Below are 57,671 nucleotides of genomic sequence, written 5' to 3'. Positions count from 1 at the left end.
TCTGTACACCATCAAACCAGATACTACTCATTTCACTAGCATTATCGATCAAATAAGCCCGACAATTCATGCGCTCAGCCAGCTCACGCAAACGATTAGAGTTTGATGAGTTTGGTGAACCAACGACCAATACCACCTCACAACGACTCGCTAAATCTTTAACGGCATCTTGACGGTTTTGAGTGGCGTAACAGATATCATCTTTACGTGGACCTTGAATGCTTGGGAATTTGACACGCAGCGCATCAATGACTCGAGCGGTGTCATCCATCGATAAAGTAGTTTGAGTCACAAATGCTAGACGCTCAGCATTTTGTACCGTTAACTTTTCGACATCGGCTTCATTTTCAACCAAATGAATGTGGCCGCCATGACGGTGGCTGAAACGTCCCATCGTACCTTCAACTTCAGGATGGCCAGCATGGCCAATCAGCACAGCGTCCATGCCCTCATTAGCGAACTTTGCTACTTCCATATGCACTTTAGTAACTAGAGGGCAAGTGGCATCAAATACGGTCAGATCACGCCTTGTGGCTTCATCTTCGACTGCTTTTGACACCCCATGCGCCGAAAAAATAACAATCGAGCCATCGGGTACTTCATGGAGCTCTTCGACGAACACGGCCCCGCGATTGGCTAAGTCTGAAACTACAAACTTATTGTGCACCACTTCGTGACGAACATAGATGGGGGGCTCAAAACGCGTTAAGGCTTGGTTGACTATCGCAATCGCGCGATCCACACCAGCACAAAATCCACGTGGATTGGCAAGATAAATTTGCATAAGGTGGCCTATCATTGGATAATTTGGTTTCAAAGCGAATGCCCTACTTTAGCATAATTTGCTTTTATTGCCCTTTAAAATAGCAGTTACTGACTGTTAAAAAACGGTTACTTCAATCTTACAGTGCTATAAAATGCAGGCATTGTTAAACATTCGTCATCTATAACCGTCTAAATGAAGACGTTTTCTATTTTTACCAGCCACTTTTGACAATCATTTTTTAAACTGTGTTTCATTCTTTAACTTTGGTTATTTTTATTTCTATATAATCAACCTACACTAACATCGATAACAGAAAACCAGATATAAGCGCTACATTATTGCGATTAGCGAGATTGACGCTATAGCGGTTTTATATTGGTCAGACTATAACTTTTTTAGGATATACGGTATGACAGGTTCGCTATTTATTATTACCGCCGCCTCCGGTACAGGCAAGACCTCACTGGTGAAGCAGCTACTCGCCACCACCAACGACTTGACCGTGAGTATTTCCCACACCACCCGCGCCTCGCGTCCTGGCGAGATTGATGGTCACCATTATCATTTCACCGAAGTAGAGGCCTTTACTGCGGCTATCAGCGAGGGTAAATTTTTGGAGCACGCAGAAGTTTTTGGCAATTATTACGGCACCTCAGAACAGAGTGTGCGCACGCAGTTAGACGCGGGTGTTGATGTGATTTTGGAGATTGATTGGCAAGGTGCCTTACAGGTCAAAAAGATATTTACTGAGGCCACCATGATTTTTATCTTGCCACCAAGTATTGCAACGTTACGCCAACGGCTATCGACCCGCGCTCAGGACACTATAGAGGTCATAGAGCAACGCCTATCTGGAGCGGTCACAGAAATGGCGCAGTACGTTCATTTTGACTTTGTTCTTATTAATGACAATTTTGAAGTCGCGCTGACGGAACTAAAGGCCATTATCGTCGCTGATAGACAGACTCTAAAACGCCAGCAGCAACGCTATCACCGTACCATTACCACCCTACTTAATAATAATTTAAATGATTGACCAAACAATCAAACTTAAGCCGATACCACTTCGAATAGATTAAGTATAAAAAGCAACTGCGCGACTAAACAAAAAATGCTATAATAGCTGGTTATTTAACCTTCATACATTTTTATATTATTATTACTATTTTTATTGGGTAGCGCACCATATCTGCTACTCATAAAAACAACCAAGGTAGCTATCTATGGCACGAGTGACGATTGAAGATTGTTTGGATAATGTTGATAATCGCTTTGAGCTGGTGTTAGTCGCCAGCAAACGCGCCCGTCAGTTAGCCAAAGGTATCGCTGAGCCGTTAGTTGAAGTCGATAATGACAAGCCTACGGTCTTGGCGCTACGCGAAATTGCTGCGGGCAAAATCACCCGCGATATCCTAAATCAGCCGGAGCATAACTTTGCTACCAGCTCAATGGACTTAGCATTGTCAGGTGATCACGGTTTTTAGAGTGACCGTTATTAAAGTGGCCGTTGTTAAAGTGGCCGTTGTTAAAGTGGCCGTTGTTAAAGTGGCCGTTGTTAAAGTGGTTATGTTCTAAAGCGATAGTGGCTTAGGCGTAATTTTAGCCTGTGGCTATTTTACTCCTGGCGCTACAGACTAACTATCTAAATCAGAGAACCACAGTATAATGCTGTGGTTTTTGCTATTTGATTATAGTAATGCCTTCTTATTAAGTAATGCCTTCTTATTAAGTAATGCCTTCTTAAATTATTTAAAGACTGTTGATAATAACCGCTCATATTAAAACTTGAGCGAGTGTTCAGTGACCCTTTAAGTAACAATCCTGCATTTTTTATACCATCTATTCGCTTAACGGTTGACATTGAGCTCAATTTACGATTAATTAGAGGGTGGTTTCCCAATTTTCTGACTTGTTCTCTAGATTTCTCCAGTCATCTGAATTTTTCCAGTAGTAAGTCAGCCCTCATTTATATTAATAACCATCACTTGTTGGTTAGACACGTAATCACTATCAGATTAGCGATCGGCAGATAGATAACGAAGAATAGGATAGCCCCCTTTATGAGCCAAACTTTCCCCAAACTCAGTCATCATATGGTTGATGAAGCGCAATATAATTTGCTACGCTCAGTAGGCTATTTGAACGCAGCTGAGCGCCGCGATATTGTTGATGCCTGTAAGTTTGGTGATATTGCACACATCAAAGACAAACGTAAGTCAGGAGAGCCTTATATCACCCATCCGATTGCGGTCGCGGAGATATTAGCCGGCTTTCGCTTGGATCGAGATACGATTATTGCTGCAATTTTACATGACACCGTTGAAGATACTGAGGTTAGTGACGATCAGCTCGAACAGCGTTATGGCAAAATAGTCGCTAGATTAGTCGATGGCGTTACCAAATTAAAATCCTCTACTCATAATAAACAACAAAACAAAGCGGCCACCTTTCACAAAATTCTTACCGCGACCCTTGCTGACCCGCGAGTATTGATTATCAAACTCGCTGACCGCCTGCATAATATGTCTACCCTCGATGCCGTACGCCCTGAAAAACAGCGCGCTACTGCTCAAGAGACCCTAGATTTTTACGTGCCATTTGCCCGTCTGATGGGTCTTAATGATATTGCCGACTATATTGAAGAACTGTGTTATCGTAACCTTGATTCTGACATGTATAACAAGCTGTCTGACAAGCTGTTACAACACGGACTTGGACGTAATTTCCAAAGAGAGTCCGTACATCGCTATCTGACCATCGTCATGAATAATCTAGAGCTTAGCGGACACGTTAAAGTACTGGACAACCGGGTGGTTATATATCGGCAGTTTTTCCGTAATCGTGGTGAAATTAACGCCTTGTTGCGCCATTATGCTTTTGAGATTGTGCTCGATAATATTGAGGCGTGTGACAAGCTGGCTTATTATCTGATTAAAAAATATCAGATAGATGATACCCATATTGGAGACAATATTCGACGCCCATTGCCTGGTGGTAATCAGTCACTAACTCTTATTTATGAGCGTGATAATGACTTTGTCAAAGTAACTATTTTAACCAAGCAAATGCAAAAGGCCGCACGACTTGGGGTGATCGGTGCCGAGCATGCCTCTGATGTCAGCCAATCGGTTATTCAAGCATCGCTACGTAATATGAAAGACTTAGTCGATGAAGACAACTTAGACAAAAATAGCCCTGATTTTACAGTAGCAGTCTCTACCATCAACGAGTTAATGGATTATCTACATTCTAGTAAAATCCTGTGTTATAGTCCGCGAGGCCGGGCTTACGAGTTGCCACAGGGTGCAACCGCGCTAGACTTTGCTTACGCCGTTGGACCTATGGTCGGTAATGTGGCTGTCGGTGCAAACGTCGATGGCAAGCACGCTAAGCTTGGCACTGTGGTCACGAACGGACAGCTGATTGAGATTGAAGTCGATAAGAATTCTGAGCCTAAAGCTGAATGGCTAGGCTTTGTGGTTACTAACAAGGCCCGAGAACAAATTCTACGCTGGTTTAAAGATTTATCCGCATACGATAAGCAACGCCACGGTAAACAGGCATTAGATCGCGCCTTAAAACCCTACCAAAAAAGTCTCGATGACTTAACAGATAGCGACTGGACCCACATACTTGAATGGCGCGGTCTACTGGAAAAGAATGCGCTATTTGAGCAAATCAGTTCCGGCACCTTGCTGCCTCAACTGGCAGTATCACGCTTGTTCAGTGATGAGGTAACCGGCCTTCATACTCAAAAACACACTCATGAGATGGCACAGCCGCAGCAGCTGATTGCGAATACTGCAGGAGTTGAGCTTGATTTTGCCAATTGTTGCCACCCTATCTATGGTGATCCTATCGTCGGGCATTTATCACGTCACGGCTTAGTCGTACATCGCCACAAGTGCTTTTCACTTGACGACATTCGTAAAGATAATCCTTATCAAATTATACAGTTACGCTGGCGTAATGATAAGGCGATCCAGCAAAGCGAAACTGGTGATTACGGGGGGAAAATTCGTTTCCCAGCTTACTTAAAACTTTCTATAGCGCTCAGTGATGAACAAATTAGTGAAGTCATCTACCATCTGCGCCAACTGAATATGGGAGTCGAAACTGTTGATGTGCGTAGTAGTGATACCATTATCCACATCATCGTTCGTAGCCGTAACCATTTAGCACAAGGTATCCGTGAGCTACGCTCGCTACTGGGTTTCCCTAACATCATACGACTGTATCAGCTGTAAATACTTTAATAATGTCGCTTAATGACAGATACTCATAACTAATAACTAATAACTAATAACTAATAACAGGTACTAATAACAGGTACTAATAATAGTAGCTGATTACTATTGATAGTTAGGGCGTATGGAGCTACGAGGCTTTAACCCTAGCTTTGAGAATACTTAAAACATATTAATTTCATCCGCTAAGAACTTAGCGACTTAACGCATCAAAAATACTATAAGGATATATTATGACCCGTCAAACCATCCAAACTGATAAAGCAGCCGCTGCTGTTGGCACTTATTCACAAGCCGTAAAAGTAGGCAACACCGTCTATATTTCAGGACAGCTAGGCTTTGATCCTGAAACTATGGAACTACGAGATGGTTTTGAGGCGCAAGCCAAGCAAGTATTTGCCAATATTAAAGCGATTTGTGAAGCAGCAGGCGGCACTCTAAACGACGTGGTCAAATTTAACGTGTCATTAACTGATTTAAACGACTTTGCGACTCTTAATGAGTTATTTGCCGCTAACTTAAGCGAACCTTATCCTGCCCGTGCTGCCGTACAAGTTGCGGCCTTACCTAAAGGCGGCGTGGTTGAAATTGAGTCTATTTTATACATTGAATAACGTAAACAGCTAGAAATACTTAAGTCCTTTTAGCAAAGTACAGTTATCAAGTACATAAGCTTTTAATATAAAACAGTTAAGCCCAAATTGCTCTAGTCCAACGACAGACATTTGGGCTTAATGGTGTTATCTACACTTTTCTTATTCTTTCTAACTTTATTATTTAGAATTCACGAGGCTGTGAGCGCGCTTTATGTTGGTACAAGTTGCTTTACCCGTCCCCCTTTATCGGGTATTTGACTATAGCGTATCAGCTGATAGTTCTGCCATCCCTGGCATCGGTAGCCGCGTGGAAGTCTCATTTGGTCGACAAACCTTAATCGGTATTGTCATTGCGCACATTACCCAAGCTGATAGCAGCGTTCCTAGCAATAAACTAAAACCTATCAATCAAAGCTTAGATGCTGAACCAATTCTAGATAGTAAAATGCTCAAGCTAGCCTATTGGCTTGCGCGTTATTATCATTATCCGCTTGGTGACGTGTTGGCAGTGATGCTGCCAAGCCTAATACGCCAAGGCAAACCGCTCGATTTACTCATCACTCACTGGCGGATCCTGCCACATATTAATGACGATGATTTTCGTGCGAATGCCAACAAGCAAAAACAACAGTTCGATATGCTCAAACTACATGGCGAACGCGGTGCGAGTGAAGAGGTGCTGTTACTAGAAGGTATGCAGCGAGCGTTTTTAAAGACCTTAGAAGATAAAGGCCTCATTGAACGCTATATTCAACCTAAAACCACGCCGACTGCGGTAACATTAGCCAAAATGCCACTCGATATGAATACGGAGCAAAAGCTAGCCGTTGAGGCTATTATCGCCGCACACAGTGCAGGACGTTATAGCGGAATTTTATTAAATGGCATTACTGGTAGTGGTAAAACTGAAGTCTATTTGCAGGCAATGCAAACAGTGTTAGAGGCGGGCCAGCAGGTACTAATCTTGGTGCCAGAGATTGGCCTAACGCCGCAGACGCGGGCGCGTTTTGCCAGCCGTTTCGCCGCACAGATTGTGCTATTGCACTCAGGGATGACCAATACCTACCGTATGCAAGGCTGGCAAGATTGCCGTACCGGCCACGCACAAATTATTATCGGTACCCGCTCAGCGGTCCTGTATCCCTTTGCAAACTTAGGGCTGATTATCGTTGATGAAGCCCATGATGCTTCTTATAAGCAACAAGACACCTTGCGTTATCATGCTGCTGATGTTGCTTTATATCGCGGACTACAATGTAATGTTCCCGTGGTGCTCGGCACAGCAACCCCCACCCTTGAACACTTAAAGCTAGTCGATGATGGCAAACTCATTGAATGCCAACTACGCACCCGTCCTGGCAATGCTAACCCTGCTACGATGCAACTTATTGATGCGCGGCTGCAAAGCACCCACCAGCAAGCACAAGACGATGGTGCACGCTATGACACTGGCCTGACTGATGCACTAATTGGCGCCATTCGGCAAACATTAGAAGCTGGCAATCAAGTGTTGATATTCTTAAATCGACGTGGTTATGCCCCTGTCTTGTTGTGCGAGGCTTGTGGTTGGCAAGCGGACTGCCCGCGTTGTGATGCCCATTTAACCGTGCACTATAGCAGCCAAGCACAGCACAGCTCTTACTTGAAGTGCCATCATTGTGACTGGCAGGCTTATATTCCAGCTGCTTGTCCTGATTGCAGCAGCCAAAATTTAAACGCTAAGGGCATGGGAACTACGAGACTAAGCGAAAACCTACACGCTATCTTTGCCAACCCACAAACCAGTAAAGACCTGTATCCTATTATTCAAATTGACCGCGATACCACGCGCCGTAAAGACAGTTGGGAGAAGATTTACCAGCAGATTAATCAAGGTCAACCGGCGATCCTAGTCGGCACGCAAATGGTGGCCAAAGGTCATCATTTTCCCGACGTCACTCTAGTATGCCTGCCTAATGCCGATCGTGGATTTTTGTCCGCCGACTTTCGCTCACCGGAGCATACTGCCCAACTTATGATTCAAGTTGCTGGACGTGCCGGGCGCGGTGATAAGGCTGGGCGGGTATTGATTCAAACGCTACAACCTGACAACCCACTACTGCTAAAACTAGTCAAAGATGGCTATTTGCCCTTCGCACGCGAGTTGTTACAAGAGCGCAAAATGATGGGTCTACCCCCTTATAGCCACGCGGCTTTAATACGCTGCGAAGGTAAGACGCTGGCAGCGACCACTCAAGCGCTTAAAGACGCCATTGCCAGCCTGCCAGCTGCACATCATTTAGCGGTACTCGGCCCTATTGATGCCCCTATGAGTAAGAAAAACAGCCGTTACCACTCTCAACTTTTATTATTAGCAAAAGATCGTCAGCAGCTACATCGTGTTTTAAGTCACTGGTGGCAGCCGGTACTGGCCATGCCCAGTAGCAAGTACCTCAAGTTAACTTTAGATATTGATCCAGTCGGTTGGTGATATAGTCAACCCTATATAAATAGGCCATATCGTCAGACTCGCCTACTGTACTTGGTGTGATGTTGGCGTTCGTTTGTCTGGTATTACTTGTCTGGTTTCGACTGGGTACTAGAGTACAGTAGTAATATTAGGTACTGTCAAATTTTTATTAATCCCCGTTATTTTTACTTCGCTGTTACAGCTTCTAATAAATAAATATGCTAGATTCCCTTCATCTGTCTAGCAATACATAACGCTAGACGAGTTCGTTTTTGCTACTTTATGCCAAGGTTATGGTTGTTGTTATGATCGGCTTAAAGTAGCAGTTGTGAATTTTCCATTATTTTGAGTGTTGTTATGAGCGCAAAAATTCCCGATTTTGAACAAAACAACAGCCATGATAGCCATAATCATGCTGCAGCCGCAAGCACGGCAGCACCAAATACCAAAGGTTACCAACGCACTTTATTGTTTAGTTTTATCATTATTACTGGCTATATGTTTATTGAAGCGATTGGTGGTTGGCTAACCGGTAGCTTGGCATTATTATCGGACGCCGGTCATATGCTCAGTGATGCGGTGGCACTGGGTGCCACACTCATGGCATTCAAGATCGGTGAAAAAGCGGCTACTCGTCAAAAGACCTTTGGCTATAAACGCTTTGAAATTTTGGTTGCTAGCGTTAACGGTATAACCCTAGTGGTTATCGCCCTGATGATCTTTTACGAAGCCATTAAGCGCTTCAACTCGCCACCAGACATTGCGACCCAAGGTATGCTGATCATTGCTACCATCGGTATGCTGGTCAATATCTTAGTCGCGTGGTTAATGCATCGCAGTAGCAACGATGGCGAGGGTCACGGGCACAGCCATGGCCCAACTACAGCTGAACTATCTGCTGATAATGTAGAGACAGCTGACCATAAGAAATCTGCTACGAAAAAACCTGCCAACCTTAATATGCAAAGTGCCTACTTGCACGTCTTGAGCGACTTGCTAGGGTCAGTCGCCGCCATTATTGCTGCATTATTAATGATGGGCTTTGGTTGGATATGGGCAGATGCAGCGGCCTCAGTCATCGTTGCCGTGCTGATATTATTCAGCGGCTATCGTGTAGTCCGAGATTCGGTGCATATATTAATGGAAGGCACGCCAAAAGGCCTATCTTTAGAGGTAATTGAGCAAAGCTTATTGGATCATTCACAAGTACAGAAAATACATGATTTACACGTTTGGAGCATTACTAGCGGTCTCAACGCGCTATCTTGTCATGTGGTTGTTGATAGTGACATGAGCATTCATGAAGCAAGCCTATTAATCGCTGAGCTAGATCAACGCTTACAAGAGCTGAGTATCAGTCATACGACCATTCAAGTTGAAAGCCTCACACACCCACATACTCAAACCCATGGCGATGCCTTAGTCTGTGGCATAGCAGAGCGTCCAATGAGCAATAATGGTGGACATCAGGGTCATTCTCACTGAGCATTCATACCTGTTAAATGATAAGTGATAATTATCGTTAATTGATTCAGTCACTAAAGTATGATTTAACCAACATTAAATCTACGCGGCTTTATATGGTTGTGTTAGCATATTAAAATAGTTGCTAAAATAGCATAGCCAGCCGTTCGCCCATTTTCGCTGCTATAAACCATATAGATTTGAATGACTTACTAACTTCTACCTGATGAATTACTGCCATGTCTAGACGCTCAGCTCCCTTTGTTGCTCCCAATTATATTAGCAGCCCTATAGACGGTGATATTGACGAGCCTATCTCAAAAGAGGCCAAAAAACACGCCAAAGTTTTGCTATCCGCCCTGCAAGAAGATATTGCGAGTTTCCGTAAGCAGCAGTTTCCACCTGATATTTTACGTCAAATCCGTGATATGCCTATCTATGAAGGTAATTTAGCCGAAGTGCAAGCTTATCAGCAGCGTTGGCAAAACCTGCTTGACCGTGCTATGGCATTTTATCCTGCCGCCTATCTACCACCTGATCATTTACCGCTACCTGCTAGCCTTGAAATCCCCCAATTTATTTATCATGTTCAGCGTCTACATCTAACCAAAACTCATGCTAAAGAGTCCAAAAGCTTCGGCTCAGTAGGCGCGCTAACTGATAAATGTGGTGAGTATACGCCACAAGAGCTTGAGCGATTATCAGCGGTATTTGAGAATGATGATGAGGCACGACTAGTAGCACATCGTGAGTTTATTGACTTGCGCGCCTATGTTTTTTGTCGAGACCATAAAGGTGAGATGTTGGAACCTGAACGCATCCGTTTCTATCGCACTGGGCTGATTGTCCAGGCCTTACCTGATTTTAAAATTGTTGATAGTCGGCAAACACCGCGTAAGCGCCGTAACGATGCTTATAATAATCCGCTCGCGGACAACAGCATATGGAAGATCTATCATAAAAAGTAGCTTATATTGAGGTTTTTTTATTGTTGTACTAATTTTATATTGCTGGTTTCATAGTAACTATTAAGGAGCTAAGATGTTCGCTGCCGCCGCCGGCTCACCAAATTTAATGTTACAAGCTACGATTTTTTTGGGCGCAGCGCTACTCTTTGTACCACTTGGAAAACGCTTTGGTATTGCAACCGTTTTAGGCTATCTAATCACTGGACTAATATTAGGGCCAAGTGCATTAGATGTGGCAGGCGACGCCGAAAGCTTATTACACTTTTCTGAGTTTGGCGTAGTCATGCTGCTGTTCATTATCGGGCTTGAGCTCCAACCCTCACGCTTATGGGCGCTACGTCGTTCGATATTTGTACTTGGTGGCTTGCAAGTCGGTCTGACCGGTACGCTATTAATGGCGATTCTATATCATTACTTTTCCCTACAGTTAGATACTGCTTTTATTGTCGGCTTTGGCTTAGCGCTGTCCTCTACCGCCTTTGTACTACAGATCCTCACCGAAAAACAACAGCTATCCAGCACGCATGGTCGTGAAGCCTTTACCATTTTGTTATTTCAAGATATCGCCGTTATTCCTTTGTTAGCTGTGATTCCGTTTTTGTCAGGCGTGCGCGAACAAAGCTACGATTTAATTTACTTTATTAAAGTGGTTGCTGTGTTTGCCGGTCTCATCTTTGCTAGCCGCTATGTGGTCCGACCTTTCTTTAAATTTGTCGCCTCAAGTGGCGCATCAGAATTATTGACCGCTGTGGCACTATTTATTGTGATGGGCGTATCAATATTGATGGGACAGATCGGTCTGTCGATGGCCTTGGGTGCATTTTTGACCGGGGTATTGCTTGCTGACTCAGAGTATCGTCACGAGTTAGAAGCCAGTATTGAACCTTTTAAAGGGCTATTACTAGGCTTGTTTTTTATGTCGGTAGGTATGCTTACCGATGTCAAACTCATTATGGCGCAGCCAGTATTTATCATTAGTTGTGCCATTGTCTTGATGTTAGTCAAGTTCGGCGTAGTGACTGCTATTGCCAAGATATCAGGTAATCGCTGGCCAACCAGTATTCGCTTGGGGGTCACCTTAGCCCAGGGTGGTGAGTTTGCATTTGTGTTGTTCAGTGTGGCTAGTGCACAAAATGTCTTGCAACCTGAACTGTCCAATACCCTCAATCTGATTGTGACTATTTCTATGGCACTCACCCCAGTGGCATTTTTATTGTTAGAAAAAATTGGTGAGCCTCTGTTTGCGAAGGGCAAGCCAAGTCCTGAATATGATACGATTCCTGATCATGAGCATCCGGTGATTATTGCCGGTTTTGGGCGGGTTGGGCAAATTATTGGTCGCGTACTGCGCATGCACAACATTGAATTCACTGCTATTGAACGTTCAGCGAATCGAGTGGATTTTGTTCGTAAATTTGGTAACCAAGTCTATTATGGCGATCCAAAAAACCCTGAAATCCTACGTGCTGCTGGGATCAGTAAAGCCCGAATATTTATCATTGCCGTTGATGATTTAGAACGCTCTATTACTACGGCTGAGTACCTCCGTAAAAACTATCCTGATTTGATTGTGCTGGCGCGTGCCCGTGATAGGCAGCATTACTATCGGCTACGTGAGGTTGGGGTTCGCCATATTTGGCGTGAGACCTATTTGTCATCTTTGGATATGTCGCGTGAATCACTACAGTTGCTCGGTATCTCACCTGAAAAAGCGCACGAAACCATTAAAACCTTTCGTGATTACGACGATGACTTAATTGAACGTCAACAAGCCATCTACGATGATGAAGCGCGCATGATTGAATCCGCCCAGTCGGCCATGGCAGAGCTTGAAAGTTTATTTGACGAGGACATTGATAAAGCCCGTAAGATGGATTTAAGTGATTTTTATGAGGCTCTTAAGAACCAAGCAACCCCTGTTGATAATAGCTCAGACGATATCACTACTGACCCTAAAACTTAGTAAGTGTCCAATCAAATAGCTATCTAATCCAATAACTATCTAGTTAAATAGCTATCAAACCAGACACCCGTCAATTGGCGATAAAACTTGAATATGGCTAAACGCTCAAGGTCTAGCCATGATAATTTAGCCGTATTTATAAACACCAGAGCCTAATCATCAATGCAGTAAGCAGGCGCTTGCTTCTTATTCAGCGAGCTTGTACAACGCCAGCTATTGTTATCAACATTGTGATAAAACATCAATGTCTGATCATTCAGGTGACGAATTGGAAACTTAACATTTTGAATGGTCGCCCATACCACACAATCTGCTTTAGGCGCGCCAGCTGCTTGAGTAGTAATTTGAATACGCACCTGCGGCTCATCGATGCTCAGTGGTAAGTCAATAGGGCACCGCCCGGTCTGCTGATAGAGTAATGCCACTCTATTTTGCGTGGTTTTGGCAATGTCATAAGTATTAAACAGCACCTCATTCTCTTTTGGCTTAGCGATAATGGGTAAAAACTGCACATAAATTACCATCAGTGCAAAAGCAAAGAACCCAAAGCCCAGTCCTAATCCGTATAGACTGACCCCGCCTTCCCGTTTTAAATGGTCTTTTTGCGCCGCCTCGTCACGCGGATTGTCTTCGAGCGCATCAGCAATTTCACGCCGCGCCACACGATAGTAATAAGCATCAGTCCAACGTGCCACCATAAATGCCCAGAATAACCAAATTATTCCTGCAATACCTATGCGGGTTGCCATATGATGAGCATCTGGAATATAGGATATTATCGCAAACTCAACAAACACCAGCGCCATAACGACATTGAGCTGGATAAACGACCAACCCGCTACACTGTAGACAAGCGCGTCCATATAACGCTTACGATAGAGCAGCCAAGGAAAGGTAATAAAAAATGCAGCCCAGTGCCATTTTGGTGATAGATATCCCTGCTTATCAAATTGCTCAAAACGCTTGAGATAATAGCTTTGCGTACGATGTCCAATAAACCATTGGTCCAGCTGTTTGCGTTTAGTAGGCGTTAGCCGTTCTTGATAAAACGGTGGCGGCGAATCCGTCTCGATAAATAACATGGCAGTAGGCTCTATTAGTCATTAAAAGGTTAATAAAACGTATGTGAGCAGACCTCTATTATATGACAACGCTAAAATGAATGTATACAATAACTCTTAAATCAGACCTTGCAAAAGCTTCCTAAAATCAAGACCTTTAAATCCGTATAAGACCCTGCAAAGGAGCTAAAGTATGATAGTCGTTCACACTAGAAATTATTTAACTTATAATACGCTCATACCCCTCACTTTATAAAGCACTAGTAACCCTATGAGTCAACATTCCGATACCAATGATAACCTCAGTACCCCTGACGACGATAACCTCAATACTGCTAACCACCAAACGCCTCACTCAGCTAATGACCCACACGAGGACTGCGACGGTAATGTGGGCGCGCCTGCCCTAAACGCTGAAACTACTGAAACTACTGAGACCGAGTCCAAGACTGAACCAAGCAAGCGTATTCGTATCGTCAACACCTTTATGAAACGCCGTACACACATGAATAAAAATGCCGAGCAGGCATTAACAGATCCAGATTTTGCGCAGTATTTGGTTAATAATAGCTTCGGTGATGGCAATCTTGATGAGATTCATGACTTGCGTACGCTGTTCGCTGATACACCTAATGGTAGTGACGCGCCACTTACGCTAGAGATTGGTTTTGGGCTTGGTGACTCCTTCATCGAAATGGCAGCTGCTGACCCAGCGCGTAACTTTGTGGGTATCGAAGTGCACGAGCCAGGTATTGGCAAGTGTGCCTATATGGCAGGTACGCAACACTTAACTAATGTCAAAATTATTAATGGTGATGCCGTGCAATTGCTAAAGCAGCTACCAGAAAATCATATTGATCGCATCCAACTTTACTTCCCTGATCCATGGCAAAAAAAGCGCCATTATAAGCGCCGTTTTGTCAGCCCAGAACGTATGGCAATCGTTACCCGTAGTCTTAAACAGGGCGGCTGGTTTCATACTGCAACTGATTGGGAACATTACGCCTTTTGGATGGTTGAAGTGTTGGATAACTTACCCGGGTTAAACAACCAAGCTGGTACGGGTAACTTTACGCTGCGCCCTGACTTTCGTCCGATGACTAAATTTGAACGTCGTGGACTGCAAAGTGGACATGGTGTTTGGGATTTGATCTATATTAAAGAATAAAGCCGGTTTATGTCAGCAGTCCACAAAGATATAAATAGCATTGATACTAAAAAATCAAGCGCGAGCGATACCTAATTGTGTACGGTCAGCGAGGTTGATACAATAGCAGTCTTGTGGTGAGCAGACTGTAGTTTTACTCTTGATAACATTTAAATGTAGCGGCTGATACACACAGCCGCTTTTTTGTGTACTCTATTTGACTGGCTGTTATTTCAGGTCTAATATTGGCTAATGTCCTTGCATGATTAGCGCATACAGAGTGCTTGCTATTTTTAGTAAGTATCGTAACAGTCCGTTATAACCACTACTTGTTGGATGTGACCCTAATTAATCACTAAAACCAATAAGCCTATAAGATGTGAAACATTACTCCTGCCTCATTTTTTGTAGGCTTGCTTGTCCCTAATTGGCACCCGAATAGGCTTTATTCACCGCTGTAGTATCTTTCCTGATCTGCGCAAACCTCGGTAATAGAAGGGCTACATGAGTTCTCCCCATAAGCTGTGGATAACCATGTGGATAAGTCGGCACTTGACACGTATCTGCCTTGATAGCTTAAAGGTTAAGGTAAAATTGGTTACTTTTTATACAAAAAATAAATACTTTAAAATCAATAACTTATATTTAATATATAAACATAATAATTTATTTTTAATTTGTTTAAAATAAATTATTATCTTAGCTATGTTTCACAATTGCTAAATAAATAATTTTTATTTACTGTGGACAACTTATAATTTTATTGACAAATGGCTTCAATAGCTGTTCCCAAATTATATTATAAGGATGATTTTTTTATCTTTTTTTCTATAAAAAGTCAGTAGATAGCATGCGACATCCAGTGTCGTTTAGCATGTACTTACCGCTAACGTTACCCTTAATTTTTGCTATAATTGCCTTATCTGATCAAGTAGAGAGTAGCTGATCAAATATTCAACAGGCCACGACCCTTCTAGTAACTCACCCAAAATCTATCGAAATGCACCGTTATTCTGAACTTATTTTTGCTCCTTTTATGACTTACTTTTACTGTATAGTAGAATGATATGTCCCGCATAATCTGTGAAAAAATTATGCTATACCTTGCCCCATAACGTTTTAATGATGGGTGCCACTTTATAATTTAAGATCAAGCCAATCGAAGATAAATACCATTCAATCAGCGCTATTGACTACCAAAGCTATTATAAATTTATAGTTCCAAATGACTCATTGATGACAAAGGAATCCAGTATGGACGACAATAAAGCCAAAGCTCTTAAAGCAGCATTAGGTCAAATTGAAAAGCAATTTGGCAAAAACACTATTATGCATTTGGGCGATAACTCTACAGCATTAGATGTAGATGTGGTCTCAACCGGTTCGTTAGGACTAGATATTGCCCTAGGTATTGGCGGCCTGCCTAAAGGCCGTATCGTTGAAATTTATGGTCCTGAAAGTTCAGGTAAGACCACCATGACCCTGCAAGCGATTGCACAGTGTCAAAAACAAGGCGGTACTTGCGCCTTTATCGATGCTGAGCATGCACTAGACCCAGTCTACGCTCGAGCGCTTGGGGTAAAAACTGATGACCTATTGGTCTCTCAACCCGATAATGGTGAGCAAGCGCTTGAGATTACCGATATGTTAGTGCGTTCAGGTGCTATCGACATGATCGTAATTGACTCCGTTGCAGCCTTGACCCCGCGCGCCGAAATTGAAGGCGAGATGGGCGATTCGCATATGGGTCTGCAAGCCCGCTTGATGAGCCAAGCCTTACGTAAAATCACAGGTAATGCCAAGCGCTCTAACTGTATGGTGGTATTTATTAACCAAATCCGTATGAAAATTGGTGTGATGTTTGGTAGCCCAGAGACCACCACTGGTGGTAATGCACTGAAATTCTACGCTTCTATACGTATGGATATTCGTCGTATTGGCGCGATCAAAAATGGCGATGAAATTATCGGTAACCAAACCCGAGTTAAGGTCATTAAGAATAAAATGGCACCGCCATTCCGTCAGGCAGAATTTGAAATCACATATGGTCTAGGGACCAATCACTTAGCCGAAGTCATTGATTTGGGTGTTGAGATAGGCGCAGTGGGCAAAGCTGGATCATGGTATAGCTATGGCGATGAAAAAATCGGTCAAGGCAAGGCCAATTCAGTGATATTTTTGAGAGAGAATCCTGTAATTGCTGAAGAGATTGAAGCTAAAATTCGCGCTGAAAAATTGGGTGTGGCTGATGATAGTAAAGAACCAGATACAGCTAAGACCAATAAAGAATTAAAAGCTGATAAAGAATTAGAGGCAGCACCAGTACAATAACTGTTTATCATCTGCCCTTTATTGACTATTGACTGACTGTTATGAAGATTAAAACATTAGCTGAAATCCTAGCCGAGTCAGATTCTGACTCGGCTAACTCGTCTGAGTCTAAACAAAAACTCACCAAACAAAAACCATTCTCTAAAGCTTATAGTGACGCTAGTAGTGACGCTAATACGCGCCCCTCTGGATCCAAGAGAGAGTCCCTAAATTCAAAAGGTCAGCGATCTTCTGATGCTGATGACTCTACTACTTTTGATTCTACTGCTACCTCCTCTTCCTCTAACCACTCTAAAACCAAGTCCAAGAAGAGAAAGAAACGCTTCCATCCTGCAGCAAATTTTGCGCTTGACCCTAGTGATGCACCAACTTATCAGCCTCCTGCAGCACAAAGTATCAAGGAGATGTTAGCTGAGATAAAACGTGAGATTCATGACGATGATAAAAATGTGACCGATAATGTTTTAGAAGGAGACACTACTTTAGAAGCAGGTAGTACTTTAGAGATAAATACTGAGTCAGGGGCTAATATAGCAAGTACAGAAGTCGATAACCTACCCTCTGCGCTTAAGGCTTACTTACGTACTCCTGAACAGCGGCAAGCAGATATAGACGCTATTAAAGCCGAAAGTCGTTTGCGGTGGTTGGCGTTTTATTATTTATCACGCCGTGAACATGGCAAGGCGGAGCTTAAGCAAAAGCTGATTGATAAAGAACAAAACCCTGACAAGATTGACGCGTTACTAGAAGAATTTGAGAGTAAAGGCTATCAGAGTGACTACCGAACTACCTTGATGCTGATCCGTGAAAGCATTCGTAAAGGTCGGGGCCGCGGTCGTATCAAGCAAGATTTTTATCAGAAAAAAATAGCCATGCCCAGCAATATAGATGAGCTAATTGACATGGCAAACGCAGAATCTGATGAGTTTAGAGAGTTTGTTGATGACAACCCAGACAGCTTGGTTGAGGGCGTTGATTGGCTCAAGCTCGCTGTCATTGCCCGGATTAAGAAATATGGCGATGACATACCCACTGAACAAAAGGACAAAGCCAAACAACTGCGGTTTTTACAATACCGCGGCTTCAATACTGATATTTGCTTTCAAGCGCTCCGCTATACCCTAGACAATTTAGAGGAACGCTTTTAGCTTAAGAGGAACGTTTTTAGCTTAGATTATTAGCGCCTGTTTAAGGACTAACTGTCATCAATAATGCTTAATAATATTCAGTAATAATAGTCGTTTACTTTAGCGTACCTAGACGGCTAGATAATTGGCTGATGATTTGATCAATTTCTTGATTAGCCTCAGTTTCATTATCCAAGTTACCCTGAGGTGTCAACTGATTCATGACTTCAGGGAGTAGTTCAGAGAGACCTTGACGCACTTCCATCTCATTAGCACCGGTATGAGCCGCTACTTGTTGAATTTCTTGTTCATCAAACAGGCGATTGATCTCATTAGGGTCGAGATTGTCATTTAACTCCTGATTGCTCATCCAAGATCGCGCTTGATTGTCATAACCCAGCCCTATTATTTTTGATAACGCACCGCTCAAACCCCCATTACGCTGAATCCAACTCAGTACCATTGGCATAAGGGCGGCAACTAACATTCCTTTACCACCAAAGCCACCCTTATTACCCTGACCACCCAATACGCTACCTAAAATATCACCTAATCCACCACTACCTGCACTTATGCTGCCGCGTTGGTTGCCATCACTATTGCCACTACTGTTGCCAGCAATCAGACCGCCCAAAATATCATCCAGGCCGAAACCATTGTCGGCTTGACGATCATATTGCTGCGGATTGTAATCGCATGGCTGATTACGGCTGCCTGTTAATACCCCACCTAAGATATCACCCAACCCGCCAGTACGACGTGGGGTAATACGCTGATTAATAGGATTACGCTGGGCATCTTCTGAATCAATGGCACTGCGCGCCACTTGTGACACTAGATTTCCTAATAAACTCATAACCTGATCCTTTTATTATCATATCGTTGATTGTCTTAAACCTTTATTCTTATGATTTTTATTCCTACCTGTAGCCACTGCCGTGCAGGCGATAAATGGGCTTATAACTTTACCTAAATATAGCAAATACCTTTTACTATTTAGATAGCTATTTTGTTATGGCATGTAGGACTTCGTTAGCACATATAGAATAAAATCAATTTTAATAATGAAGGATAGATTATTGCGGTGTAGGTCGTGACGCATTGCGTTATGAACTATTAGGTTGTAGATCATAATCGTATAGACAATCACGCTATAAATAGTATTTAGGAGACAATACTTAAGAGACAGTACTTAAGAGACAGTATTTAGGAGATAGCGTTTAAGAGACAGTACTTAAGTCGTTTTTGTAGGGAAGACATTGGCTAAAACTTGTAGTTCTCGCCATTGTTCAGTGTTGACTTGATCACGAAATATAGTCACCGATAGAGTGCGCTGACGAGGCTCAACGACTATGAACTTAAAGTTTATTAGCGAATCATAACGATGCACAGTCGCCAATCCAGCTTGCCATAGCTCATCACTACGCTTTGTACGCATAAGCAGTTGCCAATTTCGATCGATACGCTGATGAAGCGGTGGCTGACTCAGGTGTAACAAAATAGGTCGTGACAATGCTAAATAACCTGCTATTACTATACTTATTATTAGTAACAATATGTATTGCCATAAAAATAATGAGGCAAGCCACGCCAACAGCAGCAGTGCGCCGGCTAGACTGCCATATAGCAGCAGCCGTAAATGACTTGACTGTTTAATCGCAGTATCAATACGTAGCGATACTGCCTGTATCGTGTCCTGTGTCATATTTTTAACACTGCAGAATCCGCTCGCTGGCTAGAGGTTAGGGAAGCGGCTGATGATTATCATTTATTTTTTATAGCGATGGGATAAATGACTACAGCAGGTCTTTGGTATGGCGCCAAGTTTTAATCTTATTGACTAGTATCCATATCGCTTCATCCTCAGGCTGACTCTGATTGGTAAAATAATCTAGTAAGTCAGGATCTTCATGAGTCAGCATCTGTGCAAAAGTTTCTTGCTCGGTAGGATCAGCGGTCAAATATAGCTCTTTTACGTATGGACCAATATAAAAATCCAATTCCTTCAATCCACGGCGAGCTTGATAAGTAACACGGCGCTGCTCGTTAGTCGGTTCTGGCTGAATGGCTGGTGGCTGAGTTGTTGTAGTCATAAAGGTAGGCTCATTAGTTAAAGTTAGTTTTGAATTGGCATATAAAGTCTTGCTATAGCAGACTATCAACAATAGGTTTGGGTAGTGCGTGTTACATCTTAATTGTCACATTGTTGATACATCGTTTATACCCTGCTCGTATAATGATAACTGGTACCATAATGCCAGCGCTTGCTGCGTCATAGGGACATTATGGCTACGGATAATACAGGCTCCTTGCTGTAGCGCAAACAGCCCAGCAGCAGCACCCGCAGCATCCCGTTCTGATGCTTTATTGTTTGCCACTGCTGGCACACCGCTATTGGTGAGCACTTCTGCTAAAAAACGCTTGCGTGAAATACCGAACATTATAGGTAAATTAAGGGCTTGCAAGCTATTGAGCTGGGTTAATAGTGCACAATGATGCTCATAGTTCTTAGCAAAGCCAAAGCCCGGGTCAATCACTATTTTGTCATGCTTGACACCGAAGCGGGTAACTTCAGCAACACGGCTGGCGAGCTCATTACTGACTTCGCTGATCACATCATTATACTGTGCCAAATTATTCATGGTGGTCGGCTCACCGCGCATATGCATCAACATCACTGGTATATCAAGTTTAGCCGCCATTGCTACCGCGCCATCACGCTTAAGTGCTCGCACATCGTTCCACATATCAGCGCCCGCCGCAAATGCAGCCTGGATAACTTCAGGATTACTGGTATCAATAGATAGCCAGACCTCATCACCAAGTTGTTGCCGAATCGCTTGGACCACTGGAATGACACGTTGAATTTCTTCGGTAGTCGTCACGGCTGTAGCATTTGGACGCGTAGACTCACCGCCAATATCAATAATCGCCGCGCCCGCAGCTAACATCTGCTGGCAATGGCTAACGGCTTTATCAAGCGCATTAAACTGTCCCCCATCCGAAAACGAATCTGGAGTTACATTCAAAATACCCATAATACGTGGCTGAGATAAATCTAAGGCTTTGCCACGGCTGGTCAAGGTATAAGCAGGTAAAGGGCGAAATAACGACATAGATAATCCATTATGATTAAATAATTTATAGATAATATTGTAGAACTCTCTTAGCTCATCATATCAGTAAACCTTATCCTGTCCTAAACTTATGACATCCTAAAATCTGCCTCATACTAAAATAGTAGCAATAAAGTAATGACTATAAAATAATGACCATAAAAAAGCCCTTTACGAAAAGGGCTTTTTATCAGACATGTTACGTTATCTTCTACTACTACATGGCTGGCAATGGTGGTGGTGTTGAACCAGATGTTTTAATATCATTTTTCGATAGGTTTACTTCCGTATGCTGATAAACCTTCGGTGGACGTGGCGCTTCACCTGCCAAAATGTCTTGCAGTTGATCACGGTCAAGGGTTTCCCATTTCATCAAGGCATCGACCATCGCATGCACTTTATCTTGATTGCCTTCAATCAGCTCACGCGCGATATCGTATTGCTCCTCTAACATCCGGCGGACTTCTTCATCGACCTTTTGCTGAGTGGCTTCTGAGATAGTACGACTGCCACCAAAGTAACCTTGTGAACTATCGTCATCTTCATAGACCATGATACCTAACGCATCAGACATACCATATTTAGTAACCATGGCGCGGGCCATTTTAGTCGCTCGTTCAAAGTCATTAGAAGCGCCTGTCGACATCTGATTAATAAAGACTTCTTCTGCAATACGGCCACCAAATAAGATGGCGAGATCGCTAAGCATTTTTGACTTATAAAGACTGGTCTGATCATGCTCAGGCAACTGCCAGGTTACACCAAGAGCAAATCCGCGTGGCATGATAGTGACTTTATGCACCGGATCAGTACCCGGTAGTAGCTCAGCAACTAGAGCATGGCCTGACTCATGATAAGCGGTAGCACGGCGTTCTTCTTCCCGTATTACCATAGATTTACGTTCAGGACCCATGTAGAGCTTATCTTTTGCATCTTCAAAGTCATTCATATCGACGCTTCTCTTGTTACGACGCGCCGCAAAAAGTGCCGCTTCGTTAACAAGGTTGGCCAATTGCGCACCAGTAAAGCCAGGAGTACCACGAGCCAGTGAATTAGAATCAACACCGGTAGTATTCGGTAGCTTTCTCAAATGCACTTTTAGAATTTGCTCACGACCTTTAATATCTGGCAAACCTACTTGTACCTGACGGTCAAAACGACCGGGACGTAGGAGTGCTTTATCAAGAACGTCAGCGCGGTTGGTTGCGGCAATGACGATAACGCCTTCATTGCCTTCAAAACCATCCATTTCGACCAGTAGCTGGTTGAGTGTCTGTTCACGCTCATCGTTACCACCGCCGGTACCAGAGCCACGATGACGGCCGACCGCATCAATCTCATCGATAAAGATAATACAAGGCGCACTCTTCTTGGCTTGTTCGAACATATCGCGTACCCGTGAGGCACCGACACCCACGAACATTTCGACAAAATCAGAACCTGAGATCGAGAAGAAGGGTACTTTGGCTTCACCAGCAATGGCTCTCGCTAATAGCGTTTTACCAGTACCAGGTGGACCTACCATCAGGATACCGCGTGGAATTGTCGCCCCTAGTTTGGTGAACCTATCCGGATCACGTAAGAACTCGACAACTTCCACCACCTCCTCTTTGGCTTCTTCACAGCCCGCAACATCGTTGAAGCTAACCTTGATTTGATCTTCAGTCAGCATCTTAGCTTTTGATTTACCAAAGCTCATCGGGCCACCGCCTTTCCCACCGGCGCCACCTTGCATATTACGCATAAAGAATAAGAATAGACCAATAATCAGCAGGATGGGGAAGCTAGCAATCAATAGCTGCATCAGCACGCTTTGACGTTTAGGCGCCGTTCCTTCGATATTGACTTGGTTCTCACGCAGTAAGGGCATCAGCTGGTCGTCGGACACAGCTGGTCTAATGGTCTCAAATGCTGAGCCATTTTTCTTCTCGCCGGTGATCTGCTCGCCGTCAATTTCAATGCTGGCTACCTGACTTTCTGACACAGCGGTCACAAATTCAGAGTAGTTAAGGCTATCCGGCTCTGTAGATTGATCAAAGCCGCTAAACACCAACACTAAAACGCCGATTACCACCAGCCACAATAAGGTATTTTTCACCATGTCGCTCACTAGTTATTCCCATCCCTTACTTATTGGTGTGTTTAATAAACACGTGACATCTATAAGCGTACTTCTCACGCTCTGAAGGCAGCTTACTATTTATATTTACCGCTTAATTCATTATTACCATTCCAACTGTTTCGACGTCAATTCTATAAAAGTAGCAATGCGTCTGTTGTTAGAACATAACGAATATTAATAATCTGTAAACTAATTAGTAGGCACCTGAACGTGTGAAACGCTTATTATCAGACGACTTTGTTTAAAAAATACTTGAAACAAAGTTGATATACAATGATATGTGGTTCTATCCTGAATAATTCAAGCAGGATCTGCCTTTATTCAGTTAACAATTGTAGCGATTTTTATACCGTCATAAGCCCATTTATCTTAACTTATTATAAAGCATATAATCGACTTAACCTATTGAAGTAACAGACTATTTAGTCGCAATCCAAAACATCTCTTTTGATCGTGCCCGTGAGGCAGCTGGTTTAATACTACGAATTTTACTAAATTTAGGTTGCATCTGTTTACGCAACTCTTGTGACCCTTCACCCTGAAATACTTTCATAATCAATGCGCCGCCTTCTGGTAAGGTAGCCAAAGCAAAGTCCACAGCAAGTTCGCACAGATACATCATACGTGGCTGATCCACAGCACTATTACCTGCAGTATTAGGTGCCATGTCAGACAGTACCACATCTACTTGCCGATCGCCGACCTCTGCCATGATACTGTCGAATATTTCTGCTTCCCGAAAGTCGCCTTGAATAAAAGTCACGTCTGCTAGCTTATCCATCGGTAAAATATCCGAGGCAATTATGGTACCGCTTTCACCCACCATCTGTCCTGCTACTTGAGACCAGCTACCCGGAGCACTACCTAAATCCACCACAATCATACCCGGGCGTATCAGCTTGGTTTTTTCATTCATCTCTAACAGTTTATAAGCCGCGCGCGCGCGATAGCCGTCCTTTTGAGCCTGCTTCACATAATGGTCGTCAATATGCTCTTTCATCCAAACACGGCTACTCTTTGACAAATTTTTGTTTTCAATACGCGTGGCCAAAATACCTGCTCCTATTATTTTACAACGCTTTATACGTTACTTCTTAATCTTTATATCGTCTATCAATGAGGTTAGTTATCAACTATTTTATCTGACGGTCTAAATTCTATTGGTTTAATAACTGCTTTATAGGACAGTAGCGTTTATAATACGACACTATATTCAGTTTAACATTTTCATTACGTAAAATCGTGCAAAATCCTGCTGATTTCATGCAAGATGGGCACATATTATTTATAATGATTATTAACTTTATTAATAATACTGTTTTTTATTTTTATTAACATTTAGGAATTTTATGGAACTCGATAACGCTACGATTAAACGCCTAAAAGGCATTGGTCATGAGCTCAAGCCCGTTGTCATGATTGGCAATAATGGCATTACCCCTGCCATTACTGAAGAGATTGATCGTGCTTTAACCGATCACGAATTAATCAAAGTAAAACTACCCGCAGGTAGTAAGCACGATCGTGATGTCGTCAGCGCTGAGCTTGCAGCAACTGCTAAGGCTAATATCATTCATACCATCGGCCGTATGGCATTGTTACTGCGCAAAAACCCCAATGCTAACCCTAAGCTATCAAACTTGGTGCGCCACGCGCAGTAGCTTATTGTCCTCGTTTCGAGCTAGGCAATACAATGTAGAGCAGTAAACATGGTAACGTACAAAAGCCGCGACGCGTTATTGCTCGCGGCTTTTGTGTTGTCCGCTATATGATTCACTCTATCGATATCTGTGTCATAGAGGCTATGGTAACCACCAGCTTGTATCTTAATATTAGCTATTTATTATGAAACCAAATCATGAGCCAAACTTTTAACTTACGCTTAGCGACTGAATCGATAGCTATTAATGCACAACAGCTGGGCGTGACTATAGCACTGTTACAACGTATCCGTGTCTATGTTGTCGCCATCATTATTCGACAGCCAAAGCCCTATTTATGGCTAACCTATCAAATCGAGCTACCACACCCTTGTTTGGCAGCCCAATTAAACTGGCCAGCATGGCAACCAGCTCAAGTGGGTTTTAGCGACTATTTGTGGGAGCAGACCTGCCTTGAGTGTTTTATACAGACCACGAGTATAAGCACTGCCAATGCAGTAGACATTAGCTCTATTGGCAATGGCGTTATAGAGGATGGGCAAGCAACTGACTATATCGAGATTAATGCCAGCCCCAGTGGCCGTTATGCGCTGTATCAATTTAACAGCTATCGCAATCCGTCGACACTACCACCGAATCCCCTATTAAGAACAGATGGGAGGACTCGCGCGCGTATTGATTGGGCCGATAGCTCCTCACAAAATAAGAAGCTTGTAATATCAAAGCTCAATCCAGCTCCTACTCTTTGTTTAACCACTGTCAGCACGATTTTACCCAAGAGCATATTTACACCAAACTGCCACTATAAGTATGGGAAAAGCTTTTATGAGCGTGGCTTTGGAATACCCTTAGCTCAATTGTCTAATCAGACATCTATCATTGATCCGATACCTATTGAACGTTTACATCCTTGCGTTATTTTGTGGTTTGGCGAGCTCGCTTTATATTTTGCGTCTAGCCATGCCTCTCCGCCCGACTTTCATCAGCGTGAATACTGGTCGCCCTTTGATTATAAAGCTGCGTTAGCGCAATAATCACTGGTACACAGCGTTTATCAAAATTATTGATAGAGTAGCGTTAATATAATAAGTCGCCATTCATAAAAATAGACTGCGTTGAGGTTTCGACCACGGCATTTACGTTTGCTTAGACTCATAATCCAAAAAGCAAAAAACCCAGCAATGTCGTCACGACTATTACTGAGTTTAGATTGTACTTCAAACCTATGCTTCAAACTTATGCTTTAAATTTAAGACCTAACGGCTGCTTGGTCAAACTTTATTTATCAGCCATAGCAAGGTAGATACCACGGTCTGATGCGTCGTCAACATATTGTGAGTCGCGCCATGTGGTATAAGCATAGACACCACTATATGGACTGATACCGTTTTGACGGAAGTCAGACACCCAGTCTGTACCATCAAAAATCTGAATGTGGCCGTGTGGACGCTTTGAGCTACGGTCATAGACGATAACGTCACCCACTTGGGTTTGCATATCATTGCTTATTTTGCTAAAGCCTGCACCTGCAAGCGTGCCGCGAGAGGCATACTGGTATGCTGATGGGTTGGGTGTAAACTCGTAACCAGCCGATTGCAGCGCTTTACGTACATAACGAGCACAATATCCAGAGCTTCCAGATAAAGCAACTTTTGAGGCCCGAGCAGCAGCGATAGCAGGGGCTGAATTACGATCCGGTACTAAGCTTGCTTGTTGCTGGCGCTGTTCGTAAGACAAACGGCTAGTCAATGATGCCAGCTGATATTCTTTTTGTTTGGCATGGGCACTTAGATTGTCGATAGCTTGACTGATTTCGTCGTTGCTATAGACATGGGCACCACTTTTGTTTTTATAAGTGTTGAGACTAGAACCGTAGTTTGCAGCAGTAGAGATATTTGTGATGGTATGAGTCAAGGTATTATTCGCTTGAAAGGTTGTTTCGACAGCACCACTTGTCTGTGCTATACCCATTCCCAATACTGACAAAATTAATAAAGCTTGTTTCATAAATTTACTACCTATTGTTAATACAAGATTGCTCGTCATCCATGACGAAGTATCAATTAATTTAGAAGACAACATCATTAAATAAACATGATAAAATCCTAAGTACCACAGCTCACTCTTTAGTCTACAGTGGCTAACATTAGCGTCATCGCCCGTTAAGTCACCTCGTAAATTGCTTACTATCCATCCTATATATATCGACGCCGAGCATGTTGGTTGTGACGGTTGCTTTTCCCACCTAATAGATGAGTCATTACGATGTCAAAAAAACAGCCCAATCGGCTCGCTGAACTTATCGATCATCAAGCTTTTGCAGGTAGCGCACTGCCACAGACTCTTGCTGATAATATGCGCCTCTATACACAGGCGACCAATGAGGTAAAAATGCTTCTGGTAGAGTGTCTACCTGAGGAAATCCTTAGTACCTGTTGGGTCGTGGGTCTAACTGCTGAGCAATTAACACTCAGTGTGGGCTCAATGACTGCGGCCAATCATATTCGTTACTTACAAAACGCTTATCTGCGGGTGTTAACAGAGCAGTCAATTACATTTCAACAACTCAAGCAGATTCGTGTCGTGATAGCAAAAACTCCTGCTAACAGCCGTTTATCTAATGATAAATCAGCGTTATTACCGACCGCATTAATGTCTCGTAAAGCCAATGAGAATCAGGCTCTTAGCCAGAACACAAAGCGGACTATAGCACAGGCTGCAAACCATGTCACCACTGATAAAAACCTTCAAAAAGCACTTTTGCGCTTAGTAAATGAGTGAAAATCCTCGTCGTACAATGTAAACTTATGTAAAAATTTTAAAGAAAAGCTGACTAACATGGCATAAATTTTCATTTTTTATGGCCTAAAGTACTTATACTCTCTAGGTTTCCACATAGCTAAGGGTAGCTATATCATATTACTCTTCAGTAAATACCACGATAACTACAGCACGCCATGTAATCTTACGTAAGTGTTGCGATACATCGTGTATGTTCGTGTATTCATCCCTCAACCGTTGACCCTGTCAAAGGTAAATATTCGATAGGACAGGTTACATTGTCATCAAAAGTTACAATTTCAAAGTTACTTGCGTCGGATAGAATCTCGCGCACTAGTAAGTTATTTAAAGCATGACCGGACTTATACGCACTAAAGCGACCTAAAATTGGATAACCAATCAAATATAAGTCCCCTAACGCATCCAAAATTTTATGACGAACGAACTCATCAGCAAAGCGTAGACCTTCAGTGTTTAAGATGCGAGCATCGTCAATGACAATAGCATTGTCCATGCTACCACCTAAGGCTAAGTTGTTTTTACGTAGTGCTTCAATATCACGCAAAAAGCCAAAAGTACGTGCTTCACTCAGTTGTTCGATGAAGTTTTGGGTAGAAAACTGTAGCTGTGCGTGCTGATAATCTTTGTTAATAGCAGGATGGTCGAAGTCAATTTCAAAGTTTAGCTCAAATCCTTCATAGGGACGCAGCTCTGCCCATTTATCGTCTATTTTGACGCGAACAGGGCGAACAATCCTCAAAAACTTCTTCAAAGCATCTTGTTCATCGAAGCCTGCTTGTAGTAGCAGGCCGACAAATGGTGAGGCACTACCATCCATAATCGGAATCTCACTGGCAGAGACACGAACCAATAAATTATCCACACCAAGACCAGCAATGGCACTAAGTAAGTGTTCAACCGTACCGACGCGGGTACCACCAAAAACAAGATTCGATGACATCATAGTATCTTGTACCAGAAAAGCACTAGCCGGAATCGGTAAGCTGCCTTCAATATCAGAGCGCTCAAATATCACACCTGTATCAACGGGCTGTGGATGAAACTCTAGATCAACAGGCTGACCACTATGTAAACCGATACCTGTGATGGCTATAGCTGTTTTTATAGTTCGTTGGTTCATGGCTGTTTCCCACATATCTTGTTACAATTTCCTCAGTGTACCATTATTTGCTATAAATTCGCTATAGTTAAAGGACAGCAATTTTCTTATCTCTTTAATTGATGCAGCTCATCACAGACAATTTATTGATAAAATTTACTAATTAAAAGGCTAAAACTCAGCAAGGTATTAAATTATTATTGATTAATTGCTATATTTTGCAACACTCTAAGCCCATAAACAAAAAATCCAGTGCTTGGGCACTGGACTTTTTTAGTGTGTCTCAGAGTGGTTATAATTTACTTTGTAATAAACATATAACGATACCTCAACAGTGGTATTAATTTGAGCGGCAACTTAAACCGTTCAATTATTTATTTTGCTGACGTTTTAGATAGTCTTGAATGCTATTGGTTTTGGTCTGTGGGTGTTCTTGGGTAGACGAGCGAGTGATACTGTCTTGATACAGCTGATTTTGTGACTGCTTTTGACTGTTTAGAGCACTGGTGTGCAGATTAGGATCAACTGGTTGCGTACTAGTGACAGAAGGAATTGGCTGCGGAGCCTCAGGTTCTGCATATTCATCTAAGGTCAAACCTGTAGCAATAACCGTAACATGTAACTCATCACCCATATCTTCATCAACCACTGAGCCATAGAAAATATTAGCATCATCAGTATCAGTAATACCTTCAACGATTTCACTAATTTTACTGAACTCATCTAACGACAAACTTTGTGAAGAGATGACGTTAACCAACAGACCTTTGGCATTCTCTAAACGCAGGTCATCAAGTAATGGTGACTTGATAGCTTTTTCAGTCGCTTCACGTGCGCGATCATCACCACTCGCACGGCCAATACCCATCATCGCATGCCCTTTAGCCGTCATCGCGGTACGAATATCGTTAAAGTCAATATTCACCAGACCTGAACGAGCGATAGTTTCAGCAATACCTTGCACGGCATGCATGAGGACATCATCTGCTTTTTTAAAGGCATCTTGCATTGATAGGTTGCCGTAGACACTCATTAGTTTGTCATTCGGGATAGTGATAATAGAGTCAACAAAGTTAGTCAGTTGCTCAATACCAGCCTTCGCCGCTTTAATGCGTTTGCCACCTTCAAATTTAAATGGCGTGGTCACTACTGCGACAGTCAATACTTCCATCTCTTTAGCAATACGCGCGACCACAGGAGCAGCACCGGTACCGGTACCACCACCCATTCCGGCAGTAATAAAGACCATATCTGCATTTTCCAGTAAGCCGCGGATAGCTTCTTCTTCGCTTTCGGCGGACTCACGTCCCACTTCTGGATTGGCACCGGCACCCAAACCACGATTACTCTTTGCACCTAATTGTAATTTATGCGGCGCTGTTAGACGATCAAGGGCTTGTTTGTCAGTATTGGCACAGACGAATGTCACGCCTTTAATACCTTGTTGTACCATGTGTTCAACCGCATTACCGCCGCCGCCGCCGACACCAAATACGATGAAGCGAGCTTGACCGTTGTTTAGAGGTTGATTGTCATCTGGCATAGTATATTTTGACATAAAAAAGGTTCTCCAGTTGCAGATAGCGTGATGATTGATACGTGGTAACGGACTCGCATGGCGTACTATCGACTTACTATATAAAAGTGTTTAAAAAAAATAAGGTTTCGGCCTAAGCAGTATATTTTAGACCTAAATATGAATGTGTTATTGTTGCTTGTAACATTGCTTTAGAGTCCAAATGCTATAACATGAGCGCATTTTATAAAGTATGTGCGTTGACTATCAATACATTTTTTGAGATATTTTTACAGTATTTTTTTGAGCACACGCGTAAAGCGCTGCCCAGCACCTTGAAACACATTTTTTACTCTACTTTTTTGAATGGCTTCAGGTTCGCTTTGTTCGCTATGCCTGAACTGCTCGCTTTGACTATATAATAACGTACCAAAAGCCGTATAATAGGCACGGTCGTTAACTTGAGTGTTAAGCTGCTTAAACGATTCGTCATTATCAAAATGGTTATAAGCACTGATATCAGGGTGAGTATTCGTCAATACTATGGGCATCTTAAGCAGTTTTTTGGCAAACGGTACCATGCCTTTAATAGTGCTACCGCCACCCGTAAGTACGATGCCACGATTAATGTAACCCAGTAGATCGGCCTCGTGCAGTTGACGGGCGACCTCAGTGAAAATACTGATATAACGCGCTTCAATGATTCTTGCTAGGTTATACACATTAACATTGATTTCGTCGCTTAAACCTTGGGGCTTAAAGACAAAAAATGCGCTAGGATCTAGGCTATGCACATCAACGGTGCCATGAGACTTTTTGAGTTTCTCAGCTTCTATCATCGATATACCAATATCCGCTGAGATATCCATCGTCACTTCATGGCTGCCCATCGCTACACAGTGGGTGAATATCAGTTTGTTCTCTTTATAGACACAAATACTGGTGCTACTAGCGCCAATATCCACTAAGCAAACACCCTGCTGACGTTCCTCTGCCATAAGACTATACTCAGCGCTAGTTACCGCATCAAAAACGATATGATCGATTCCGACATCGCAGCTTTGTAATAGTTTTTGGATATTTTGACGACTAACGACGGGCAACATCATCATGTGATACATTACGGTGATGTTATGCGCTACCATTTCAATCGCATCATCGACGATGAATTCTTGATCGTCGATATAAATACCCTGCTGACAGCAATGCATCAAGTAGTAATTAGAGGGTAAGTCTTGCGATTTGGCATTGGCTAAAGCCTGAACCATGTCTTGAGCACGGACTACCTCATCCTCTACGTCGACATGACCTGCGCTATTTTTGCTAGACAATTCAGGCGTTGCTATGGTCAACCATACGCTATGCACTCGACAGTTCGCTGTATCTTCCGCCTCTTGAATAGCTTGCCTAATCGCACTTTGCAGACGTTCGCGATGTTTGATTTGACCTTGGTAAAAGTCACTATTTTTAACTCGTCCAACACCCATAATACGGATGTCTTTTGCAGAGACAACGCTACCAATAACGACATGAACTGCCGTGGCACTTAAATGAACAACAACCAGATTTTCAGTATTTTTCATGTTACCAAACAAATTATCACTAAATAAAGGATTAAATAGCACCCCTATTAAATTATTAAAAAAACGCTATAAGAACGCGGTAATGTTATACGCTAAATTTTTATATTAAATTATCAAAATAAACTATAGTGCTGGCGGCTCATTGGGTGTTTCTGCTGGTAACTCTTCGACATTCCACGCAATAGTAAAGCCGTTTTTATAGCGTAAGTCTATCGATTGTATATTATCGCGGCGGGCACTTAATTGATTACCGAGTAGCTGACTTAAGCTTAGCAATTTCTGGGCCGTGTTTTCATTATCAACAATAACACGAAGCCCATTATCAAAGCGAATCAACCAGGTCATCCGGGGTGATAAAATAATATCTTCAACCCGCATATTAAGTGGTGCGTACCAGCCATTGATTTGCTGCATCTGCTGCATAATAACCGGTGCTTGCGTCATCTCACCTTGTAACGTGGCAAACTTATCTTGCGTCAGCTCTCGGCTGTCTGCAGGTACAAATACGGCTCCTTTAGCATCGACCAAACGCTCGGTACCAAAATTAGCGACTGCCTGCTTTGGTAAAGCGTTCACCACTATCCCACGCTGCCAATCACGGGTTATACTAACCTGGTCGACCCAAGCAAGACTAATAGTAATGTCTCTTAGCACTTGTAAATCAGAGGTAAAAAAGCTACTGACTTTCTGCTGGCTCATGACCTTTTGTAGCGCCTGATATTGTACAGAGGTCAGTCCTTGAGTGCTGACATGGATAGCAGCAGGAGGTGCGTCACGTAACGCTTTACCGCCCATCGTTAATATTAATAACAACATTGCCAACATCAACATCATAAAGAAGTATTTAATGGCAGTTGGTATTGGGGAACTGGCTTTCGAACGACGGCTCTTATCACTCATCAAGTCAGTTACGTCGTTGACAGTTTGAGCCATAATGACCTTCATTCCTATATTTGCCTGTATCTAATAGAGGCTGTCTGCTTGGGTCTGTCTGCTTGTTTTTGCCAGACGCTATTATGGTGCTACTATTTTTGATTTGATCGTTTATGACTTAATATCGTACAGTAAGTCAGTTAATCTAAGAAACGAGGGTGATTGTCATTTCCTGCATACCATCTTATAAGAAAGGCTTATAAATCGATACAAATATTGCCATATTAGACTACTACTTACAATATTAACGTATTTTGTGGTCAAACAATAGCCTAACCCCTACTATCACTAACGAATTTACACAAGTTTACATGACACTATGCTGCAGCAGGGCTTGCTATACATTAAAGGCCATTTTGGTTCATAGAAAAACCAGTTTTTAAGCCTTTATCATTGATTCTCATAATACTGATCTTATCAGTATTCTACCGTATTTAGTGCTGTCTAAATACGGTCATAGCCACAAATCTAATGAATTCAGTACGGTAAATAAGTGAGCTTATTACAGGGTCTGCGCTAAGATATGAACGCAAAGGGTATCAAAATCCATACCCCGAGCCTTGGCGGCCATAGGCACTAGACTGTGGCTGGTCATACCCGGCACCGTATTGATTTCTAGCAGCCAAAAATTGCCGGTTGCATCTTGCATGGCGTCAACCCGTCCCCAACCCTTCGCGTCAACAGCACGGAAGGCCGAAAGACTCAGTTCTTGTAAATGATTTTCTTCAGCAGCGCTTAAACCGCAAGGAATATAATAGCTAGTATCATCACGATTATATTTTGCTTCAAAATCATAAAAGTTGGTAATATCAGCCGGTTCCAGACGAATAACCGGATAAGCTTCGTCATCAACTATAACGATGGTAAATTCGCGCCCAGTAATCCAGCGCTCAGCCATCACCGCATCACCGCATTGAACAGCGGTTGCGTAAGCTGCGGGGAGCTCATCAAGGTGATTAACCTTAGTCATACCGATACTTGAACCCTCGTGTACTGGTTTAATAATTAATGGCAGCCCCAACATATTAACCACTTGCTGCCAGTCAGTGTCGGCGGTAAGCAAGGAAAACGGCGCAGTCGATAAGCCGCAACCTTGCCACAACTGCTTGGTACGTACTTTATCCATACCAAGCGCTGATGCCAAAATACCTGAGCCTGTCTGCGGAATACCCAACCATTGCAACACCCCTTGTAGCAGGCCGTCTTCACCGCCGCGCCCATGTAACACATTAAATACCCGATCGTAACCGCGCAGCTCGGTAATATCTTGATATTTAGGATCATAATGCGTGGCGTCAATACCTTGGTTTTGTAGCGCCTGTAATACCGCTGCCCCACTATCTAAGGAGACGCTACGCTCATTGCTATTACCACCATAAATGACCGCTACCTTACCAAACACGCTGGCATCTAACGCTGGAGCCGACGCTAGTATGGTATCTTCCACATTCTGGTCGCTGATTATTTTATTATTATTCTGTTCAGTTTGAGCAGCAGCGGCCAATGCCGGTTCTGGATTAATAATATTAACCGTGTCCAAATCTTGATTGTTATTAATAGTCTCATTGAAATTGTCGATATGAGTATTATTACTGGCGTTGCTAGTCATGACGATAGTTCCTAATATTTTTATTGATACTTGGCTTAACACCTTGTTAATAGGCGTCATGTTATCAAGTAATGAATAACTTCATGGTAGATAACACGCTGCAATAAGTAAAAATCTATAAGCAGTGATAACCTTCCAAACAAACGGAGACAACGAGGAAGACCGGCGTCAGCACTACATGAGTAGGCTTAACGAGTCTAAAAATACCGGCTCATTTTTTGGGATTGGTGTTATTTGAGATATAAGTTGTTAGCGACTAATTCCAGCGCAATTTGACCTATATTACCCGCTCCCTGAGTGAGGAGCAGATCATTCGCTTTTAATAACCGCTGCATAACTGGCGCAATATTACTTTTATCAATGACCGTAGGTTCAACTGAGCCTCGCAAGCGAATACTGCGTGCTAGTGACTTGGTATCTGCACCAGCAATCGGGCTCTCACCAGCTGAATAGACGTCTAACAATAGTAGCTCATCGACACTTGACAGCACTTCGACAAAATCATCGAAGCAATCGCGGGTGCGGCTATAGCGGTGCGGCTGAAACAGCATAACCAAACGGCGGTCAGGGAAACTTTGACGCGCCGCTTTAATGGTCGCATCAACTTCTCTAGGATGATGGCCATAATCATCAACTAACAGTACATCACCATCATCAATGGCCACCGCATCGTGCTGCTCAAAGCGACGACCCACGCCTTCGAACTTTTGTAGCGCGCGCTTAATGGCCTCATCGTCGACACCCTCGTCGGTTGCCATAGTGATAGCTGCCAATGCATTATAAACGTTATGAATACCAGGAATATTCATCGTAAGCGCTAATGGCTCGTGGTCGCGGCGCAGGACGGTAAAGTGAGTTTTGGTGCCTTCACTGACCACATCAATCGCTTGTACATCGTTGTAAGTCTCAAGCCCAAAGGTCAATACCGGACGCCCAATATCATCAATCATTGCATACAGTTCAGGATCATCACCACAAACGACGGCGAGACCATAAAACGGCATGTTTTGTAAAAACTGAATATACGCAGCTTTTAGCTTTTCAAAGCTATTGCCATAAGTTTCCATATGGTCTTGGTCGATATTGGTCACAATTGCTGCCATCGGATGTAACGATAAAAATGACGCATCGGACTCATCTGCTTCTGCCACCAAAAAACGACTGCTGCCCAGCGCTGCGTTTTTGCCGGATGAATTAAGCTTACCACCAATCACATAGGTTGGATCTAACTGCCCTTCTTCAAGCATAGTCGTTAGCAAACTGGTGGTCGTCGTCTTGCCATGAGCACCTGCAACCGCGATACCATGACGATAACGCATCAGCTCACCAAGCATATCAGCGCGGCGCACTACCGGCAAACGGGCTTTGAGTGCTGCTTCGATTTCTGGGTTACTGCGATCAATTGCGGATGACACTACCACCACATCGGCATTGGCAATATTTTTGGAATCATGACCAATAAATATCTCTATGCCAATATCCTGCAAACGCTGAGTCACTGGGCTTGCGGTAATGTCTGAACCACTGACTTGGTAACCTTGATTATTCATCACCTCAGCAATACCACACATCCCTGAACCACCAATACCCACAAAATGTAAATGCTGAATCCGGCGCATCTCTGGAATTTCAATCAGACGTTTAGGCAAGGCATTATTAGTTGGTGCGTTAGATAAAGGTCTAGCAGAAGCGGTTGAGGACATAAGAATTTCTCTTTATTAAGGGCTAATAAGATGCCCATAAATGTAATATGAACAAGTGAAAACAGCATTTATAACGGCACAAGCTATGCCGCTATAGCGTTTGCCAAATAAGGTCCGCAACTTGCTGAGTGGCGCTACGATTGGCAAGCGCATGGCCTTTTTGTGCCATATCTAAACAGCTACCTCTATCAAGTGCTGCCAACTCATCGCTTAAGCGTTTAGGAGTCAACTCGGTTTGCGGTAATAAAATCGCCGCATCATATAATGTTAGGGTGCGAGCGTTAGCAGTTTGATGGTCATCAACCGCACTTGGCAGCGGCACAAAAATCGCGGCAATACCAACGTTTTGAATTTCAGTAACGGTCAACGCGCCAGCGCGACAGACAATAATATCTGCCCAGTTATAGGCGGCTGCCATATTATCGATAAAAGGCTGCACGGTGATTTTATGCTGGCTTAGATTTTCACCATCATAAGCATCTTGTGTCTGCACGTCATTATTGCGCCCACATTGATGCGTCACTTCAAATGGCTGGTCTAGCAAGGCCAATGCTTTGGGAACGGTCTCATTCAATACTTGCGCACCCAATGAGCCACCAACCACCAATAGTCGTAATGGCGATTGGTTCATGATGTCATAGCGAGCAGACGGTGCGGCCACTCCAGTAATAGCATTACGGACTGGATTGCCGACGGTTTCAAGTTTACGATCACGCTGACTGTTGGCAAAGGTATGTTCAAAAGCCTGCAATACCTTGGTAGCAATTTTAGCCAAATAGCGATTGCTCATACCCGCAATCGCATTCTGCTCATGAATAATCAGCGGTGTGCCCGTCATACGCGCAGCAATACCGCCAGGCGCGGTCACATAACCACCAAAACCCACCACCATATCAATCTGGTTACTGCGAATAATTTTGATGACGGCCATAACCGCTGATAATAAGGTCACTGGCATTTTGAGTAGTCGACCTATGCCCTTACCTCGTAAACCTTGCATAGCAATAGCATGAAATGTATAGCCGGTTGGTTCGACTAAGCCGTTTTCCATGCCGTTTGCTGTACCAAGCCAATGAATGACCGCACCGCGCTGGGTCAGCTCTTCGGCCACTGCGAGTGCTGGAAATACGTGCCCACCCGTACCAGCGGCCATCATCAATATATGCGGTGTCTTCATTAATACCTACCTTTCATATCTTTTGTCTGTCAGCTATATTTGTTAGTCATTATTATTTATAGCGATACGGTTATTTAACTCAATAAAGTTATTATAGTAACAGAAGAGCCGCTCATTAAAAGCCCGCATAGTATAGAGGAATTCATTCTAATATATACAATATTTTATGGGCTTAATGACGGATTAAAGGCTCATTAACTGACTGTATTGTCAGACAACAAAAGCAGCCTCTCATACTCACCGCTGATAGCCTTACATTTCCTTATTTATCGCCATGTATCTTTAGCAGCGCCCTTCTATCGCTACTATGAGGTCGGTCGCAATATCAGTGCCACACTGGTCATCAATCTCACGTACACAAGTGGGACTGGTGACATTAATTTCTGTGATACGTCCGCCAATCAAGTCTAATCCTACGAACATCAACCCCTTTTCTTTAACAATTGGCGCGACTACTTGTGCCACTTGGCGTTCAATATCGGTGAGCGGCATTGCTACTCCGCTGCCGCCTGCTGCTAAATTACCACGGGTCTCGCCCTTGGTTGGAATACGCGCTAAAGAGTAATCAACTACCACCCCATCAACAATCAATACGCGCTTATCGCCTTCTTTAATCTCTGGCAAATAACGCTGCGCCATAATTGGTAAGGTTCCAAGTTCGGTCAATATCTCCAACGTTACTCCAATATTAGGGCTATCAGCAGTCAGACGAAAAATACCGGTGCCGCCCATACCATCTAGCGGCTTCACAATGACATCCTGCTGCTCAGCGATAAACTTACGAATATGTGCTTGTTTACTGGTCACAATCGTTGGGCTCATGTAATCGCTAAACCAAGTGGCAAATAACTTCTCATTACAATCGCGAATGGCTTGTGGGTCATTGACCACTAGCACACCTGCTGCCTTAGCATGATCAAGCATATAGGTGGCATAAACAAAGCGCATATCAAACGGTGGGTCTTTGCGCATCAAGATCACATCATAGTCGCTAACCGGACCAGACTCTTTATCGCCTAACGTATAGAAGTTATCAGGATCACGCTGCACGGTTACCAATTGTGAATCTATCATCAACTGACCGCGATCAAGCCATAAGTCATGAATTTGGCAATAACCCAACTGATGCCCACGATCTTGAGCGGCCCACATCATCGCTAAGCTGGTGTCTTTTTTATAATTTACCTGCTCGATAGGGTCCATGATAACTAAGATCTTCAAGGAGCGACTGGACAAAGGGTGTTTAAGGTTCGACTGGCTCATGATAAGACTCGCTTAATTGATGGAGTTGTTATTAATATTGATGTCGTTATTGATATTCACTTTATAGAAAAAATGCCGGCAACATATTAAAATCTGGTCGCAGGTTATACACCATACTGCGCACGATAATGCTGCATTCTTGCAAGCTGGGTAGGGTTTTTATATTGGCTATTTTCATTGGCCAGATAACCAATTAGATCATCCATATCAACGAGCGCACGTACTGGTGTACGTAGATTAGTCGCCAGCTCTTGAATAGCAGAATACTCCGCTTGGCCTTTTTCTTTACGATCAAGGGCGACGATGATACCTGCCACACTGGCACCTGCCTGCTCTAAAATATCGACCACTTCGCGCATAGCCGTGCCCGCAGTGATAACGTCATCAAGTATCCATACCGACTTACCGCTGACATCGGCACCGACTAAATTACCACCTTCACCATGGATTTTGACTTCTTTACGATTATAACCCCATTTGGCATTGATACCATGATGTAGCCATAACGCTTGTGCAGTTGCAGCGACAAATGGAATGCCTTTGTAGGCGGCACCAAAAATAACTAACTCCTGATTATCAGAAAGGCTTTTATCATTGCCACTAGCATCATTATTAACAGCCATTTGCGCCGCTAACGCTTCAGCATAACCGCGTGCCAATAGTGACAACATTTCACCGGTCGCCAGTAAGCCTGCATTAAAGAAATAAGGACTAATACGTCCAGACTTCAGAACAAAATCGCCAAACTTAAGCACCTTGTTATCTAAGGCTAACTGAATAAAATCGTGCGATGAAAAGTTCTGAGATGAAAATGAAACGGTGTGCATGACGCGTCCTTATAAACAAAAAGTCTATCAACAAAAATTTGCATTATTGTACGCATTATTGTTCAGCTTGACCAACCATTGATATGATAATCGGGCATATTGGCATAGCGAGTCAGCAGACCACAACGTGATGAGAGATTAAAATGACACTCTTCGTCGGCACCCACTTGAATACTCCAGCCCAAGTGATAAGCCGCAACGATGATATGCCCTGCAAATAGCCGGATTTGTCGATACTGATTGCGATGCATAGGTGCTATAGACAATTGGCTGAGCAGATAGCTGCGAACGTACTCACAAATTTGTGCCGCGCTATAACTATGATTGATGCTTTTACGGGTCTGGCATTGCTTTAACACATGAACGGCTACGCTACAGGCCATAATATCAGTTGCCAAACTACCCTCACCCGTTTCAAACTGCTGTGGCTGCAAAACAACTTGCCAATCATCAGCATAGATACTACTAAGCAGCTCATCAGGGTCGTGGCTATAAATTGTTTTTTGCAGTTTATGGGCTCTGGCATTGACCTTGCTCTCAGATACCACAAAACCATAACGGTTAAGAGTAGGATAATGGCCAATCGCGCGCTGAATATCCGCCATATCTAGTAGCGTCAGGGATTCAAGTGAAGATAATAATGGCTGGTCGCTATAATTATAATAAAAGCTATCGGGCAACGTCATCAGCTTTGCCGCACTGAGCAGCGCTAGATGCTCAGCCAACGCCTCAGAACCAATCAGGCGCCACTTAGAAAGTGAATGTTCATTCGGCTGAGAAAAATGCACAGATTTACCATAAAGACGACGCAATTGACTATTAGTGCGGCGTGCCGGCTCCGGAATATCTTGCAGCGGACGAGCAGGATCAATAGGCGTTTGGTTGGGATCAAAATTAGGATGCACAATAGCAGGCTGCTCGGTGTCCGGCAGGTTAGATAATTGCCCAACGCTGTCTTCTGCACCTTTACCCTGCCCTGACAATAAGAGGGCGTTAGATAAACGATCGTCAGAAGTAAATGGTTGGGTCATGAAATCTCCATAGGCAATAAAATATATAATCAAAGCATAACTTTAAAAGATAATGCTGAAAGGCAGCGCTAAAAGGCAGTGCTGAAAGGCAGTACTAAAAAATCGGACTAATAAAGTAAAAGTCAAAAAAACAACCCACATTACAGCAGCATCAGGATGACTGATAATACTGCGCTATAGACCATTCATTTTAAAATGGATGCAGTGTGGCTAACAAGTGTGGCTAGCAAGCTATCCATTTTATTTGCTGTTAACTACCTAGTCTCACTGTTGCTGCTGTAAGATATCACGATAACCGGCCTGCCAATCAGGATAATTGAGCCAAGCTAATGGAATATTGCTGTGTAAACGCTTACCAGTCACAGACGTTTTTTCATTATCAGCCTCTGGTGGCGTCTCTCCTACCTGCTTACTGAGCCAAGTAGTCAATTCAAGCGTGGTAACTGGCAGATAATCCGTGGCAATGTAAAGGGGCTTCGGTGCCTCAATCGTTAACACTTTGGTAATAACATTTACTAGATCGCGATCCATAATTCGATTGCTCCAGCTCTCGACGGCAATGGGGTCTTTTTGCCCTTCCTTAGCTTTACGTAGACGCATCAAACGCTCACACCCATAAATACCACTGGAGCGAATGATAATCGCCTTATCACCGAACCCTTGTTGCAACGCTTGTTCTGCTTGACGTATCACTCGTGATGCTTCGCGCTTAGGCATAATAGGCGCGGTAGACTCATCGATCCATTCGCCGTTGTCTTGACCATAAATACCCGTTGAAGAAATAAACACCACCCGCTCAAGGGTTTCTAACGTGTCATTAAAGGTTGCTAGGTGCTGACAAATACTCAAATAACTGTCGTTATAGCCACTGGTTGAATACTCGTCAGGGGTAACGATAATAGCAATACCAGTAAAAGCTTTTAACTGCTCGGCGGTGAGCGTCGACGCGTCAGCCTGCATAAAGTCCGCTTTATCGTCCAATGCGTAATGTTCACGTGCACTACGCGCAAGTCCGGTAACTGGCAAATTATCTTGGGCAAGCATGTTAGTTACTGGTAGACCAATATCGCCTTGACCAATAATAAGTAATTTCTGAGTGGCCATAAATCATCCTTAGTTATAATTATATTTAGTGGTTTTTAGTCGTAAATATTTTTTGTTAGTGGCTGACTTTATTAGCTATTTTTTAGTAGTTATGATTATGACTGAGAATATAGTTATAGTTATGACTGAGAATAATGGTTAAGCATTCATATCCTCATTTGAAAGTACTCAGAACAATTTTAAACTACCTAAAAGTAACACTTATTAGAAATAACGCCTATTAGAAATAATGCCTATATGAAAGCTGTATATCGTCATTAGCATCGACCCGATCTTGCCAGTCATAGCTGGCATTAAGACGTAGTGCTTGTTTTTTATCAATATCATATTGTAGCCCAAGGGTGGTAACGGGCTGCCAATAATGACCCCGAACATCAGGCTCGTCACTACCGCCATGATACCAATACGGCAATTGCAATTCAGCTTGCGCGCGTAACTGATTGTTAATTTGATAGCGGCAACCCGCATTTACCCCTGCACCAACGCGAACGCCTTTATTAATACCGCGTCCTGCTTGCGTCGCACCCGTTGCTAACGCATAGCATAGCTGCGGTGGCATCTCACCTGTCTGCGCCCGCGGTGTGCCAAATGCCCACGACTTACCAGTCTCATAGGTCATGCTGCCTACCAAGTGGTCAGTGCCGTCTTGTTGTGAGCCGTCATTAACACGAGTTGCCTCAATACTCACACCCCATGTTTTACCTTTTTTAGCCGAGTTCACTGGATTGAAGGAACGGCCACGGATTAAAGTAAAATTCTGCAAGACCACGCTTCTTGGCTGCTGAGTATTATTATTGTCATCGGTATCATACAAGCGTAGCGTTGCCGCCAGGCCTTCTAAATTAAAAAACTGTGGAAATCCTGTCGGGCGATCAAGGCTGTCATGATACCCCGCTCGCAACCCAACATCGATATAGCGGTTATCACCGCGCTGACCAACCCCAATATGACCATTCTGTAGAGATTGACGGTCTAACGGATTATTATCAGCGACAGCGATGGTTATGGGCAGGAGCGATTGTCCATCGGCTGATATACTGGAAGCTAGATTGATTTGTGCTGATTTAATGTCATTAAAAGTGTCTTGCCCAGTGCTTCGATAAGCGAGTTGCTTGCGAGACTGTTTGGCAGCATTGAGCTGCGCTTGACGAACAGTATTATCAGCTGGCGTATAGCGAGTATTTGCTAAGAGCTTTTCATCGGCGAGTAACTGCACAACATCAGAGGGAACAACTGCATAAGGCAGCTGACTTAATAAGTGTTTCTTGGGACGCACCACATCAATTAAGCGTAGAATTTCAGAAGCACAATTATCAGTGGTGAAGTAATACGGCAACGACAACTCTTTAGTTTCCCAAACATGAGACATCACTTGTTGTACTTCCGCTGGGGTCAATGCCAACTGATAGGTCCACGCATCACGCTCATCATCTTGTAGATATTTGGCCAGCTTTTTTGGATAAGGGTCGATTTCTATCTTATTGTTATAGCGGCCCGTCATTGACTTAATAGCATAGCTTACAAAGCTGTCATCAGGGTCGCCATCGACGGTATCATTAAGCGCATACGCATGATGGATCTGACTGGGATCAGCGGCACTAATCTTTGAATCAATACGCAATAGCGTATGAGCAAAAGCGGACAACGGATTATCTAAATACTCTTGGGCAAACATAACTGACAGCTGCTCAGGTGCTAGAGTTGCCATCCAGTTATCGAGCGCTGGACACTTAGCTTGCAGGCGTGAGTTATCAATTGGTAATTGTTCTGTCAACCACTGTACCCGCGCGGGAAAACGGCACAATATTGAATTATCAAAGACTGTTTGGGTTTTATTATTACTACTTTTATTCGCGGCAGGCATGGTCACTTCTTTAGCAAGTGCGACCAGCATGGCGTCAAGCTCGGCGTCTGACTCTTGTTGTCCATTCGTGCTCAAAAAGAAGTCTTTATTATCGACTAGACTTTTAGATTCACCCTTAGCAAAAAGACTTTTTTTATCGTCAAGGAAATATAATAACCGTCGCCATGTTATATGCTGTGCAAGGTTGTCTGCTTGTACTTGTTGGCGCCATATCGTGAGTAACTGTTTAGCCTCGGCATTTTGCACAAGAATTGCGTCGTTGTTCTTATTGTTATTGACGCTGTTATTGTTAACACTATTATCACTAACACTCTTATCACCACTACTATTATTTTGGCTAAACGCTGACGCTATGGGAGCCTTTGCATTTGCTACCGCTGTCTGTGAGCTAGGTGCTAACTCGCCCGTAGTCACAATCGATAGCGGTGTGGGTAAAAATGCCTGTGCTTGCACAGTCAAAAATAGCCCGGTAATAACCAGTGGCAAGCGCGCTCGCGAGCTTATCTCTCTTAGCGTACAATCTATAGCAATGGGGTTAGAAATTTTAGAGTTTATGAACATAATATAAAACCTCCCACTTTATTGTTTATACGCTACAAGCGTCATTGGATTCTATTAAAAGCTCAAAACTAAACGCTACCAATGGCTAACATTGATTGCATCACATTCGTCATCATTAATTAATATAAACGCTTATTATAAAAAACGCACACTATACAGCGCCAACTGATTAACAAACTGAACAGAGAATACTATGCCAACATCGTCGCAGCTTGCTCCATTAATGACTATTAATAACGGCCGCCTATCATCGGCCACCTGGCTGTGTTCAAAAAATAATAATGCACGTCCTGATGGTATAAATATCAACGCTATCGTCATTCATAATATCAGCTTACCACCCAATGAGTTTGGCGCATGCGATGCTAATGGCTTGCACTATGTTAAAGCATTATTTACCAATCAATTAGACTGGCAGGCGCATCCATATTTTCAAACTATTGAGGGCGCAGAAGTTTCGGCGCATCTATTCATTGAGCGTGATGGGGCCATTACTCAATTTGTAGACTTTAATGAGCGCGCGTGGCATGCAGGGAGATCCAGCTACCTTGGCCGTTCTGAGTGTAATGATTATAGCATTGGTATTGAGCTTGAAGGCTCAGATTTTGTGCCATTTACAGCGTTGCAATATGAGATGCTGGGGCAAGTGATCGCAGCCTTATATGACGCCTATCCTAAAACCCGCCGACATTTAACTGGTCATAGCGATATCGCCCCTGGTCGCAAGACCGATCCGGGTGATTATTTTGAATGGGCGCGGTTGCGTGAGACTGTTGCCACATTATTGTCTTAAATCAAAAGACAGAATTATATAGCCAGAATTATATAGCCAGCTTATAAACTGTTATCAACGCCTCACATTCCACATCCAATCCATTTATATGTGCTATGAAAATGCTATAATCCGTCAGTTTTTTTTGACCTTAGTAAGTTGATAGATAACTTAGCAAACCAATAGGCACAATAGGTTCTCATGGCAAAAAGTCGGTTATTTCGTTCAACCATGGTGGTCAGCAGTATGACCATGTTGTCGCGTATTTTAGGATTGGTACGTGACATAGTGTTATTAAGTGTTTTTGGTGCAGGCGGTTTGATGGATGCCTTTTTGGTCGCCTTTAAGATACCTAACTTTTTGCGGCGGCTATTTGCTGAAGGCGCATTCAGCCAAGCCTTTGTACCCGTGTTGTCCGAATACAAAGAAAAATATAGCTTACAACAGGTACAGATCTTGGTCAGTCGCACTTCAGGGGCACTGTTGCTAATTTTATCGATGCTTACCGTGGTAGTTATGTTGATGGCACCCTGGGTAGTGACTTTATTTGCGCCCGGCTTTGCGGATCAGCCCGATAAGTTTGCTATCACAGCAGAACTATTGCGCCTAACCTTTCCTTATTTATTATTTATCTCGATGACCGCCTTTGCCAGTGGTATTTTACAAAGTTACGGTCGCTTTGCAGCACCTGCTTTTGCACCGGTATTATTAAACCTGTGTATGATTGGCGCAGCGCTGGTCTTGTCGCCGATGTTCGAAACGCCCATTATGGCGCTCGGCTACGCAGTGGCTATCGCTGGCTTATTACAGTTATTGATTCAACTGCCACAGTTGTCGCAACAAAAGCTGTTGGTCCTACCTAAAATCGACTTTCAGCATGAAGGCGTCAAACGCATCCTAAAGTTGATGCTTCCTGCTATTTTTGGGGTATCGGTTACTCAGATTAACTTGCTGCTCAATACTATATTTGCCTCGCTTATGATTGGTGGTTCAGTCTCCTGGTTATATGCTGCTGAGCGTATGAGTGAGCTACCATTAGGACTGATTGGAGTGGCAATTGGTACGGTTATTCTACCGAGCTTGTCAAAAAGTGAAGCCCAAAAAGATGATGTCACCTTTAAAAAGACCATTGATTGGGCGGCGCGACTGATTGTGGTGGTCGGTCTGCCCGCCGCCGCCGCATTGTTTATGCTCTCTGATGTGCTGATGCAGGCGCTGTTCTTACGCGGTGAGTTTACTATGCGTGATGCGCAAATGAGTTCGCTTGCGCTACGTAGTATGGCAGGTGGTATTTTAGGCTTTATGCTTATTAAAGTATTCGCTCCAGCCTTTTTTGCCCGTCAAGATATCAGAACACCAGTGAAAATCGGTATTATTTCAGTCTTTGCTAATATGGTTTTTAGCGTTATTTTTATTGGTATATTTTATTTACTTGAGATTCCGCTACACGGTGGTCTAGCACTCGCCACTACCGGTGCTTCTTTTGTTAATGCCGGTCTATTATACTATTTCTTACACAAACGAGATATTTTCCGTTTTGGTAGCCATTGGAAGAAGCTATTTGCGCAGTTTGTAATGGCCACCAGCGCCATGGTCGGCGTACTTTATGTGATGCTGCCCTACTTCCCCACCGGCGAGGCACAATGGCAGCGTTTGGTTGCGCTGCTCATTATGTGTAGCGTTGGCGCAGCCGTCTATGGCGTCGTGTTATTGGCCAGTGGCTTTCGTCCGCACCAGCTTAAACATGGTTAAATGACTCCTATTAATGTGGTGCTACTTTACCAAACAGGCACAAGCTTAAATGAATAATGGACTGTTAACGGTACTAATAGTTGCCATAATTAACTATCCATGTATAAATGAAATTTGAGGTTTGATATGAACACTAAACAGTTAACATTTCAACGCTTACCAATAGTAATCGCTACTGGTGTATTCAGTGTAGGACTGCTATTAAGTGGTTGCAGTAATAGTGATAAAAATGACGGCAACGATAGCGCTGAGACCGCAATGGATGTTGAGAATAATACGAATGATACGGCAGCAGTGGCCACTCAAGATGCAGAAGCGCCTGATGCTGAGAGCACTGCAAGCATTCTTGACAATAGAGGTGTACAGATAACAGATGGCCTTGAAGATAAAAGTGAAACGGCCATTAGTAGCGATAATGTTAATCCATTAACAGCGGCTACTAAGCAGCCAAGCCTAGTGTCCAATCCCACTCAAGCAGGTACGCCTGAGGATACGGTCAAGCAAGCGCTCGATACTTTATATTATGGCGATGTCAAACAGGCCGCGACCTATTATAAAGTCGATATGGCAAACTTCGTGGACGAGCTGACCAAAACCCAATATGCCTTTCAGCAAACCGTTGCTGGGGTCACTATTACTGATACCAAATATAGTAGCGATAAAACTCGCGCCTCTATCTCTGGTGAGCTGAGGCTAAAAGACCAAAATGAGCCTGTACCACTGACCTATGAGTTACAGAAAATAAATGGTGAATGGAAAATTTTGGGCTAAAAATAGCCACTACAAAGTTTGAGAGCTGAAACAGGCTAAATTTGGTTACTGTTATCTACAGCAAGCGCTTTGCCAAGCATAACAACATCGGCGATAAAACCTTGCATGTCACACACTTGTGGCATATATCCCCACTGCTCAAAGCCGAGCTTATTGAATAGACCGAGACTGGGTTGATTGTGAGCAAAGACCAGCGCTACCACATTTTGAATACCCAGGCTTGGCGCTTGCGTTAGCATCCAACGGGTTAATAACTTACCAAGCCCTCTCCCATGATAGTCGTAATGCAAATAAACACTAATCTCACTGCTGATGTTATAGGCAGTACGCGCATATAAATCGCTAAAACTGCCCCAAGCAATAATTATTGATGTAGGCTCCATTGCGTCAATCTGATCGGTTGGATCGGTGTGGTTAATGGCGTTTACTGTTTTAACCACATAGATTGGACGGGTAGGATTATTGAGATGGTCCTCAAACCAAGCAGCGCGTTCATCACTGGTGACTGGTACTAGGTTGGCCGTGGCCTGTTTGCCAGCAATGGTTTGATTATAAATGGCTAAGATAACTGAAAGGTCTTCTATGCCTGCACGCTGTACTATAAACTGGTCAGTAAGCCTATCTACAGATAACATGGTCGGCGCAGCGTTGATGTCGGACATAATAGTTCTCATAATTAGTGAATGACTTATAAACAATGATCAGTTTTTAGAGTTTGGGCGTTAATGATGTGAGTGGTGCTATTTTACTTTATAATGACTAGCTTTAGACACCTCAAATGTCATCATAGACGTGTTTCTTCATTTCTTATTTGGTCTTATCATAGCTGCAAACTTATGAATACCTATTTTCTTGAACAATTGATTGCGTTACCAAACGCGACGCTCACAGATACTAAACTAATAGAGTTAGCGCCTTGTGTGCTCACTATTGGTAACTTCGACGGTGTGCATCTGGGCCATCAAGCGATGCTCGCCCAAGTCCAAAGTTTGGCGGAACAGCAAAAATTGAGTGCGGCAGTGATGGTATTCGAGCCTCAGCCACGTGAATTTTTTGCGCCAGCAACCGCTCCTGCACGTTTAACTAATTTAGCAGAAAAACAAGCTTTATTGGCAGAATTTGGAGTTGAGACCTTAATTGTAGCCAACTTTGATACTAATTTTCGGGCGCTATCAGCGCAAGCGTTTGCTGACATTTTAGCGCAACGCTTAAATGTAAAAGCCCTAGTATTAGGCGATGACTTCTGTTTTGGCCACGATCGTACTGGTGACAGTCAATTTTTACGGGCATATGGCTTGCAGGTAACTAATTTACATACGGTCACTGACGATACAGATACCGCTAAGCGCATCAGTTCTACTCGTGTTCGTGATTTACTATTGGCCGGTGATATCAACGCTGCTAACCAGCTACTTAAACGCGACTATGCTATCACTGGTCCAGTTATTGGCGGCGATAAAATCGGGCGCACGATGAACTTCCCGACCGCAAATATAGATTTGGCGCGAATCAAACCTGCCTTGCACGGTATCTTTGCGGTAGATGTCGTACGTTTGGATGATTCTGGAGAGGTCATACCTAATGGCTTAACCGAATTAGCAGACAATGAACAAACAGGGGTAGCCGGTCTGCGTCCTGATAGCTTATTTGGTACTGCCAGTGTTGGTACTAGACCTTCTGTGAATAAAGGCGATGAATGGCGCTTAGAGATTCACTTCCCGCAATTCCAAGCGAATTTATATGATCAAACTTTGCACGTACGTTTTTTGCATTTCTTACATGGTGAGCGTAATTACGCAGGGTTAGAGGCACTAAAAACCGGTATCCATAGCGATGTGGCAGATTTACTTGAATGGCGGTCACAGCAGCTTAATTAAAAACCTGCACTTAATTTAAAAAACCCACAAGCATAAGCATTGTGGGTTTTTTTGTATTCAATCAATACTATTGGTTCAAGGTACTGAGTTTAGCGAGTCGTCACTGACGATCAATTACGCACTTGGATGCAAACGTACATTCAAGTCATCGATAACCTCAACCCATGCGGCATCTTTGGTCCATTCTTCTTGCAAGAACATGCGTTGATTGTCCTTCCAAATATCAGACTCTATCAGCTTTTCCTCTTTTGCTAGCTGGTTTTTTTCTACGAAGGCGTCAATAGCCGCATCTGAGCTATCCAATCCCAACTGGGCAAATAAGTCATTAATACTATAATCAGGGTCACCTAACATAATTTTCTCCTTGAGGATTTGTGGTCGATCGTACTGTTTCAATTTTTATTGCTGGTTATACGTTGTTTATATTTCCTTAGGACATAAGGCTTGCGTCGCAATTTATTGTAGCAAGCTCTACCTCAAAAGCTGTTATGCAACGTTACCAGTTATGTTAACGTCAATGTTGTCCAATAAATAAAAAGACAAAAAAACCCTCAATGAAGAGGGCTTTTTTATTCTATAACGCTAGTGGTTTAACAGCCTGTCTACTTATGGCAGTAGATGCGACACGGCATCACGCTCTTCGCTAAGTTCTTGCTCAGTAGCCGCCATTTTCTCTTTCGAGAAATCAGATGACACATCAAGGTCAGCAACGATAGACCAGTCGCCATTTTTGCAAGTACATGGGAACGAGTAAATCAAGCCTTTGGCAATACCATATTCGCCGTTAGAGTAAACGCCCATTGATACCCAATCGTTATCATCGGTGCCCATTACCCAAGTACGTACGTGTGCAATAGCAGCATTGCCAGCAGAGGCCGCAGAAGAAGCGCCGCGCGCTTTAATAATTGCAGCACCACGTTTTTGGACTTCTGGAATATAAGTGTTTTCGTACCAATCACGATCTACTAGATCTAGAGCTGGCTTACCATTTACAGTACAAGTGGTCAAATCAGGATACTGAGTAGATGAATGGTTACCCCAAATAATCATTTTTTTCACGTCATTGATGGTGGTGTCGGTTTTTTCGGCCAACTGTGCCATCGCGCGGTTGTGATCTAAACGAGTCATAGCAGTGAAATTACGTGGGTCTAGATCTGGTGCGTTACGCTGAGCGATAACGGCGTTGGTATTAGCAGGGTTGCCCACGACTAATACTTTGACATCACGGCTTGCCACGTCATTCAAGGCTTTACCTTGTGCTGAGAAAATCGCAGCATTGGCCTCTAATAAGTCTTTACGTTCCATACCTGGGCCACGAGGACGTGAGCCTACCAGCAAAGCATAGTCGACATCTTTAAAAGCAACAGTGGCATCGTCAGTTTGTACAATACCTGCGACTAAAGGAAATGCACAGTCTTCTAATTCCATGACCACACCTTTAAGTGCATCAAGTGCTGGGGCGATTTCAAGTAATTGCAAAATAATAGGCTGATCATTACCTAGCATTTCGCCAGATGCAATACGAAAAAGCATAGCATAGCTGATATTACCAGCGGCACCAGTCACGGCAACACGTACAGGCTGTTTCATAGAATATTCCCTAATTAATTATTAGATAATTTTGTCTTCATTTTAAACATAGTCGTCCATCTAAACATCATCTAAACATAGTGATTTTAGATATAGAATTGTTCAATGAGAGTGGTTACAAACCGAAAGCTAGTGTAGCACTTCATTTGGTGAATCGTCTAGAGACAATCCGATGCCTATTAATGACTATATTGTTACATTTTATACAGTCTAAAATTTGCGGGTGGGGAGGAAAGTTATAATAAAAGAGAGCAGAGAGGGCTAAAAAACGGCTTAGAGTCCACTTTATTAAGATTATTTAAAGTAAAGTTATATTTAAGTAGGAGAAATATATTGAGTGACAGTATTTTGAATGACAGTATTTTGAATGACAGTGTTTTGAAAAAAATTCTCACCAATAAAGTGTTGCAGGAGACCTTATTTACCACCTGAGATAATAAAATTTGTGCCGCAGTTATCTACTACCTTGTTGCAAGTGCCAAATTGGCTGCCTTCGTAACAAACGTGAACATCGGTAAGCATGGTCTGACGTCGACTGCCCGCTTGGCAAATCAAGTCAATACTGGCTGAGGTCATTCCACTATTCAAGCGAGTCATTTGACTGATAAAGCGTAATTTGGAAACGGTATAGGTATTGCCCGTATTCAACTCATTGGGTAGCTTTAATGCTCCAGCATGATTGACGATCTGGCGAAAATAACTGCTAGCACTTAACGGACTACAAGCGCCGTAGTGTTGCCACGCTTGAGTACGGACAGTGGTGTCAGGCATGATACGGTTGACCACTTTTAACTGTAATGGCGTTAAACGTGGCTCGCTACCCCGTCCACAGCGTTCGCCATAACCGAGATCGAGACCAGAGACCGTTAGAGAGTAACCCTCTAAGCATTGACGCATACGCGCTCGCGAAGGCTGCAGACTACATAGGGCTGGGGTCATCTCAATCATCAAGACTCGTTGGCCGGTCTTAGCCGCATTGGCCGCTTGTGCTGAGCTTAGCATGAGCCCTGGTAATAACAGTAAACCGGCAATTTTGAGTGCTGTATTGGACTTGTTATATTTTTTATCCGCCGGGCTGACTTTTAATAGACTAAGGCCTGATAAAGTGGCGCTTATAGTTAGTTGGTTGCCATTTAGTCTCTTTAGCAGGCGTACTCTTAACGCCGGACTGGCAGATAACTGATGTCCATTTTGTAATAATATCGGCAAATTTAAGTATTTCTTAATCATAAGTAACTTTTATTATCGTAAGTAACAAAGCATGTGACAGTGATCAAACAGGGTCTATAGGCTCAGATTATGGTGATTAAAATATCAATATTAGATGAACTAATAATAAAATAGGTTGATAGAAATATACGGGCGCTTACTAAGGTAATGGTAGCAAAATGCTTTTTTTAATCTATAGCAAAAACGTAAATTTAAGACTAATTATTTAATTGTGACAACCATAATAGTATTAGAAATGTGCTTTCCACTAAAAAGAACAGAATTAACATCTAGTAAAATCGAGAGAGCCAATTGAGGTCAGTTAAGAACACAAAGGGTAAAAGCCTCGTAAACGTCTGCTACCTGTTAATAAGCCTCTGGCAAATTAACGCCAGCGGCTCAATGCTCTCTTAAAAAAAAGTCAACGGTTATGCTATCTATCACAATAGCAGCTAACTATTTATTAATGGTGGTTATTAATGGTGGCTTTCTCATACAAAATTCTAAACGTTAGCAAATCTTCTTAAAACGCTGCAGGAATTGTGCCCATGCGCTGACTAATAGGTTGAGGACTACCGAGTAAGCTACTATAAATAGTGGCATTTTCCATCACGTGCTTGACGTAATCACGGGTCTCAGGATAAGCAATTGATTCAACATACTGATCAGCAGCCAGTGAGCCATAAGTAGGCTGCCAGCGCCTAGCATTATTAGGGCCAGCATTATAACCAGCAGTGGCGAGTACCGACTGACGGTTTAGCTTTCCCAAGATATCACTCATATACCAGGTACCATAGCGAATATTGGTATCGCCGCTATTCGCATTGCTAGCACTATAAGATTCGCCTAAATTACGAGCAATATATTTTGCCGTGTCAGGCATGATTTGCATCAAACCACTGGCGCCAACGTTGGAGCGCGCTGAGCTCACGAAGCGACTTTCTTGACGCATAATGCCATAAGCCCATGCTGGATCAATACCTGCTGACCGGCTATGCCGTACGACAGCATCTTGGTGCGGCATAGGATATGATAAGGCCAAACTGCTGGCTCTATCAGTATTATCAGCAGCATAGACCGCACGATCAAGCCAACCCATATCATGTGCTTGTCGGGCGGCAGCAATAATTAGGTTGTCATCACGATTATCACGTGCCACCTTGACCGCCCAGTTCCATTCACGGTTGGCATAAGCACGGCTAGCATCGGCGTTATATAAGGCAAAAGCGCGAGCAAAGTTCGGATCCTGCATGGCACGAGCACGGTCAGCGTTGCTAACGTTTGGTAAGTTACTGCCGCCTAAACGACTAACATCAAAACGCTGACCCACTTTATCTTTTGCCATTAGGCCATAATAATCGTTGCTTTTGGCCAGATGCTGGTACATTTTTTTAGCGGTATTACGCTTGCTACGATCGTTTGATTGCTCATAAGCGCGTGCTAACCAATACTGCCATTGGCTGGATTTTTGAGTTTCTGCCTCCATACGTGAAATGGCCTCAACCACATCATCCCAACGACTAAAGCGAATAGCCGCTTTGGCATAGTCTTCGGCCTCTTCATAATTAAAGTCATCATCTAGACTGCTACGAAACCAGTCAACGGCCTCAGAGTCAAAGCCATCATCGGTGGTATGACTCATCCGCTGAACGCCAAGAATACGATAAGCATAACGGCGCGTATCATCGGTCAATAAGCGGGCTGAACGCTGATTGTCTTGCTTAATATCAAAGTCTAGCTGGAGCGCGGCTTCACGATAGGATTTATCCGCGATACGTCCAATAGCATATAGATATAGATACTGATTGGTTTGGCTTTGAGGTTGCATACCAAAGCGGCTAAAAAACGAGCTCGGGTTCAGCTGGATTTCACTCAACGCTGAATAGGGAATCGGGGTGCCAAGCCGTGATGATAGCGCCATAATGTCGCCAGTTTTGCCTTTACGCAGCATGCGCTTAAGACGCGCCATGCGATCTTGATTACTGATCAACACGTTATTATTCATCTCAGTTGCTAGCTGATCACACAGCGCCGGCTGCTTTAAGGTAGTCAGCCAAACATCTGATTTCTCTGCCATGGCACGCATGGTGTCGCCGCCATTATTAAAGCCCAGCCCAATCGCACAGCGCTCACTGCGATCACCGTTGGTAATCAAATTAGCCACCTGCCGTACGGAAGCATAATCACCTGATGCAGCTTTAGTCTCAGCAAAGTCAGCCACCAACTTTTCTGCCATAACAGTATTGGGATATTGGCGTACAAATTGTGACACGGCCGCCGAGCTTTGCGCATTCAAATCTAAATTCATACGCCAATAAGTAGGATACATAGCAAACAGACCACCACTCATCAACTGCTCATAGTTATACAACGCGCTGATATCACCACGATTTGCTGCCTGCGCTGCGGCACTAAAAGAGTTGATACTACTGTCCTGCTGATCATAGCTACCAACATAAAGAGCCGGATCATAAGGAGCCGGATCGGCACAGGCCACTTGTGATAGCACTAACGCGCTCATCGCTGTTGCCAAACTAAGCGTGCCCACTCGCAGTGAGCCAATATTAAATCGGCTAGAATTATGACTGGTTTGACCATTGGGTACCACAAGGTTGTCATTAGTATTGTCATGAATGGGCTTGGCAACGCGATGCTTGGTCATACTTACTCTCTTTATGATCTTAATGGTTATTTAATATTTGACTTTTTATTTTGGTACTGAAATTTTCATAATAAAGTATTTTAAGAATGCAGTATTTAAACATCAGGGCACAATACTGTATCTTAAGATCAGTATTTTTAACTCGGAGGCTCAGTCTTTGAAACAGCTATCATTAAAATACCTTAAGAACGCGACGGTACTGCTGGTATAAGCTTTTTGCAGCCTCTGTCTGCGTAGGCACAGCAAGTAAGAAAAACGTATGCCAGCAGTAGGTTATGTATCGATATTACTTTTCATTGACTGTATTAAGACGTGCTAAGTAAAATTGTTAAACAAAAGCACCAACATGGTAAACACAGCTATTCTCTGTATCTAGGATAATGAGTCTGGCCATAACGAGCAGCGGCGTTCGAAGGTCAAAAAATACATCCCGCCAGCAACGCAATACTCATCATACTATATCTTTTTGACTTTCAACCAGCTCCCTTACCATTTGTAAATAAACAGGACAGCGACCTGCAATACAAGGGTGATACTCGGATCAATTACTAGGGTTACTCAGACATCTTTCACCTTATCGACGGAACCATTAAAACTTAGGTAGAATGCTCCTTTAATGACCGTTACCATCTAAATTAGTATAAAATTTCATAAGCAATTGATAGTATTATAATTATTTTTTATACTTATATCTAATCATGTCGCGTTACTTTTCACATTAGTCCATGGTTATGATAAAATGCGCCACCCATTAATGGCTTGCCGCCGCTATATTTTGTTTGCTAATCATGGACTTTCGCTTATGAGTGTTTCTGTATTTAATCCCCGCATCAATGACGCTGCACTCGAAGCGCCAGTTTCAGAGCAAGTAAATGTCGCTACCATCGAAGCGCCGGTTTCAGAGCAGGTAAATGCCGCTGCAATAAAAAAAGTCTTTATCGCCACCCAAGGCTGTCAGATGAATGTCTATGACTCTGACAAAATGCTCGACGTCCTTGGCGACTCGCATGGTATGCAAGTGACCCATAATATAGATGAAGCAGATGTATTGTTGATGAATACCTGTTCTATCCGCGAAAAAGCACAAGAAAAAGTATTCTCAGAATTAGGCCGCTGGCGCAAACTAAAAGAAAAACGTCCAGACCTAGTGATTGGGGTCGGTGGCTGCGTGGCCTCGCAAGAAGGCGATAATATCCAAAAGCGTGCGCCTTATGTCGATATGGTGTTCGGCCCACAAACCTTGCATCGCCTACCAGAGCTGTATGATCAATCAAACCAGCAGCGCCACATTTCACCAAAGAACCGAATTGGTACGATTGATATCTCCTTCCCTAGTATTGAGAAGTTCGATTTTTTGCCCGAGCCAAAAGTCGATGGTTTTAAAGCCTTTGTCTCTATCATGGAAGGTTGCTCAAAGTATTGTTCGTTCTGCGTGGTTCCTTATACACGCGGCGAAGAACTCTCGCGCCCGCTTGATGACGTGTTGGCCGAGATTGACAGCTTAGCGGCTCAAGGTATACGTGAAATCAACCTATTGGGTCAAAACGTCAATGGTTATCGCGGCGAAAAAGATGACAACAGTATTTGCCGCTTTGCCGAGCTACTACATTATGTATCGCACGTGGATGGTATCGAGCGTATTCGTTATACCACCAGCCATCCGCTAGAATTCACTGATGATATCATCGATGCTTATGCACAGTTACCACAGCTGGTATCGCACCTACATCTACCAGTACAAAGTGGCTCAAATGCCATATTGGCCGCGATGAAACGCAACCATACTATTGACGTTTATATCACTCAAATTGATAAACTAAAAGCCATTCGTCCAGATATTCATTTATCAAGCGATTTCATTATTGGCTTCCCAGGTGAGACCGATGAAGACTTTCAGCAGACCTTGCAATTGGCAAAAGACTTAAACTTCGACCATTCTTATAGCTTTATTTATTCCAAGCGTCCGGGCACACCAGCAGCAGAGCTACCGGATGATGTCAGCTTTAAGACCAAAAAAGCCCGTTTGGCTGAGTTCCAAAAGGTAATTATAGATTCTACTCTGCAAAAATCGCATGACATGGTTGGTACGACCGCCCGCGTATTGGTCGAGCAAGTGGCCAATCGTCATCCAGACTGCCTAATAGGCACCGCAGATAATACGCGTACGGTGATGTTCCCTTATAATCCTGAACAGATGGATGAGCTACTGGGTAAAATTGTCAGCGTCCGTATCACTGATTTCGTCAGTCCGCATATGGTCAAAGGTGAGCTTGAATCTATATTGGCTTAAGTAAGCCCAAACTCAATTGAGCGTACATTGTCATTAAAATCATAAAACATAAAACATAAAAAAGCTGCTAATACTTTGCTATTAGCAGCTTTTATTTTAGCTATAGTCAATGAAAAGTAATATCGATACATAATTTACTGCTGGCATAAGTCTTTATTGCTTGCTGTGCCTACGCAGACAGAGGCTGCAAAAAGCTCATACCAGCAGTACCGTCGCGTTTTTAAGGTATTTTAACTATATTAAGCAACGTCTAAACTCTCAAATAACCAATCAAGCCATAAAGCTGCTCACAACATCAGCCAACAAGGCAGCGGCAATTAAGATGAATATTACCCCGCAACCCCGGTTGAGCCAAGCTAAGCGGTCACTAACATCCAGCCAGCCCGCAAGCTTTTTACCACCAAGGGTATAAATAAGCTGCCAGATGGTTTCACTCAAAAATAGACCTAGGGTCAACATAATGTATTGTGGCCATAATGGCGCACTGAAATTGATAAATTTAGGGAAAAAAGCCGCAAAAAATAAAATCGCTTTGGGATTAGACAACGATACCCAAATACCCGTTCTAAATAGCAGCCAATCACTAGGAATCGCTTTGGCTGCCGCTCTAGGCGGTGAATGTGGTAAAGATGCGGGTTTATTATCCGGCATTATAGAG

General features: G+C 43.2%; 46 protein-coding genes (2 of these 46 running past the window's edge). 19 read left to right on the top strand and 27 right to left on the bottom strand.

Translation table 11 applies throughout. The features are described 5' to 3' along the window. A protein-coding gene (gene ispH, locus RCH20_RS02465; RefSeq protein ID WP_327192453.1) for a 4-hydroxy-3-methylbut-2-enyl diphosphate reductase crosses the window boundary here: on the bottom strand, positions 1–784 show its 5' portion. The gene continues 173 nt to the left of window position 1, outside the view; 784 of the gene's 957 nt are visible here — the first part of the coding sequence; it begins with the start codon at positions 782–784; its stop codon lies beyond the left edge, outside the window. Positions 785–1,175: 391 nt separating this feature from the next. On the opposite strand from ispH, the gene gmk reads away from it, so the two are divergent. From gmk to RCH20_RS02425, 8 genes are all read left to right on the top strand, one after another. Then, positions 1,176–1,802 (top strand): guanylate kinase, encoded by a 627-nt coding sequence (gmk, locus tag RCH20_RS02460; protein WP_209956498.1) that lies wholly within the window; start codon positions 1,176–1,178, stop codon positions 1,800–1,802. 187 nt (positions 1,803–1,989) lie between these two features. Beyond that, positions 1,990–2,250: a DNA-directed RNA polymerase subunit omega gene (rpoZ, locus tag RCH20_RS02455; protein WP_209956497.1), complete on the top strand. Its 261-nt coding sequence runs from the start codon at positions 1,990–1,992 to the stop codon at positions 2,248–2,250. A 576-nt stretch (positions 2,251–2,826) separates the two neighbouring features. Next, positions 2,827–5,013 (top strand): RelA/SpoT family protein, encoded by a 2,187-nt coding sequence (locus RCH20_RS02450; protein WP_327192452.1) that lies wholly within the window; start codon positions 2,827–2,829, stop codon positions 5,011–5,013. Positions 5,014–5,246: 233 nt separating this feature from the next. After that, complete coding sequence (locus RCH20_RS02445; protein ID WP_209956495.1) at positions 5,247–5,627, top strand: Rid family detoxifying hydrolase; 381 nt, start codon at positions 5,247–5,249, stop codon at positions 5,625–5,627. Between the two features lie 193 nt (positions 5,628–5,820). After that, on the top strand, positions 5,821–8,079 hold the full coding sequence (locus RCH20_RS02440) for a primosomal protein N' (protein ID WP_327192451.1): 2,259 nt from the start codon (positions 5,821–5,823) through the stop codon (positions 8,077–8,079). Between the two features lie 336 nt (positions 8,080–8,415). Beyond that, positions 8,416–9,543: a cation diffusion facilitator family transporter gene (locus RCH20_RS02435; protein WP_209956493.1), complete on the top strand. Its 1,128-nt coding sequence runs from the start codon at positions 8,416–8,418 to the stop codon at positions 9,541–9,543. Between the two features lie 218 nt (positions 9,544–9,761). Further along, positions 9,762–10,490 (top strand): hypothetical protein, encoded by a 729-nt coding sequence (locus tag RCH20_RS02430; protein WP_327192450.1) that lies wholly within the window; start codon positions 9,762–9,764, stop codon positions 10,488–10,490. Between the two features lie 73 nt (positions 10,491–10,563). Beyond that, positions 10,564–12,453, top strand: coding sequence for a monovalent cation:proton antiporter-2 (CPA2) family protein (locus RCH20_RS02425; protein WP_327192449.1), 1,890 nt, complete (start codon positions 10,564–10,566; stop codon positions 12,451–12,453). Positions 12,454–12,605: 152 nt separating this feature from the next. Here RCH20_RS02425 and RCH20_RS02420 read toward each other — a convergent pair whose 3' ends face one another. Further along, complete coding sequence (locus tag RCH20_RS02420) at positions 12,606–13,535, bottom strand: DUF2628 domain-containing protein (RefSeq protein ID WP_327192448.1); 930 nt, start codon at positions 13,533–13,535, stop codon at positions 12,606–12,608. Positions 13,536–13,785: 250 nt separating this feature from the next. Between RCH20_RS02420 and trmB the strand changes: the two genes are divergently transcribed. From trmB to RCH20_RS02405, 3 genes are all read left to right on the top strand, one after another. Further along, positions 13,786–14,682 (top strand): tRNA (guanosine(46)-N7)-methyltransferase TrmB, encoded by an 897-nt coding sequence (gene trmB, locus RCH20_RS02415; protein WP_327192447.1) that lies wholly within the window; start codon positions 13,786–13,788, stop codon positions 14,680–14,682. Positions 14,683–15,915: 1,233 nt separating this feature from the next. Beyond that, positions 15,916–16,992: a recombinase RecA gene (recA, locus tag RCH20_RS02410; protein WP_209956488.1), complete on the top strand. Its 1,077-nt coding sequence runs from the start codon at positions 15,916–15,918 to the stop codon at positions 16,990–16,992. 41 nt (positions 16,993–17,033) lie between these two features. Beyond that, on the top strand, positions 17,034–18,140 hold the full coding sequence (locus RCH20_RS02405) for a regulatory protein RecX (RefSeq protein ID WP_327192446.1): 1,107 nt from the start codon (positions 17,034–17,036) through the stop codon (positions 18,138–18,140). 94 nt (positions 18,141–18,234) lie between these two features. Here the strand turns inward: RCH20_RS02405 and RCH20_RS02400 are convergent, their stop codons facing one another. From RCH20_RS02400 to RCH20_RS02375, 6 genes are all read right to left on the bottom strand, one after another. Further along, the gene (locus RCH20_RS02400) at positions 18,235–18,975 is read right to left on the bottom strand and encodes a YidB family protein (RefSeq protein ID WP_327192445.1); all 741 of its coding nucleotides are present in this window, start codon (positions 18,973–18,975) and stop codon (positions 18,235–18,237) included. 378 nt (positions 18,976–19,353) lie between these two features. Next, positions 19,354–19,824: a hypothetical protein gene (locus tag RCH20_RS02395; RefSeq protein ID WP_209956485.1), complete on the bottom strand. Its 471-nt coding sequence runs from the start codon at positions 19,822–19,824 to the stop codon at positions 19,354–19,356. A gap of 91 nt (positions 19,825–19,915) precedes the next feature. Next, a complete protein-coding gene (locus RCH20_RS02390) occupies positions 19,916–20,212 on the bottom strand; it encodes an FAD assembly factor SdhE (protein WP_209956484.1) in 297 nt (98 codons plus the stop codon). A gap of 105 nt (positions 20,213–20,317) precedes the next feature. Beyond that, a complete protein-coding gene (gene folP / locus RCH20_RS02385; RefSeq protein ID WP_327192444.1) occupies positions 20,318–21,235 on the bottom strand; it encodes a dihydropteroate synthase in 918 nt (305 codons plus the stop codon). A 217-nt stretch (positions 21,236–21,452) separates the two neighbouring features. Beyond that, on the bottom strand, positions 21,453–23,345 hold the full coding sequence (gene ftsH / locus RCH20_RS02380) for an ATP-dependent zinc metalloprotease FtsH (protein ID WP_327192443.1): 1,893 nt from the start codon (positions 23,343–23,345) through the stop codon (positions 21,453–21,455). A gap of 430 nt (positions 23,346–23,775) precedes the next feature. Then, a complete protein-coding gene (locus tag RCH20_RS02375; protein WP_209956482.1) occupies positions 23,776–24,408 on the bottom strand; it encodes an RlmE family RNA methyltransferase in 633 nt (210 codons plus the stop codon). 298 nt (positions 24,409–24,706) lie between these two features. Here RCH20_RS02375 and RCH20_RS02370 point away from each other — a divergent pair, with 298 nt between their 5' ends. Further along, complete coding sequence (locus tag RCH20_RS02370) at positions 24,707–25,018, top strand: YhbY family RNA-binding protein (protein WP_209956481.1); 312 nt, start codon at positions 24,707–24,709, stop codon at positions 25,016–25,018. 197 nt (positions 25,019–25,215) lie between these two features. Continuing rightward, positions 25,216–26,052: a hypothetical protein gene (locus tag RCH20_RS02365; protein WP_327192442.1), complete on the top strand. Its 837-nt coding sequence runs from the start codon at positions 25,216–25,218 to the stop codon at positions 26,050–26,052. Between the two features lie 244 nt (positions 26,053–26,296). Here the strand turns inward: RCH20_RS02365 and RCH20_RS02360 are convergent, their stop codons facing one another. Continuing rightward, positions 26,297–27,025, bottom strand: coding sequence for a CHAP domain-containing protein (locus tag RCH20_RS02360; protein ID WP_209956479.1), 729 nt, complete (start codon positions 27,023–27,025; stop codon positions 26,297–26,299). A gap of 258 nt (positions 27,026–27,283) precedes the next feature. Between RCH20_RS02360 and RCH20_RS02355 the strand changes: the two genes are divergently transcribed. Continuing rightward, a complete protein-coding gene (locus tag RCH20_RS02355; RefSeq protein WP_209956478.1) occupies positions 27,284–27,799 on the top strand; it encodes a hypothetical protein in 516 nt (171 codons plus the stop codon). Positions 27,800–28,022: 223 nt separating this feature from the next. On the opposite strand, the gene lpxC is transcribed toward RCH20_RS02355, so the two are convergent. The 12 genes from lpxC to RCH20_RS02295 all read right to left on the bottom strand — a co-directional run bounded on the left by lpxC (position 28,023) and on the right by RCH20_RS02295 (position 44,090). Further along, positions 28,023–28,940 (bottom strand): UDP-3-O-acyl-N-acetylglucosamine deacetylase, encoded by a 918-nt coding sequence (gene lpxC / locus RCH20_RS02350; protein WP_209956477.1) that lies wholly within the window; start codon positions 28,938–28,940, stop codon positions 28,023–28,025. 349 nt (positions 28,941–29,289) lie between these two features. Then, positions 29,290–30,477 carry a cell division protein FtsZ gene (gene ftsZ, locus RCH20_RS02345; protein ID WP_209956476.1) on the bottom strand — a complete coding sequence of 396 codons (1,188 nt, stop codon included), beginning with the start codon at positions 30,475–30,477 and terminating at the stop codon, positions 29,290–29,292. 248 nt (positions 30,478–30,725) lie between these two features. Continuing rightward, on the bottom strand, positions 30,726–32,018 hold the full coding sequence (gene ftsA / locus RCH20_RS02340) for a cell division protein FtsA (RefSeq protein WP_209956475.1): 1,293 nt from the start codon (positions 32,016–32,018) through the stop codon (positions 30,726–30,728). A 123-nt stretch (positions 32,019–32,141) separates the two neighbouring features. Beyond that, positions 32,142–32,951 (bottom strand): cell division protein FtsQ/DivIB, encoded by an 810-nt coding sequence (locus RCH20_RS02335; RefSeq protein ID WP_327192441.1) that lies wholly within the window; start codon positions 32,949–32,951, stop codon positions 32,142–32,144. Positions 32,952–33,453: 502 nt separating this feature from the next. Beyond that, positions 33,454–34,560 (bottom strand): D-alanine--D-alanine ligase, encoded by a 1,107-nt coding sequence (locus RCH20_RS02330; protein WP_327192440.1) that lies wholly within the window; start codon positions 34,558–34,560, stop codon positions 33,454–33,456. A gap of 230 nt (positions 34,561–34,790) precedes the next feature. Beyond that, entirely contained in the window at positions 34,791–36,263 is a 1,473-nt protein-coding gene (gene murC / locus RCH20_RS02325) for a UDP-N-acetylmuramate--L-alanine ligase (protein WP_209956473.1), read from the bottom strand. Between the two features lie 91 nt (positions 36,264–36,354). After that, positions 36,355–37,440, bottom strand: a complete 1,086-nt coding sequence (gene murG, locus RCH20_RS02320; protein ID WP_327192439.1) for an undecaprenyldiphospho-muramoylpentapeptide beta-N-acetylglucosaminyltransferase — start codon at positions 37,438–37,440, stop codon at positions 36,355–36,357. A 282-nt stretch (positions 37,441–37,722) separates the two neighbouring features. Further along, a complete protein-coding gene (gshB, locus tag RCH20_RS02315) occupies positions 37,723–38,703 on the bottom strand; it encodes a glutathione synthase (RefSeq protein WP_327192438.1) in 981 nt (326 codons plus the stop codon). 104 nt (positions 38,704–38,807) lie between these two features. Further along, on the bottom strand, positions 38,808–39,530 hold the full coding sequence (gene pyrE, locus RCH20_RS02310) for an orotate phosphoribosyltransferase (RefSeq protein WP_327192437.1): 723 nt from the start codon (positions 39,528–39,530) through the stop codon (positions 38,808–38,810). 62 nt (positions 39,531–39,592) lie between these two features. After that, a complete protein-coding gene (locus RCH20_RS02305) occupies positions 39,593–40,561 on the bottom strand; it encodes a hypothetical protein (protein WP_327192436.1) in 969 nt (322 codons plus the stop codon). Positions 40,562–40,825: 264 nt separating this feature from the next. Further along, positions 40,826–41,665 carry an SDR family oxidoreductase gene (locus tag RCH20_RS02300; protein WP_327192435.1) on the bottom strand — a complete coding sequence of 280 codons (840 nt, stop codon included), beginning with the start codon at positions 41,663–41,665 and terminating at the stop codon, positions 40,826–40,828. Positions 41,666–41,885: 220 nt separating this feature from the next. Further along, positions 41,886–44,090 (bottom strand): Lnb N-terminal periplasmic domain-containing protein, encoded by a 2,205-nt coding sequence (locus RCH20_RS02295; RefSeq protein WP_327192434.1) that lies wholly within the window; start codon positions 44,088–44,090, stop codon positions 41,886–41,888. Positions 44,091–44,283: 193 nt separating this feature from the next. Between RCH20_RS02295 and ampD the strand changes: the two genes are divergently transcribed. The 3 genes from ampD (at position 44,284) to RCH20_RS02280 (ending at position 47,385) form a co-directional block, all read left to right on the top strand. Beyond that, positions 44,284–44,883, top strand: coding sequence for a 1,6-anhydro-N-acetylmuramyl-L-alanine amidase AmpD (ampD, locus tag RCH20_RS02290; RefSeq protein ID WP_327192433.1), 600 nt, complete (start codon positions 44,284–44,286; stop codon positions 44,881–44,883). 180 nt (positions 44,884–45,063) lie between these two features. Then, positions 45,064–46,614, top strand: coding sequence for a murein biosynthesis integral membrane protein MurJ (murJ, locus tag RCH20_RS02285; RefSeq protein WP_327192432.1), 1,551 nt, complete (start codon positions 45,064–45,066; stop codon positions 46,612–46,614). A gap of 126 nt (positions 46,615–46,740) precedes the next feature. Then, positions 46,741–47,385, top strand: coding sequence for a hypothetical protein (locus RCH20_RS02280; RefSeq protein WP_209956464.1), 645 nt, complete (start codon positions 46,741–46,743; stop codon positions 47,383–47,385). Positions 47,386–47,420: 35 nt separating this feature from the next. Here RCH20_RS02280 and RCH20_RS02275 read toward each other — a convergent pair whose 3' ends face one another. Next, positions 47,421–48,047 carry a GNAT family N-acetyltransferase gene (locus RCH20_RS02275; protein ID WP_209956463.1) on the bottom strand — a complete coding sequence of 209 codons (627 nt, stop codon included), beginning with the start codon at positions 48,045–48,047 and terminating at the stop codon, positions 47,421–47,423. A 174-nt stretch (positions 48,048–48,221) separates the two neighbouring features. Here RCH20_RS02275 and ribF point away from each other — a divergent pair, with 174 nt between their 5' ends. Continuing rightward, entirely contained in the window at positions 48,222–49,262 is a 1,041-nt protein-coding gene (gene ribF / locus RCH20_RS02270; protein WP_327192431.1) for a riboflavin biosynthesis protein RibF, read from the top strand. 114 nt (positions 49,263–49,376) lie between these two features. Here ribF and RCH20_RS02265 read toward each other — a convergent pair whose 3' ends face one another. The 4 genes from RCH20_RS02265 to RCH20_RS02250 all read right to left on the bottom strand — a co-directional run bounded on the left by RCH20_RS02265 (position 49,377) and on the right by RCH20_RS02250 (position 54,582). Continuing rightward, positions 49,377–49,616 (bottom strand): DUF2789 family protein, encoded by a 240-nt coding sequence (locus RCH20_RS02265; RefSeq protein ID WP_209956461.1) that lies wholly within the window; start codon positions 49,614–49,616, stop codon positions 49,377–49,379. Between the two features lie 252 nt (positions 49,617–49,868). Continuing rightward, positions 49,869–50,852 carry a malate dehydrogenase gene (locus tag RCH20_RS02260; protein ID WP_327192430.1) on the bottom strand — a complete coding sequence of 328 codons (984 nt, stop codon included), beginning with the start codon at positions 50,850–50,852 and terminating at the stop codon, positions 49,869–49,871. Positions 50,853–51,269: 417 nt separating this feature from the next. Next, positions 51,270–52,082 (bottom strand): ribonuclease T2, encoded by an 813-nt coding sequence (locus tag RCH20_RS02255; protein ID WP_327192429.1) that lies wholly within the window; start codon positions 52,080–52,082, stop codon positions 51,270–51,272. A gap of 502 nt (positions 52,083–52,584) precedes the next feature. Continuing rightward, the gene (locus tag RCH20_RS02250) at positions 52,585–54,582 is read right to left on the bottom strand and encodes a lytic transglycosylase domain-containing protein (protein ID WP_327192545.1); all 1,998 of its coding nucleotides are present in this window, start codon (positions 54,580–54,582) and stop codon (positions 52,585–52,587) included. Between the two features lie 943 nt (positions 54,583–55,525). Here RCH20_RS02250 and miaB point away from each other — a divergent pair. Then, the gene (miaB, locus tag RCH20_RS02245; RefSeq protein ID WP_327192428.1) at positions 55,526–57,013 is read left to right on the top strand and encodes a tRNA (N6-isopentenyl adenosine(37)-C2)-methylthiotransferase MiaB; all 1,488 of its coding nucleotides are present in this window, start codon (positions 55,526–55,528) and stop codon (positions 57,011–57,013) included. Between the two features lie 270 nt (positions 57,014–57,283). On the opposite strand, the gene RCH20_RS02240 is transcribed toward miaB, so the two are convergent. After that, on the bottom strand, positions 57,284–57,671 hold the 3' portion of the coding sequence (locus RCH20_RS02240) for a LysE family translocator (protein ID WP_209956456.1). The gene runs 353 nt beyond the window's last position; the window shows 388 of its 741 coding nt (coding positions 354–741); its start codon lies beyond the right edge, outside the window — the gene reads right to left on this strand; its stop codon occupies positions 57,284–57,286.

The sequence above is a fragment of the Psychrobacter sp. PL15 genome, assembly GCF_035984995.1.
Lineage (GTDB): Bacteria > Pseudomonadota > Gammaproteobacteria > Pseudomonadales > Moraxellaceae > Psychrobacter.
Note: the sequence above shows the minus strand (reverse complement) of the source record. Positions and strands in the feature narration are given on the sequence as shown.

Excerpts from the sequence above, each read along its gene's own strand:
- RCH20_RS02395 (WP_209956485.1), bottom strand. The coding sequence starts at position 19,824 with ATGACACAGGACACGATACAGGCAGTATCGCTACGTATTGATACTGCG.
- miaB (WP_327192428.1), top strand. The coding sequence starts at position 55,526 with ATGAGTGTTTCTGTATTTAATCCCCGCATCAATGACGCTGCACTCGAA.
- gshB (WP_327192438.1), bottom strand. The coding sequence starts at position 38,703 with ATGAGCCAGTCGAACCTTAAACACCCTTTGTCCAGTCGCTCCTTGAAG.
- RCH20_RS02420 (WP_327192448.1), bottom strand. The coding sequence starts at position 13,535 with ATGTTATTTATCGAGACGGATTCGCCGCCACCGTTTTATCAAGAACGG.
- RCH20_RS02435 (WP_209956493.1), top strand. The coding sequence starts at position 8,416 with ATGAGCGCAAAAATTCCCGATTTTGAACAAAACAACAGCCATGATAGC.
- recA (WP_209956488.1), top strand. The coding sequence starts at position 15,916 with ATGGACGACAATAAAGCCAAAGCTCTTAAAGCAGCATTAGGTCAAATT.
- RCH20_RS02280 (WP_209956464.1), top strand. The coding sequence starts at position 46,741 with ATGAACACTAAACAGTTAACATTTCAACGCTTACCAATAGTAATCGCT.
- murG (WP_327192439.1), bottom strand. The coding sequence starts at position 37,440 with ATGAAGACACCGCATATATTGATGATGGCCGCTGGTACGGGTGGGCAC.
- RCH20_RS02445 (WP_209956495.1), top strand. The coding sequence starts at position 5,247 with ATGACCCGTCAAACCATCCAAACTGATAAAGCAGCCGCTGCTGTTGGC.
- rpoZ (WP_209956497.1), top strand. The coding sequence starts at position 1,990 with ATGGCACGAGTGACGATTGAAGATTGTTTGGATAATGTTGATAATCGC.
- RCH20_RS02300 (WP_327192435.1), bottom strand. The coding sequence starts at position 41,665 with ATGGCCACTCAGAAATTACTTATTATTGGTCAAGGCGATATTGGTCTA.
- folP (WP_327192444.1), bottom strand. The coding sequence starts at position 21,235 with ATGTCGTTATTTCGCCCTTTACCTGCTTATACCTTGACCAGCCGTGGC.
- ftsZ (WP_209956476.1), bottom strand. The coding sequence starts at position 30,477 with ATGTCAAAATATACTATGCCAGATGACAATCAACCTCTAAACAACGGT.
- RCH20_RS02400 (WP_327192445.1), bottom strand. The coding sequence starts at position 18,975 with ATGAGTTTATTAGGAAATCTAGTGTCACAAGTGGCGCGCAGTGCCATT.
- RCH20_RS02425 (WP_327192449.1), top strand. The coding sequence starts at position 10,564 with ATGTTCGCTGCCGCCGCCGGCTCACCAAATTTAATGTTACAAGCTACG.
- RCH20_RS02255 (WP_327192429.1), bottom strand. The coding sequence starts at position 52,082 with ATGATTAAGAAATACTTAAATTTGCCGATATTATTACAAAATGGACAT.
- RCH20_RS02250 (WP_327192545.1), bottom strand. The coding sequence starts at position 54,582 with ATGAGCGCGTTAGTGCTATCACAAGTGGCCTGTGCCGATCCGGCTCCT.
- RCH20_RS02305 (WP_327192436.1), bottom strand. The coding sequence starts at position 40,561 with ATGACCCAACCATTTACTTCTGACGATCGTTTATCTAACGCCCTCTTA.
- RCH20_RS02405 (WP_327192446.1), top strand. The coding sequence starts at position 17,034 with ATGAAGATTAAAACATTAGCTGAAATCCTAGCCGAGTCAGATTCTGAC.
- ampD (WP_327192433.1), top strand. The coding sequence starts at position 44,284 with ATGCCAACATCGTCGCAGCTTGCTCCATTAATGACTATTAATAACGGC.
- ftsA (WP_209956475.1), bottom strand. The coding sequence starts at position 32,018 with ATGAAAAATACTGAAAATCTGGTTGTTGTTCATTTAAGTGCCACGGCA.
- RCH20_RS02355 (WP_209956478.1), top strand. The coding sequence starts at position 27,284 with ATGTCAAAAAAACAGCCCAATCGGCTCGCTGAACTTATCGATCATCAA.
- RCH20_RS02335 (WP_327192441.1), bottom strand. The coding sequence starts at position 32,951 with ATGGCTCAAACTGTCAACGACGTAACTGACTTGATGAGTGATAAGAGC.
- RCH20_RS02370 (WP_209956481.1), top strand. The coding sequence starts at position 24,707 with ATGGAACTCGATAACGCTACGATTAAACGCCTAAAAGGCATTGGTCAT.
- gmk (WP_209956498.1), top strand. The coding sequence starts at position 1,176 with ATGACAGGTTCGCTATTTATTATTACCGCCGCCTCCGGTACAGGCAAG.
- RCH20_RS02360 (WP_209956479.1), bottom strand. The coding sequence starts at position 27,025 with ATGAAACAAGCTTTATTAATTTTGTCAGTATTGGGAATGGGTATAGCA.
- RCH20_RS02275 (WP_209956463.1), bottom strand. The coding sequence starts at position 48,047 with ATGTCCGACATCAACGCTGCGCCGACCATGTTATCTGTAGATAGGCTT.
- ribF (WP_327192431.1), top strand. The coding sequence starts at position 48,222 with ATGAATACCTATTTTCTTGAACAATTGATTGCGTTACCAAACGCGACG.
- RCH20_RS02365 (WP_327192442.1), top strand. The coding sequence starts at position 25,216 with ATGAGCCAAACTTTTAACTTACGCTTAGCGACTGAATCGATAGCTATT.
- RCH20_RS02390 (WP_209956484.1), bottom strand. The coding sequence starts at position 20,212 with ATGACTACAACAACTCAGCCACCAGCCATTCAGCCAGAACCGACTAAC.
- RCH20_RS02260 (WP_327192430.1), bottom strand. The coding sequence starts at position 50,852 with ATGAAACAGCCTGTACGTGTTGCCGTGACTGGTGCCGCTGGTAATATC.
- murJ (WP_327192432.1), top strand. The coding sequence starts at position 45,064 with ATGGCAAAAAGTCGGTTATTTCGTTCAACCATGGTGGTCAGCAGTATG.
- trmB (WP_327192447.1), top strand. The coding sequence starts at position 13,786 with ATGAGTCAACATTCCGATACCAATGATAACCTCAGTACCCCTGACGAC.
- lpxC (WP_209956477.1), bottom strand. The coding sequence starts at position 28,940 with ATGAACCAACGAACTATAAAAACAGCTATAGCCATCACAGGTATCGGT.
- RCH20_RS02430 (WP_327192450.1), top strand. The coding sequence starts at position 9,762 with ATGTCTAGACGCTCAGCTCCCTTTGTTGCTCCCAATTATATTAGCAGC.
- murC (WP_209956473.1), bottom strand. The coding sequence starts at position 36,263 with ATGTCCTCAACCGCTTCTGCTAGACCTTTATCTAACGCACCAACTAAT.
- pyrE (WP_327192437.1), bottom strand. The coding sequence starts at position 39,530 with ATGCACACCGTTTCATTTTCATCTCAGAACTTTTCATCGCACGATTTT.
- RCH20_RS02265 (WP_209956461.1), bottom strand. The coding sequence starts at position 49,616 with ATGTTAGGTGACCCTGATTATAGTATTAATGACTTATTTGCCCAGTTG.
- RCH20_RS02440 (WP_327192451.1), top strand. The coding sequence starts at position 5,821 with ATGTTGGTACAAGTTGCTTTACCCGTCCCCCTTTATCGGGTATTTGAC.
- RCH20_RS02330 (WP_327192440.1), bottom strand. The coding sequence starts at position 34,560 with ATGACTAGCAACGCCAGTAATAATACTCATATCGACAATTTCAATGAG.
- RCH20_RS02450 (WP_327192452.1), top strand. The coding sequence starts at position 2,827 with ATGAGCCAAACTTTCCCCAAACTCAGTCATCATATGGTTGATGAAGCG.
- RCH20_RS02295 (WP_327192434.1), bottom strand. The coding sequence starts at position 44,090 with ATGTTCATAAACTCTAAAATTTCTAACCCCATTGCTATAGATTGTACG.